Source organism: Methylobacterium mesophilicum (assembly GCF_036441335.1).
Taxonomy (GTDB): Bacteria; Pseudomonadota; Alphaproteobacteria; order Rhizobiales; family Beijerinckiaceae; genus Methylobacterium; species Methylobacterium mesophilicum_B.
The window spans coordinates 108,551-165,004 of the sequence record NZ_MLBW01000033.1; the positions used below are offsets into that span (position 1 = coordinate 108,551).

A 56,454-nucleotide genomic window follows, 5' to 3' on the forward strand; every position below is an offset into this window, starting at 1 on the left:
AGCCAGTCGGCCGGCGCCACCGCCCAGGGCGGCCTGCTCCTGATCGACGGCAATGCCGGCGCGCGCTGCGGCATCTCGATGAAGGGGGTCGACATCCTCGTGAAGGGGTCGATCGGCCACATGTCGGCCTTCATGGCCCAGGCCGGAACCCTGACGGTGCTGGGCGATGCCGGCGAGGCGCTCGGTGACTCGCTCTACGAGGCCCGGCTCTACGTCCGCGGCGCGGTGACGAGCCTCGGCGCCGACTGCGTCGAGAGGCCGATGGGCGACGCACACCGGGAACAGCTCTACGCGAAGCTCGCGGCCGCGGGGCTCGCGGGCGAGGTCGATCCGGGCGAGTTCCGCCGCTACGGGTCCGCGCGCAGCCTCTACCACTTCCACGTCGACAACGCCGGAGCCTACTGATGGCCGAGACGCCCCCGCGCACGGCGCCGCGCACCTCGGCGACCTTCACCCCCGAGGTCATGGCGGAGATCCGCCGGGCAGCGGCGACCGGCATCTACGACATCCGCGGCGCCGGCGCGAAGCGCGCGCTCCCGCATCTCGACGACCTGCTGTTCCTCGGCGCCTCGATCAGCCGCTACCCGCTGGAGGGCTACCGCGAGCGGTGCGGCACCGAGGTGGTGCTCGGCGACCGCTTCGCCTCGAAACCGATCCGCCTGAAGACCCCGGTGACCATCGCCGGCATGAGCTTCGGCTCCCTCTCGGCCAACGCCAAGGAGGCCCTCGGGCGCGGCGCGAGCCTCGCCGGGACCTCGACCACCACGGGCGACGGCGGCATGACCCCGGAGGAGCGCGGCCACTCGCAGACCCTGGTCTACCAGTACCTGCCGTCCCGCTACGGCATGAACCCGGACGACCTGCGCCGGGCCGACGCCATCGAGGTGGTGATCGGCCAGGGCGCCAAGCCCGGCGGCGGCGGCATGCTGCTCGGGCAGAAGATCACCGAGCGGGTCGCCGGGATGCGCTGCCTGCCCCCGGGCATCGACCAGCGCTCGGCCTGCCGCCACCCGGACTGGACCGGCCCGGACGACCTCGCGATCAAGCTCGAGGAGTTGCGCGAGATCACCGACTGGGAGAAGCCGATCTACGTGAAGGTCGGGGCGAGCCGCCCCTACTACGACACCGCCCTCGCGGCGAAGTCCGGCGCGGACGTCGTGGTGCTCGACGGCATGCAGGGCGGCACCGCGGCCACGCAGGACGTGTTCATCGAGCATGTCGGCATCCCCACCCTGGCGGCGATCCGGCCCGCCGTGCAGGCCCTCCAGGATCTCGGCCTGCACCGGAAGGTCCAGCTCGTGGTCTCCGGGGGCATCCGCTCCGGTGCCGACGTCGCCAAGGTGCTGGCTCTGGGCGCCGACGCGGTGGCGATCGGCACCGCGGCGCTGATCGCGCTCGGCGACAACGATCCCCGCTGGGAAGCCGAGTACGCGGCGCTCGGCACCACGGCGGGCGCCTACGACGACTGGCACGAGGGCAAGGACCCGGCGGGCATCACCACGCAGGATCCGGAGCTCGCCCGGCGGCTCGACCCCGTGCTGGGCGGCCGGCGCCTCGCCAACTTCCTCGCCGTCATGACCCTGGAGGCGCAGACCATCGCCCGTGCCTGCGGCAAGAGCCACCTCCACAACCTGGAGCCCGAGGACCTCGTGGCCCTGACGATCGAGGCCGCGGCCATGGCCCAGGTCCCGCTCGCCGGGACGGACTGGATCCCCGGCAAGGCCAGCCTGTGAGCGCCGGGCCGTGAGCGCCGGGTTGTGACGGCCGCGCGCTGACGACCGCGCGCTGACGACCGCGCTCCGAGAGACCGGGGCCGCCGCCGGGCGACCCCTCCCCGTTCCGGCCCTCGTCGGCCCTAGTGAGGGTGCATGCGATGTCGCTCGATCTCGAGACCGCCGCCAAGGAGCGCGGCATCAAGTATTTCCTCGTCTCGTACACCGACCTGTTCGGGACCCAGCGCGCCAAGCTCGTACCGGCCGCGGCGATCGCCAGCACCTGCCGGAGCGGCGCCGGGTTCGCGGGCTTCGCCACCTGGCTCGACATGAGCCCGGCCGATTCCGACCTCCTCGCGATCCCCGACGCGGGCGCGCTGATCCAGCTGCCCTGGCGCCCCGAGGTCGGCTGGCTGCCGGCCGATCTCGTCATGGACGAGCGTCCCGTCGAGCAGGCGCCCCGCAACCTGCTCAAGCGCCTGATCGCGGAGGCGGCGGATCTCGGTCTCCAGATGAAGACCGGGGTCGAGTGCGAGTTCTTCCTGATCACCGCCGACGGCGCCGAGCCCGCCGACATGTCCGACCGGCAGACCAAGCCCTGCTACGACCAGTCGGCGCTGATGCGGCGCTACGACGTGATCAGCGAGATCTGCGACGCGATGCTCGCCCTGGGCTGGAAGCCCTACCAGAACGACCATGAGGACGCGAACGGCCAGTTCGAGATGAACTGGGACTACGACGACGCCCTCGTGACTGCCGATCGCCACGCCTTCTTCAAGTACATGACGCGCTCGATCGCCGAGAAGCACGGCCTGCGCGCGACCTTCATGCCCAAGCCGTTCGCGGACCTGACCGGCTCGGGCTGCCACGCCCACGTCTCCCTCTGGCGGGACGGGCGGAACGCCTTCACCGACCCGTCCGACCCGAGCGGCCTGTCGCCGACGGGCTACCACTTCATCGGCGGCCTGATCCACTCGGCCGACGCGCTGGCGGCGATCACCAACCCTTGCGTCAATTCCTACAAGCGGATCAACGCGCCCCGGACCAATTCGGGGGCGACCTGGGCGCCCAACACCGTGACCTATTCGGGCAACAACCGCACCCACATGATCCGCATCCCCGGGCCGGGACGGTTCGAGTTCCGCCTCGCCGACGGGGCCGTCAACCCGTACCTGCTCCAGGCCGCGATCCTGGCGGCGGGCCTCGACGGGATCCGCAACCAGAGGGATCCGGGCCCGCGCCTCGACATCAACATGTACACCGACGGCCACACGGTCGAGGGCCTGAAGCGGCTGCCGCTCAACATGCTGGACGCCCTGCGCGCCCTGTCGGGCAGCGCGATCCTGGGCGAGGCCCTGGGCCCCTTCGTGCCGAGCTATCTCAAGCTCAAGAACGAGGAGTGGAACGCCTACTGCCAGCACCTCACCCAGTGGGAGCGCGACACGACCCTGGATTGCTGATCCCCCGGCGCCGGGCGCCAAGGGCCGGGAGCGGCCGGCTCATTTCAGATGGTAGGCCACGCCGGCGATCAGGGCCTTCTCCTCGGTGTTGATGGTGCGCCGCGGATCGGCGCCGAACTTGTTGCGCCAGTACTGGAACCCGGCGAAGACTTCGACGCGGTTGGGCGCGTCGGCGAGCAGTTGCCCGACATCGAGGACGAGATTCGTCTGTGAGACGAACTCCAGCTGCGTGTCGTTCTGGTTGATCGTGCCGTAGCGCCCCTTGGGCAGGACGATGGTGTTGAAGCCCGCCAGCGACAGCGGCAGCCCGGTGAAGGTCAGCGGAATCGTGTAGGTGATCTCGAATTCCGGGGTCATCTTGAACTCGACGCTGCGGAAGTGCGCGTAGTCGAAGCCCGGCACGGCACCGCTCCCGGGAATGCCCGGCGTGGGCCCGTTCCCCGCGAAGCCGTTGCGCGAGAAGTCCTTGTAGCCCTGAACCTTCAGGTTCACGAAGCCGGCCGGCACGTCGAAGGCGAAGCTCAGACCGAACGTGCCAGCCCGCTTCTCGGCATCGAAATACGTGTTCTTAGTATTGATGTCGGCTCCGAACGACAGGCCGACGTCTTTGACAAATCCGGGAATCGCGATGGACTCGGTCTCGAAGATCTTGTTCAGGCTCAGGACACCCCGGTAGATCAGGTAAACCTCGGTCGCGCCGTAATCCTTGAACGGGCGCTCCTTGTCGCCCGCCGGGTCCTGGGATCCGGATCTGAGGATGTCGAGGGAGAGCAGGTTGGTGCCGTAAGCCCACGAATTGGCGTGGAAGAGGTTGAGGACGTTCTTGGGCACCTCGCGCGGCGCGAAACCGCCCTGCGCGGTGCCGTTGGGGCGCCGCACGAACAGGCCGGGCTCCGCCGAGGGTCCCTGGAACCGGTAGCTCACGACCGTGTCGGAGAAGCCGAAGAACGAGGGCGGGGCCGCCATCGCGGTCGCGGCCGCGACGGCTATGCTGGCCCCCTGACGGCTCGCCAGGGCGCGGACGATCGCCACGATGTCGGCCCGCGACTCGAGGTCGAGGCCCACGGTGGGCTCGTCGAGGAGCAGCAGATCGGGGCGGTGGATCAGCGCCCCCTGACGGCTCGCCGGCGCCGCGMCCGGCTGCGGCCGGCGCGCCCCGCCGGATTCTCCAGCGCGAGCGGAAGCCGGTGTCGCGGCCGCATCCGAGGTCGTTTCGGCCTCGGCCAGACCGGCCAGTCCGGTCCCACAGGCCAGGATCAGCAGCAGCGCCGCCGCGGAGAACGGGCTTCCCCGGGACAGCCAGCGGAGCATGGTGCGCCCCTCCCCCGACCGACGCCGCGCGGCGGGCGCGGCACGAGCGCGGGTGCCCGGAGCCTGCCCCGGCGCGACGCGGGTCACAACAGCTTCCAGAACGCGAGGATCATGAGCGCGTAGGCGGCGATCAGCAGCGCGGCGCCCAGCAGGTTGACCCGGGTCCGGCGCTCCGGCTCCGGGGTCAACCACCAGCTGAGCCGCTTGGCCGTCCAGGGCACCATCTGCGCGGTGAGCAGCACGCTGAACACGTTGCCGATGAACAGGGCGACCGGGAAATCCACCTTCAGCATCCCGGCAAGGATCGGCGTGCCGACCAGGACGCCCCACAGGAACACGGTCGGGTAGAGCGTCAGCACGACGATCATGTTCATCTTCCACGCCGCGGGCGCCGCGCCCCCGGGCGGCGCGACGTTGCGGAACCACTGCTCGAAGCCGCTCTGCACCGTCCGCGTGTGGAATTCCGCGGTCAGCGGCGCCGCCTCGGCGACCAGGGCCTGCCGCTCGGGCGAGTCCATCCAGGTGCGCAGGTTCGCCTCGCTGTCGAAGCGCAGGATCGCGACGTAGTCCTCCTGAACCCCCGGAACGGCCGGCTCGAACCGGTAGCCCTGCATGCCGGGCGCCCGCGACTGCGCGGCCGCGATTTTCTGCTCCCACCGGAGGTAGGCCGCCTCCATGCCGGGCTTCACGCGGGTGCTGATCACCGCGCTGACCGGCGAGGTCCGGGCCGCGCTGGCGTCGTCCTTGACGATGTGGACGTCGTCGCGGCCGACGAGCATCGGCGTCGCGCCCTGGATGCGGGCCTGCCGCTCGGGAGAGGCCAGCCAGGCCTTGGCCTGATCCAGGCTATGGAACCGCTGCACGATCACCCAGTCCACCTGCAGCGGCGGGCGCGGCGGGATCAGCTGCTGCTCGATGAAGCCCGGGAACGTCGCGACGACGGCGTTGGTGTCGACCTGCCAGCGGGCGAAGGCATCCGCGCTCTCCGGCCGGATGGTCGTCTGCGTCACGATGCTGACGGACGTTGTGGCACCGCTCATGAACCGACGCGCTTCCGTTGGACGGCTGCCTGCACTCGCGCGTTCGGTGGCGTGGCCGACGGCCCTCGGCGCCGCGCCCGATCACCGCCGGGCGGCCCCGGACACCGGCGGACCGGATCGCCGGTTCGTGGCCCGTGACACCGAGACGGCGCCAGACTCGCCGGGACCTGCCGCTCCGCGAAACACGAGGACGAACAGCCGAAAATTGATCTTGCAGCCAACGCCTACCAGTCGACTGGCGGCGCCGGACTGCGAGCCTGCATCAGCGGGCACGCCGAGACCGAAGTCAAGACATCGCCACAGCGGATAGATATGTTATTTGTAAATACAGTAGGTTCTCTACAGATCTGGTCTTTTTAGCGGAAAGGCTTGAACGATATTTATCTTACGCGCGCCGGGCCTGGGACGCCGGAACTTTTCGGTGCCGGCCGGGCCCGGCGCGCGCCGGGATGGGACGGAGCGACAACGAAAAGGGCGGGCCGGGGACGATCGTCCCGGGGCGCGGGCAGCCGAGAGCCCGCGCCTCGGCCCGAGCCCCGCGGCAGCCCGAGCCCCGCGGCGGCCCGGCCGGACAGTCCGGCGCCCCCGTAAGGCAGCCTTAACACTAACCGATCACACACGGGGGCTGTCGTAGGGCCTCTGGGGTTTGTGCGTGCCGCGATGAATGCCGTGTCAGGACCGCCCCCCGCCGGGCTCAGCACGTCCCTGACGCAGCGCGTTCTCGACGGCAGCACCCCGCAACCCGAGCCGGTGACCGGCGTCCCGGCCGCCGAGGCGAGCCGGGCGACGTCGAGCAGCGCGGCGACGGTCCCGGCGGCGCCGGCTCTCGATCCGGCCCGGATGCGGGACCGCATCGACGCCCTCATCGACCAGCAGATCACCGCCGGCCGCATCACCGGCGACCAGGGCGGCGTTCTCCGCCAGCTGCTCACCGCGCCCGATACCGGAGCGCCCGCCGGCCCGTCCGACGCGGCGGCGGCGCACTCGGCAAGCTCCGCATTCACCGGAACCCCCGGCGCGTCCGAGGACCCGACCGCCTCGGGCGACGCGCCCCTCAGCCCCAGCGAGACGCTCGCATCCTTCATCCAGCAGATGCAGCGGACGCAGAGCCGGACCATCGGCTACGGCAGCGACGGCGCCCGCAACACCGATTTCGCGAGTTCCCGGCTGCTCGACTTCAACACCTGAGCCCGGCGTTACCAGGATCGCGCGATCCGCGAGACCCGCTGCACGGCGCGGGCGTAGGCCTCCGCGTCCGCGTCGACCTGGACGTGCAGCCCGCGCGCGCTGGTCGTCACGACGCGGGCGCGCACGGTCCCGAGGATCGCGGCGTCGATCACCAGCACCGTGCCGGGCGCGGCCGCGAACCCGTCGGGCATCGCCATCAGCAGGCCGCCCGCGCTGACGTCGAGGATCGCCGCCCGATAGCTGCGCGCCGCGTCCCGGACCCGGGCCGAGAGCGTGACCGGAAATCGGGGCGCCGCGCGCCGGTCGCCGGCCTCACGCATGGTGCCCTCGCGGGCAGGACGATCTCATCTTGACGATAGACACACACACCGACCTAATAGAGACAAATACATTCTCGATTAAGGTAAAGAGCCGGTTAACCTTCTGCCACGACACTGCGCCCGCGCGCCAGTTCCGCGCCCGCCCGTGTCGGAGCCGATGAGCGCAGACCTGTCCCTCGCCCAGCCCGCCCGCCCCGGCGCCCCCGCTCCGGAGACCGAGGCCCTGCGCCAGATCGTCGACGCCGCGGCCGGGCTGATCCTGCGCCTCGACGGCGCGGGCCGGGTGACCTTCGCGTCCGCGGGCGGCGCGTCGATCCTCGTCCGGTCGGCACCGGCGCGGCCCGGCCGCACCGGCCGCATCCTCCTGGTGGAGGACGTGGAGATCAACCGCGAGCTGGCCTGCACCGTGCTCAGGGCCGCCGGGCACGTCGTCGACGTCGCGGCCGACGGCATCGGGGCGGTGCGCGCCGTCGAGGCGGCGCCCTACGACCTCGTCCTGATGGACGTCCAGATGCCGCGCCTCGACGGCATGATGGCGACGCGGCTGATCCGCTGCCTGCCGGGCCCGGCCGCGCGGGTGACCGTCGTGGCGATGAGCGCCAACGTCCTGCCGGATCAGGTGCAGGCGTTCCGGGCGTCCGGGATGGACGACCATTTCGGCAAGCCGTTCGAGCCCCAGGAGCTCTGCGCCGCCGTGGCGCGGTGGCTCGGCGACCCCGTCGGCGACCCCGTCGGCGCGACCGCTTCTGCGGCCCCGGAGGACGAGCCGACCCTCGACCGCGCCCGCTACGCGGACAACATGGCGCTGATCGCCCCGGACACGCTGGCCCGGCTCCTCGGGCAGTTCCAGACCCGGGCCGCCGAGGCGTTCGCGCCGCCCGATCCCGGACCCGCCGAGACCTCGGCCGGGCGCGCGACGCTGCGCGCCGAGGCGCACGCCCTCGCGGCCGCGAGCGGCCTCCTCGGCTTCATGCCGCTCAGCCGGGCCTGCGCGGCCCTGGAACAGGCCGGCGACGACGTGACCTTCGACGCCCTGCTCGCCCGCGCCCGCGACCTCGCTGCCGCGGCCGTCGCGGAGACCCGGACGCTGCTCTCCGGCGGCACCGCGTCCCTCCGGAGCGCCCCGGGAGCGCGGCCATGACGACGACCCGACCGGGCGCGGGCGCCGAGGGCCGCGTCGCGATCCTGGCCGACGACGACGAGTTCTTCCGCCTCGCCATGGCGTCGCTGCTGTCCCGGCAGCTCGGCTTCGCGCGGGTGATCGAGACGGCGAGCCTGGACGAGGCGCTCGCCGCCCTCTCCGGGACACCCGAGACCGCCCTGGCGCTGTTCGACCTGCAGATGCCCGGCATGGCCGGCGCCGGCTCCGTGGCGGCGGTGCGGGAGTGCTACCCGGCGGTCAAGGCCGCGATCGTCTCGGCCTCCACCGCGCGGGCCGACGTGCTGACGGCGCTGGCCGCCGGCAGCCACGGCTACGTGCCCAAGACCCTCGGGACCGCGGAAGTTCTGCGGGCGGTCTCGGCGATCCTCGACGGCGCGATCTACGTGCCGCCCTTCATGGCGGACCCGCCGCCCAGCGCGGCCGCGCCGCCGGTCGGCGAGGTGTCGCTGACCCGCCGGCAGCGGGAGGTGCTCGAACGCATCGTGGCCGGGCGCTCCAACAAGGAGATCGCCCGGGAACTCGATCTCGGCGAGGGCACCGTGAAGGTGCACGTCGCCGCCCTCCTGCGCACCCTCGGCGTCGCCAACCGGGCGGCCGCGGCAGCCGCCGGTCCGCGGATCCTCGCCGGACTAGGCCGGCCGGCCTAGGCCCGGCCGGCCCGTCCACAGCCTGTGGGCATCGCCGGCCCGCGGACGAATGCCTGCGGGTGCTGCGCGGCCCCGGCGAGATCTTGCAACGTCTACTGGATCGACTGCGGGCAGACCGACATATAGCGGCCTAATCCTTCTTCGCTCTGTATTGTCCGCACCCCGGAAAGGAGTGGTTAGGGATAGAGGCCGGATTCTGTCGGTGTCCTGCAAGTCACGTAGCGTATCGACATGCATCGCAGCCTCATCGGGTGGGCCGCGGCCCTGGCCGCGGCGGGATGCCCCGCGGCCCGGGCCGCCGACTGGTACACCGGGGCCGAGACCCCGGCCGGCCCGGATGCCTGGATCGTCGCCGTCGACACCTCGGCGGCGATCGCCTCGCAGGGCTCGCAATTCGCCAGCGCCACCGTGACGGCGGCTCCCGCGGGCGACCTGCTCACCAGCGGCGTCCGCGTGCGGGTCGACGGGCTGATCGGATCGTACCGCGCCGAGAGCCCCGGCGCCCCCCGCGCCGTCGGCCAGCAGGCCGACCTCGCCGCGATGGCCGGCTACGCCCTCGTCGGCCCGGACAGCGTGCTGAGCGGCTACGTCGGCCTCGCGGTGCGCCGCGACGAGGTCGCGCAATCCGGGCTGACCGAGACGGTCGCCCGCACGGGCGTCGGCCTGAAGACGGCGCTCGACTACTACGCCCGGCCGACCGCCTTCACGATGTTCCACGCGACCGGCACCTACAGCACCGCGTTCAACGCCTATTACGGCCGCGTCCGCTTCGGCGTCGCGGCGCTGGCCGGCGGCTATGTCGGGCCGGAATTCGCCGCCCTCGGGGACGATTACTACCGGCAGTGGCGGGTCGGCGGGCACCTGAGCGGCATGCAGATCGGCGCGGTGCAGCTCGGCCTCTCGGCCGGCTACGTCCACGACCACGTGCGCAAGGGCGGCCTCTACACCGCCCTCGACATGCGGACGGGCTTCTGATGGCCCGCGCGACACCTACCCACGGCCCGGCGCCCGCCCAGGCCGACCCGGCCGCCTCGCCGGCGCGCCCGCGCCTCCTGATGGGCCTGCTCTGGGCGACCTGGGCGCTCTGCGCCGCCCTCGCCGTCGGCTTCCTGACGCAGCCGGTGGGCCTGAGCGCACAGGGCATGCTCTGCGCCGCCGCCGGGGCCGGCATGGTCGCGCTCTGGCTGCTGTTCCCCCGCCGGGGCCTCGCCCGGATGGCCTTCCTGGCACTCGGCACGGCCGTGGTCATCCGCTACGTCTACTGGCGGGTGACCGGCACGCTGCCGACCCTCGACGATCCCGTCAGCTTCGGGCTCGGCGTCGTGCTGGCGCTCGCGGAGCTCTACTGCGTTCTGATCCTCACGGTCAGCCTGATCGTCAACGTCGCGCCGCTGGCCCGCGGCGCCGCGCCGGCGCTGCCCGAGGCGGACCTTCCCACCGTCGACATCTTCATCCCGTCCTACAACGAATCCGCCGAGATCCTGGGCCTCACGCTGGCGGCGGCGCGCAACCTCGACTACCCGGCCGGTCGGGCCACCGTCTGGCTGCTGGACGACGGCGGCACGGACCAGAAATGCGCAGACCCGGATCCCGCCAGGGCCGGGGCGGCGCGGGCCCGCCGCGCCGAGCTGCAGGCGCTCTGCGCGGCGCTGGGCGTCCGCTACCTGACTCGGGCGCGCAACGCGCACGCCAAGGCCGGCAACCTCAACAACGGCCTGACCCAGGGCCGCGCCGACCTCGTGCTGGTGCTCGACGCCGACCACGCGCCGTTCCGGCCGTTCCTGCGGGAGACCGTGGGCCTGTTCGCCCGCGACCCGAAGCTGTTCCTGGTGCAGACCCCGCACGTCTTCATCAACCCGGACCCGATCGAGCGGAACCTGCGGACCTTCACCCGGATGCCGTCCGAGAACGAGATGTTCTACGGGGTCACGCAGGCCGGCCTCGACAAGTGGAACGGCTCGTTCTTCTGCGGCTCGGCGGCGCTGCTGCGGCGGAGCGCCCTCGACGCGGTCGGCGGGTTCTCGGGCGTCACCATCACGGAGGACTGCGAGACCGCCTTCGAGCTGCACGCCCGCGGCTGGACCAGTGCCTACGTCGACAGGCCGCTGATCGCCGGCCTCCAGCCCGAGACCTTCGCCGACTTCATCGGCCAGCGGGCGCGCTGGTGCCAGGGCATGTTCCAGATCATGCTCCTGAAGAATCCGCTGTTCAAGCGCGGCCTGAAGCCGATTCAGAGGCTCTGCTACCTGTCGAGCATGACCTTCTGGTTCTTCCCGCTGCCGCGCCTGATCTTCATGCTCGCGCCGCTGCTGCACATATTCTTCGACGTGAAGATCTTCGTCTCCTCGATCGACGAGGCGCTGGTCTACACCGCGACCTACGTGGTCGCCAACATGATGATGCAGAACTACCTGTACGGGCACGTGCGCTGGCCGTGGGTCTCCGAACTCTACGAGTACGTGCAGGGCGTCTACCTCGCCCGCTCCATCGTCTCGGTGGTGCTGTCGCCCCGCAAGCCGAGCTTCACCGTCACCAACAAGGGCCTCGGGCTCGACCGCGACCACCTGTCGGGGCTGGCGTGGCCGTTCTTCGCGATCTTCGGGGCGCTGGCGGCGGGCTGCGCGACGGCCGCGTGGCGCTACCTCTACGAGCCGGGCGTCACCAGCCTGATGCTCGTCGTCGGGCTCTGGTGCCTGTTCAACCTCGTCATCGCGGGCGCGGCCCTCGGCGTGGTGGCCGAGCGCCGTCAGGCCGAGCGCAGCCACAGCCTGCCGGTGAACCGGCGCGCCGTCGCGTCGGTCGGCGGCGCGGTGTTCGAGGTGGTGGTGGAGCGCGCCTCCACCGAGGGCTGCCGCCTGCGCCGCTGCGACGGGTCGACCTGGCCGGCCGCCGCCGAGGCCGGGAGCCCGGGCCGGATCGTCCTCGCCGAGGGGTCCGACGCGGTCCTCGCCTTCCACCCGCGCGCCGGCCTGTCGGACGATACCTGGGAGGTCGCGTGGGACGTCGCCTCCGCGGGCGCCGGCGCGCCGCTGTTCCGCGGGCTCGCCGAGCTGATGTACGGCGACGTCTCCGCCCTGCAGGCGTTCCTCTCGGGCCGGCGCCGGCCGAAGGACCTGCTCTCCGGAAGCCTCCGCTTCCTGGCCTGGGGCGTCACCGAGCCGGTCCGGGCCGTCACCTACGCGCTCCGGGATCGCGGCGCCGCGCCCGCGACCGCTCCGGGGATCCCCGCGGCGATCGCCCCGGCCCCGGTGGAGATCCGGCAGGCGGCATCGATCCCCCTGCCCGTCGCCGACGTGTTCGTCGAGCAGGCCGCCGCGGCCTTCGTCCCGGCGGGACCATCCGCCGTCGCGGTCGCTGCTCCGGTCGCGGCTCCGGCGACAGCCGAGCCGGCGCCGGCCGAGCCCGTGCCCGTGCCCGTGCCGGTCCCGCTCCAGGCGGCCGAACCGGACGTCTCCGTCGCGATCCCGCTCACGGAAGNGCGCTCTCGTCCGTCGACGGCGGCGTGGCGGTCGAGGCGGCGACCGAGCCCCGCTACGTGGCGACCCTGGCGCCGGCCCCGGGCAACCTTCGCCGCGTCGCGGCGGGCTGGCTCTCGCTCCACGCCGGCCTCTTCGGCCTCGCCGGCCTGCTCCTGGCCGGCGGCCTCGCCGGCTCGACCCACCTGCTCGTGCGCAACCTCGGCCGGAGACCGGAATGAGTGCCCTCCTGAGCGTTCTCCCGCGCGTCCTCGCCGCCCTCTGCGTCCTGGCCGTCCTGGCCGCGCCTCTGGCCGCGCATCCGGCGCGCGCCGCGGCGCCCCCGCCCCTCGCCGGGACCCTCCGGAACGCCGAGGCGTGGCGGGCCTACAAGGGGCGGTTCATCAGCGAGCAGGGCCGCGTGGTCGACACCGCCAACGGCGGCATCAGCCACAGCGAGGGCCAGGGCTACGGGATGCTGCTCGCCGTGGCGGCGGACGACCGCGACACCTTCGAGCGGATCTGGACCTGGACCCGGGCGAACCTGATGGTCCGCGACGACCAGCTGCTCGCGTGGCGGTGGGAGCCGGACAAGCGCCCGGCCGTGGCCGACATGAACGACGCCTCGGACGGCGACCTGCTGGTCGCCTGGGCCCTCACCGAGGCAGCCGAGGCGTGGCACGAGCCCGAGCATCAGGTCGCCGGCCGCCGGATCGCCGTCGAGCTCGGGCGCAAGCTGCTCCTGCCGCGGGCGCCGCAAGGCCCGCTGATCCTGCCGGCGGTGGCGGGTTTCTCGGCCGAGGAGCGCGCGGACGGCCCGGTCGTGAACCTCTCTTACTGGGTCTTCCCGGCCCTCGACCGGGTCGGCCTGCTCGCGCCCGAGTTCGACTGGCGGGCGCTCGCGCGCAGCGGGCGCCGACTGATCGCGGCCGCCCGGTTCGGGTCGCAGCGGCTGCCGGTGGAGTGGATCTCGCTGTCCGGGGCAGCGCCCCGTCCGGCCGACGGGTTCCCGGCCGAGTTCGGCTACAACGCGCTGCGCATCCCGCTCTACCTCGCCATGGCGGGCGTCACCGAGCCCGATCTCTACGCGCCGTTCCTCGGCCTGTGGCAGAAGCCCGAGGCGGGGCTCACCCTGGTCGAGACCGGGACCGGCCGGGTCGCCGCGCGGCTGACCGAGACCGGCTACGCCGCCATCCCGGCGCTGGCCGCCTGCGCGAGCCGCGGCACGCCGTTCCCGGCGGCCCTGACGCGCGTCCGTGCCGAGAGCGAGAACTACTACCCCGTCACCCTGCAGCTGCTCGCCCTGGCGGCCCTGAACGCGCGGTATCCGGCATGCGCACCGCGCTGATCCTCGCCGCCCTGCTGGCCGCCGCAGCCGCGGCGATCGGACCGGCGGCCGCCGGGTCCGCCACCGGGTCCGCGGGCAGGCCGGACGAGACCGCCCTGCGCTACTACGCGAGCCAGCACCAGCGCGCGCGGGTGGAGGCCGAGACGGAGCGGCTGCGGCGGCGCCATCCCGGCTGGCAGCCGCCGGCCGATCTCTGGACCGCGCGTGCCGGCGGCGAGGACGAGGACGGCCTCNGACGATCCGGAACCCGTCCGCGACGCGGCGCGGGTCCAGCGCCTCCGCGACGCGATCGGCGCGGCCGAGGTCGCGCGCCTGACCGGCGACCTGCGGTCGCGCATCGAGGCGGCGTTCCCGCCCGGAACCCTGCGCCCGACGATCGCCCAGGAGGCGCACGCCCTGATCGCCATGGCGGGGAGCCTCGGCTACACGCGGCTGGCGGCGGCGTGCCGGACCCTCGAGGCCGCCGTGACCGGCGGCTCGGACGAGACGGATGCCCTCGGGCGGGCCCGGGACGCCATCCGCGAGGTCCTCGCGGAGCGCCCGGCGGCCTGATCGCCGGATCCCGGGACGGCCCGCGATCCGGGCCGGCACCCGTGACTGGACTCTCGGACCGCGAAGCCTGGAATTTCCGGACCGGTCGCGCCGTCGCCCCCTCCGACCGGCATCGCGGTGCCCTGAGGCCGGCGTGCCCGACCGCGACGGGACGGATTATTTCTTGTCCCTCCGTCTCAGCCGGGGTGCCGCCGCGCCGATCATGGGCGGCCGCCACGACCGCGATCCGCCGGATGTGCTGACCGGATCGACACGCCGACAACATTGATCAGTTGTTCGAGGTCGCTTTATTGCATTTCTGGACATTTACAATTCCAGTTCGGTCGATTGCCCGGAAGCGTTGACGGGGCTCCGACGGATCTGTCTATCCTGTCGACGGACACATCGTGGCCGACCGTTATTGGCTGACGCACATGCGCTGCGTGGGACGCACGGTTTCAGCGGGACGCTCCGCGCCGCGCGACGCCCCGCCGTCGATCCTGCACGCGCGGATCGACGGCGGTCGCGCGCGCCGCTCGGCCGACACGGCTCGGCCGGACCGCGCGGCGACGTCGCCCCATCCGAAGGCAATGTCGGTCAGTCGATCCGGAGTTGTTAAGCACACTCACGAAGTCTAGTGCGGTTCGACACAACAAAATTGATCGCCCCTCGATAAATAAATCTCGGCGGTCCAGAGTCTCGACCAACCGATCAGTTCTGCGACGACAGAGGTTCCAATGTCTGACAATCACGAAAAATTCATGGCCCGGGCGATCGCCCTGTCGGAGAAGACGTCGCTGGTCGACAGCGCCGGCGGCGTGTTCGGCTGCGTGATCGTCCAGGACGGTGAGATCATCGCCGAGGGCGCCAACCGGGTCGTCGCCGAGAACGACCCGACCTGGCACGGCGAGATCGAGGCCATCCGCAAGGCCTGCAAGGCGCAGGGCAGCTTCAAGCTCCGCAACGCGACGCTCTACACCAGCGCCGAACCCTGCCCGATGTGCATGGCGGCCGCCTACTGGGCCGGTGTGAAGAACGTCTACTACGCGGCGCAGGTCGAGGACGCGCTGGAATACGGCGGCTTCGACGACAGCATGATCTACGCCGAGCTGAAGAAGGATGTCGGCGAGCGCTCGATCCCGACCCAGCAGATCATGCGCGAGGAGGCCGTCGAGGTCTGGAAGAAGTACGCCCAGAAGGCGGACCGCGTCCCCTACTGAGGACCGGATCGAACGATCGGCCGTCCTGTTCCGCCCGCTCTGGCCGCTTCGCCCGAGCGGGCCCTCTCGCCCGCGCAGTGCCGTGTCATGAACGCTGAGACTCTGAGAACGGCCTGCAAGGGCCCGGTCATCGCCGCGGGCGACCCGCAGTTCCGGGACGCCCTTCACGGGAACCTGTGGAACAGGCTGATCCCCGACCGGGCGCCGCAGGTGATCGTCAAGGCGGCCGACGAGGACGACATCGTCGCCACGGTGAAGTTCGCCCGCGCGCACGGCCTCAAGGTCGTCGTCCGCGGCGGCGGCCACAACTGGTGCCAGCCGACCCTTCGCAACGGCGGGATCCTGATCGACCTCGGGAGCCTCGACAGGATCCTGGCGATCGACGTCGCGCAGCGCCGGGCCGTCATCCAGCCCATTCTGAGCAACCGCGACCTCCAGAAGGCGCTCAACGCCCACGGCCTCGCCTTCCCGACCGGCCACTGCCCTCAGGTCAAGGCGAGCGGCTACTTCCTCGGCGGCGGCATGGCCTGGAACCCCACGGTCTGGGGCTACGGGACCGAGAGCCTCGAGGCGATCGAGCTCGTCACCGCCCAGGGCGACCTGATCCGGGCCAGCGAGACCGAGAACCCGGACTTCTTCTGGGCCGCGCGGGGCGCCGGCTCAGGCTTCTTCGGGATCGTCACGAAGTATTTCCTCAAACTCCACGCGCTGCCGCGAGCCATTCATGGGAGCGAGTACTTCTATCGCCTCGAGGACGCGCCGGCCATCGGCACGTGGCTCGGCAAGATAGCGCCCACGATCGCGCCGAGCGTCGAGCTAACCCAGTTCCTGGTGAAGGCGCCGCCCGCCCTGGCCGAGGTGGCGGCGGCCCAGAACGGCTGGGTCTGCTTGATCACGGCCACAGCCTTCGAGGACACACCGGAGGCGGCGCGGCGCGCGCTGGCGCCGCTGGATGACGCCCCGGCCGAGCCCCTGTCGAGCGCGCGGGTGACGCCCCTCGACTTCGAGCAGCTCTTCGACGCGTCCGGCGCGCTCTTCCCGGAGGGCCTGCGATCCCGGGTCGAGGCCACCTACTCCAATCACAGCCCCGGCGACCTGATGGCGGCGATCCTGCCCCTGTGGCGGAGCGCGCCTTCGGAGACCTCGGTGTTCCTGGCGACGATCTTCTGCGGACCCGACGTCCCGGGGCCGCAGCGGAACATGGCCCGCTCCATCGGCGGGAAAGTCTATGGCGGCCCCTGGACCATGTGGCACGAGGCTGCGGGCGATCAGGCCAACGCCGCGTGGCATCAGTCGGTGATCGCCGCGCTGAAGCCGTTCAATGTCGGCTACTACATCGGCGAGAGCAACACGGTCGAGCAGCCCGAGATCGTCGCCCAGGCGTTCACGCCCGAGAAGTGGCAGAGACTGTGCGCGCTGCGCGACAGGCACGATCCGGATCGCGTGTTCTTCGACCACTTCGACGGTCTTCGCTGAGTCGCGGCGCGGTCACGTCGGCGTGTCGATCGCGTCCCAGGGCGCGTCGCGGTCGTTCTGGAAGCCGGTCAGCCAGTTGAGCGCGACGTGGCGCTCCGCCACGACGTCGCCGTTGAGCCCCGCGAGGGCTGTCCCCTTCTGCCGCGCCTGCCGGACGACCCAGTGCTGCCGCCACGCGCGGTCCAGCGCCTCCAGGATCTCGCCGGACGGACGCAGGCGCGCGGACTCGGTCGCGCTGGCGTCCCGTGCGAGGGGCGCGACCGCCCGCCAGAGCGCGTCCACGTCGGCCGTGGCGTCGCTGTCGGCGATCCGGGCCGCGCTCACGCCGAGCGCCCACAGCAAGGTGTTGGCGGCCTCGTAGCGCCAGGACGCCGCGGCGGCGTCCTTCGGGTCCGCCGCCTCGATCTGGGCCCGCTCGGCCGGTGACAGGGAAGCGAAGCCGGTGGGATTCAGCGCCTTCTGTCCCGGCGCGAGCAGCGTCGTGCCGGCGCCGAAGGCCTGCCCCCAGGCGGCGATGTAGAGCAGGGCCAGAGCCCGCCGGAGCACCTCCGCCGGCGGTTGCAGCGCGAGTTCCGCCTCGCCCAGCGCCGGGGGCATGCCGGCCGGCGGTCTCGGGTCCAGATCCTCCAGGCGCTCCAGGGTCCGCGCGCGGCGCGCGACGGCGTCGGGTGGATAGGGCAGACACGCCGCGGGATCCGTCTCGCCCGCGGCCGACAGGAGGAGCGCCATGTCGGGCGCGCGCACCGAGCCGTCCGGCAGGAAGAGGACGGCGTTCGCCGCGAGCGCCCAGGTCTCCACGCGGGGCAGGTCGGACGCGGCGACCGCGAAGCTGACGTGGTTGCGGACGCGCTGCAGGTGGCGCCACAGGTGGTAGCGGGCGGCGGTCATCTGCCCGTCGCCACGTCCCATGACGTAGCCGATGAACCCGTCGAGATGCGCCTGCAATGCGGGGTCGGACAGGTCCCGCCGGCCGTTCGGCGCATGGTCGAAGGCGAGCGCGGGCAGGTCGCGCACGGTCGCGTAGGCGTTGACGAGGAGCGGCTCGTCCGCCTCCGGCGCCGGTGCCGCGTCGGCGCGTCCGAACAGCCGCTTCAGCAGGTTCATGGTCTCTCCCTTCGAGTCTTCCCGCGCAGCGGCGCCGTCGAGGCCGGCATCCGCACCGGGCTCACCGTGTCCGGTCGCGCCCGCCGCAGAGTCGCAAGCGAGGCGCAGGAGCGGACGCAAGCACAGTGCGGCGGGCGTTCCGGCCGGACAAGGCGCTGACCCGGCGCCGCGCCCGGCACCGGGTCAGCGCCGGAGTCATAGTCGCAGCATTCGGTTGACCTGGCCATCCGACCGGTTAGAAAACCGGCCGTCGAATCGGATATCGATCTGGTTGCGCCCAATCTTTGTCCTCCGGAAGCTATGGCTCGATCGCACCTATAGCTTCCTCGGTCGAGACTGTTCGTTGCGCCGGCTCGATACCGGGACGCCGATCCATCCGCCACCTTGCCGCGCCCGCGTCTCGCCATCCGGGAGTCGACCATCGCCGAAGCAGCGCCCCCGCGCGAACGCTCGCGTCCGCGCGCCCTCGCCGGCCTCCTGGCAGCGACCGTGCTGCTGCCGCTCGCGATCCTGCTGATCGGGCTCTGGCAGTCGCAGCGCGGCGTCGACGATCGGCGGGCCTTCGCGGCCGAACGCGACCGCCTCGGCGCGGTCGTGGCGGATCTGGAGGCGCGGTCTCCGCGGGACGGGCGCCCCGATTTCAGCCTGCAGTTCCGGCACGACGGCCGCCTCTACGGCGGCCCCTACGCCGTGGTGAAGGCCCGCGAGATCCGCGACCATTCGGGGACCCTCGCCGCCGTGATGGACTGGCGAAGCCGATTGCCGGCGGTCGCGGTCGCGGGGGGCGGCATCGCGGCGGCGCTGTCCGTGCTCGTGCTGCTCGTCGGCGGCCTGCTCGGGCGCCTGGGGCGCGGCTCGCGCGACGCCCTGGTCCGCGGCTTCTCGCTGGTGCGGCGGCTACTCCCGGCCGCGCTCGCCGTCCAGATCGTGGCGGCGACCGCCGGCCTCGTCGCGGTGGTCCTCTTCGAGGCCGGGATGCTCGTCGACGGCGGCCTCGGCGGCGGCAGCGTGAAGCTCCTGGCGATCGCGGCCGGCGCGGTCGGCGGCACGATCCTCGCCGCGTGCGGCGCCCTGNGCCCGCCGCGCCCTGGCCGAGCGCGCCGCGCGCGCGACCGCCACGGCCGGCAGCCACCCTCCCGAAGCCGAGCCTGTCTGAGGATCACATGGGATCGCCCACGAAGCCCGAGAGCGCCGAAACCCTGCGCCTGCCGCAGGACCGCGCGAGCTGGCGCGTCATCCTCGGCGTGGTGTTCGGCTTCGTGCTGTTCGGCGGCATCCTCGCGGCCAGCGCCGTCTACACGGCGCCCGTGCTGATCTCGGACTGGCAGATCCGCGAGGCCGCCCGGCCCGTCCCGGACGCCCGCGTGAGCGACGGCCAGTGCAGCAGCAAGCTCGTCTTCCACATCTGCGACGCGACGCTCTCGCTGCGGACGCCCCAGGGCAGCGTGACCCGCCGGGTCAACTACGTGTTCACCGGCCTGCACGCGGGCGACTACACGATCGACGTGATGGCCGACCCGGCGCATCCCGAAACCGTCACCACCGATCTCGGCCTGGACCGGCTGTGGAACCGGGCAATCACTCTCCTCGCGATCGACGGGGCGATCCTGGCCGGCCTGCTCGGCGCGCTGATCTCGATCCTCCGCAACGGGCGCGCGGCGTTCCGGACCGCAGCCTGACCGTCCGCGCGGCGGGAGGCGCCGGCGGCCGAAAGATCGTACAGGCACTCCGCGCGCGCACTAGAGCGGCCTAATATCTCAGAACGCTCTTATTACTTTATGAAAATCCCGATTTTTTCTATCGATCTTAGGTATGCGGCGGCGGTCGCAGAAATCGCGAAGCCAGTTCGCCGGTTGACCCCCGCTTTCGGTAGTATGCGCGGGTTGATAACAATTTTTGTTGCAACAACTTGCGCGCGACATATGCTACCGATCTAGAACAGGCGCCCGAATCGGGTCTGTCTTGCGTATCGAACCTGTATTGTCGCAAGGCACGGCTGCCGCGCGGGGTCGCCAGACCACGGAACGACCGGGTCGTCCGGTCGACGCGACGCGCGGGTGTGCCGATCATGATGTTGACTGTTCCCGCCCTGCTGTTGGAATTGACGCTGACGACGCCGGTCTCGGACAAGATGCCGGTCTTCGACGTTCGCGGCAGCTGCCGGGCGGCGACGAAGGAGATGACCCTCGATGCCGGTCGGCAGAAACTCTGCCTCCAGGACGAGGGGTCGGCCCGCGCCGAGGTGGCGAAGAAGTGGTCCAGCTTCCCGGCGGTCGATCGGACGCGCTGCGCGGCGGAAGCGCAGCTCGACGGCCTGCCCAGCTACGTCGACCTGCTGGAATGCCTGACCCTCGCCCGGGAGGCCAAGGCCGAGGACGATCAGTAGCCGCGGCAGGACCGAGGCCGAAGACCGTCCCGTAACGCTCTCAGGTTGAGGGTCGACCGTGCCGACCGTTCCGCAGCTTCCCGGATCCCTCCGTCTCCTCGCCCTGGCGGCCGTCGCGGGCCTCACCGCCGGTTGCCACGAGTCGAACCAGTACGTCCCGCCGCCGCCGCCCAGCGTCTCGGTCGCGCAGCCGGCCGTGCGCACGGTGACGCGCTACTTCGAGCTCACCGGCAACACCAAGGCCTTCGCGGCCGTCGAGCTCGAGGCGCGGGTCCAGGGCTTCCTGGAGGCGATCACCTACAAGGACGGCGCCGTGGTGAAGAGGGGCACGCCGCTCTTCTCCATCCAGCGCAACACCTACGAGGCGCAGCTCAAGCAGGCGCAGGGCGCCCTGGCGGCGCAGCAGGCCGCCCTGGCGAACGCCCAGTCCGAGTATCAGCGCCAGTCCACGCTGGGCCGGCAGGAATTCGCCTCGCAGGCGCGCGTCGAGGACGCGAAGACCAAGCAGGACCAAGCCAGCGCCGCCGTCATGGAGGCGCAGGCCAACCTCGACATCGCCACCATCAATCTCGGCTACACGCAGGTCTCCGCACCGTTCGACGGCGTGGTCACCAACCACCTCGCGGATGTCGGGGCGCTGGTCGGCATCAGCGGACCGACCAAGCTGGCGCAGCTCGTGCGCATCGATCCACTCTACGTCTACTTCAACATCAGCGAGCAGCAGGTGCTGCTGGTCAAGGAGCACCTGCTCGCCACCCATCGGACGCTGGGCGACCTGTCCAGGATCCCGGTGGAGATCGGCCTGCAGACCGAGACCGGCTATCCGCATACCGGCAAGCTCGACTACCTCGCGCCGCAGGTCGACCCGTCCACCGGCACGCTGATGGCCCGGGCGCTCATCGAGAACGGCGACCACGCACTCCTCCCGGGCCTGTTCGTGCGCGTCCGGATCCCGGTCGGGCGCCAGGACAAGGCCCTGCTGGTGCGCGACGACGCCATCGGGACGAACCAGCAGGGCAGCTACGTGCTCACGGTCGGGGCCGACGACGTCGTTTCCCAGCGGGTGGTGACGCTCGGGCCCCGGGACGGGCGCTACCGTGTGATCGAGACGGGTCTCGAGGCCGGCGACTGGGTCGTCACGGACGGCATCCAGCGGGCGATCCCCGGGGCGAAGGTCGCGCCCCAGAAGGTGGCGGTGGCCGAGGCCTCGCCCGACCCGGCGCCACTCCCGCGGTGAGCCGTCGTCCGACGCTCGCGGCGCTGCCGACGAGGCCGACTCGCCCGACGATCGGACAGTGATCTCCGCCACCCCGCGTCCCGCCCTCGCGGCGGGCCGCCCCTGAGACGCCGGCACCGAGGGCCTACGGCATGATCTCGCGCTTCTTCATCGAGCGGCCGGTCCTGGCCAACGTGCTGGCCCTGGTCATGGTGCTGATCGGCGCGGTGTCGCTGCTCAACCTGCCGGTATCCCAGTATCCCAACGTCGTGCCGCCGACGGTCCAGGTCACCACCCGCTACCCGGGCGCGAGCGCGCGCACGGTGGTCGACACGGTGGCGCTGCCGATCGAGCAGCAGGTCAACGGCGTCGAGGGCATGCTCTACATGCAGTCGACCAGCGCGAGCGACGGCACCTACACGCTCACGGTCACCTTCGCGATCGGGACGGACGGCGACCAGGCCCAGGTGCTGGTGCAGAACCGGGTCGCGATCGCGATGTCGTCGCTGCCGCAGGCGGTCCAGGTTCAGGGCGTCACGACCCAGAAGAAATCCACCGCGGTCCTGCAATTCGTGACGCTGTCGGCCAGCGACGGGAAGTTCGACAGCCTGTTCCTGTCGAATTACGGCGTCATCAACGTGCAGAACGAGCTGGCCCGGCTGCCCGGCGTCGGCAACGTCACGGTGTTCGGCGCGGGCCAGTACGCGATGCGGATCTGGCTGGACCCCGACCTCGTCCAGGCCCGCGGCCTCACCCCCGACGCCATCATTAACATCGTGCAGCAGCAGAGCCAGGAGGTCACCGCGGGCGCGGTGGGGATGCCGCCGGTCCCGGCCGGACAGGACTTCCAGTACACCCTCAACGTCAACGGGCGGCTCAACAACGCCCCGGATTTCGAGAACATCGTGATCAAGGCGGACGCGCAGGACGGCGGCCGCATCACCCGCCTGCGCGACGTCGGCCGGGTCGAGCTCGGCGCGCAGACCTACAGCCAGTCCTTCACGCTGAACGGGCAGCCGGCGGCCGGCATCGGCATCTACCAGCTGCCCGAGGCGAACGCGCTGACGGTGGCGAACGCGGTCCGCACCCGGATGGCCGAGCTCGCCAAGACCTTCCCGTCGGGCCTCGTCTACGCCATCCCGTTCGACACGACGGAGTTCGTGCAGGCCTCGATCCACGAGGTCTACAGGACGCTGTTCGAGGCGGCCGTCCTGGTCCTGATCGTCATCCTGGTCTTCGTCCAGGACTGGCGCGCCATGCTGGTGCCGGCGACGACGGTGCCGGTGACGATCATCGGCGCCTTCGCCGCCATGGCGGCGATGGGCTTCAGCGTGAACCTCTCGACGCTGTTCGCGATCGTGCTGGCCATCGGCATCGTGGTGGACGACGCCATCGTGATCGTCGAGGGCGTGTCCCACCACATCGACGAGGGGATGTCGCCCCGGGCGGCGGCCGAGAAGGCGATGGAGGAGCTGTTCGGCCCGATCATCGGCATCACCCTGGTGCTCATGTCGGTGTTCGTGCCCGCCGCGTTCCTCCCCGGCCTGACCGGGCAGCTCTACAAGCAGTTCGCCCTGGTGATCGCCGCCACCGCGCTGATCAGCGCGATCAACGCCGCCACCCTGAAGCCGACCCAGTGCGCCCTGTGGCTGCGCAAGCCGGTGCCGCCGGAGAAGCGGAACGTCTTTTACCGCGGCTTCAACCGCGTCTACGGGGTCCTCGAGGGCTGGTACGCCCGGCTGATCGCCACCATGGTCCGGCGCAGCGGCCTCATGGTCGCCGTGGCGCTCCTGCTGATCGGGCTCGCCGGATGGGGGCTGACCCGCCTGCCCACCGCCTTCCTGCCCACCGAGGATCAGGGCTACGTCCTCATCGGCGCGCAGCTGCCGGACGGAGCCTCGAAGGAGCGCACCGACGCGGTGATGCAGCGGATCAGCGCCCAGGCGAAGGCGACGCCGGGCGTCGACAACGTGCTCTCGATCAGCGGGATCTCGGTCCTCGACTCCAACGCCACCCTGCCCAATGCCGGCGTCGCCTACGTGGTTCTCAAGAACTGGGACGTCCGGGCCGAGGAGAAGGGCCAGGATCTGCGCAGCCTCTACGAGCGCTTCAACGCGATGCTGGCGGGCGTCGAGGACGCCGAAACCTTCGTGCTGATCCCGCCGCCGATCCAGGGCATCGGCAACGCCAGCGGCTTCACCATGCAGATCGAGCTGCGCAACGGCGACTTCGACTACCCGCTGCTGGAGAGCCTCGCCCGGACGATCGTCGCCGACGGGAACTCGCAATCGGGCCTCAGGAAGCTCAACACCTCGTTCCGGGCCGGCGTGCCGCAGATCGCGATCGCGGTGGACCGGGTCAAGGCCGAGGCGCTCGGCGTGACGGTCGGGCAGGTCTTCTCGACCCTCTCGAGCTACGTCGGCTCGTCCTACGTCACGCAGTTCAACAAGTTCGGCCGGACCTTCCAGGTCTACGTGCAGGCCGCGCCCGATTACCGGCTCCGCCCCGAGGACGTCGAGAACCTGAAGGTGCGCGCCGGCAACGGCGTGATGGTGCCCCTCGGCACCGTCGTGGAGATCAAGACGGTGCGGGGCCCGTCCCTGATCAGCCTCTACAACCTCTACCCGACCGCCACGATCGTGGGCGGGGCGGCGCCGGGCTTCAGCTCCGGGCAGGCGCTGGACCTGATGCAGCAGATCGCCGCCAAGGTGCTGCCGCCGGGCACGGGCTACGACTGGACGGCGATGTCGTACCAGGAGAAGGCGGTCGGCGCGCAGATCTACCTCGTGTTCGCTCTCGCCATCCTCCTCGTGTACCTAGTCCTGGCCGGCCAGTACGAGAGCTGGATCCTGCCGCTGGCGGTCCTGCTCGGCGTGCCGCTGGCGCTGCTCGGCACGGTCGGGGCGCTGCTGCTCCTCGGCGTCGCCAACAACCTCTACACGCAGATCGGCCTGATCCTGCTGATCGCGCTGGCGAGCAAGAACGCCATCCTGATCGTCGAGGTCGCCCGCGAGAAGCGGCAGGCCGGCCTCGACATCGCGGCCGCGGCCGTGGAGGCGGCGCGGCTGCGCTTCCGCCCGATCCTGATGACCTCGTTCGCCTTCATCCTCGGTGTCCTGCCCCTCGTCACCGCCTCCGGGGCCGGGGCCGCGGCGCGCAAGTCGATCGGCATCACCGTGTTCAGCGGGATGCTCGCCTCGACCTGCCTGGCGGTGCTGTTCGTTCCGTCCTTCTACGTGATCCTGCAGCGCATCGAGGAGCGCCGCGCGCGCGGGCGGCAGCCCGGCCCGGTCGCCGCGCCGCCTCCGGCCGGGAGAACGCCCGAAACCGGACAGGCGTGAGCCGGACCGCGAGCGCGGCCCCGCAGCGCCTCCTCTGGGCTCATGGCCGGACCACCACCGATCCGCCGCCCATCAGCATGCTCGGCCGTTGACGCCCTGACATCGCACAACCTATTAGATATAGCATAAGCTATATAGATGGGTCAGGGCTATGCCGCACGCTGGCGCTCCACGTCGCCCCTCGTCACCGGGATCAGTCCTGCGCGGCCTCGCCGTGGCGCTGGGACTGGCCGCGGCACCGGCAGGGGCCCAGACCCTGCCCACCGCCGCCGAGAACCTGACGCCGGGCGACCTCGACAGCGAGCATCTGTTCGGCGTCACCGAGGGCAGCGACCTCGGCGTTCCTGGCGAGGCGGAGCTGGAATGGGAGACGAGCGGGCGCCTCGGCCGGCGCCTCGCCCGCTTCCTCGCCGTGGACAGCTCCCTCGCCCTGAAGGTGCCGCTGACCCACGAATTTCGCCTGGCCCCGGGCGTTACCTTCAACGCCTACGACGTCGGTGCGCCGAGCACGCCGGCGCGGACCACGGGCGGCTTCAACGGCGGCTTCCTCGAGACCCGGCTGCGCCTGCTGGACCGCCGGACGGCCCCGTTCGGCCTGACCCTCAACCTCGTGCCGGGCTACGGGACCGTCGACGGCGGGTCGGGCGTGCCGGCGCGCAGCTTCGGCACCGAGATCGGCCTGCTGGCCGACCGCGAGATCATCGCCGGCAAACTCATCGCCGCCGTCAATGTCGGCTTCGCGCTCTCCACGACGCGGCTGACCGTGATGGACGCGCCCGTGCGCGGATCGGGGATCGAGGTGTCGGGCGCGCTGGCCTACTGCGTCCGGCCCGGCCTCTTCCTCGGCGGCGAGGCCCGCTATGCCCGGACCTACGACGGTCTGGGGCTCGACCGGTTCGCGGGCGAGGCCGTGTATCTCGGACCGACCGTCTACACGACCCTGTCACCTCAGGCCTGGGCCTCGTTCACATGGAGTTTCCAGGTCGCCGGGCAGGCGACGGGCGAGCCCGGCCCGCTCGATCTGTCGAGCTTCGACCGCCATCAGATGCGGCTGCGCGTCGGGTACAGCTTCTGATCGCGGCCCTGTCCCGCACCGTCGCTTTCACAGCGTCGATGGACGCACACCGACAGAAGGGTCCGCGCAGACTTTCAGGATCTTCGAAGCAGAGACTGGCACGCGGCGACGCATGTAGTGGACGCCGGACTGCTGCTTGAAGGGTCGGGGCATCGGGAGAGGCACTGTGACCACCTGTGTGTACAACAGGCCGATCAAGAAAGCCTTGCCGTGCAACGACTTCTGGAAGATCAGGCACTTAAGGGAGTGCTTGGCGGAGAGGGGGGGATTCGAACCCCCGATGCCCTTGCAGGCATGCCGCATTTCGAGTGCGGTGCATTCAACCGCTCTGCCACCTCTCCGCAAGGTGCCTCGATGAGACGGGCGGTGCGTAGCACGCGCGGTCCCGCTTCACAAGCGAGACGTCGCGCGCCGGCGCCGGATCAGACCACCACGGTGATCGCCTGCGCGGCGCGGGTCAGACCGGTGTAGAGCCAGCGCGCCCGGTGCTCGCGGAACGCGTAGGATTCGTCGAACAGCGTCACCCGGTCCCACTGCGACCCCTGCGCCTTGTGCACGGTCAGCGCGTAGCCGTAGGTGAACTCATCCGTCTCGCGCCGCAGGAACAGCGGGATCTCCTCGTCCGTGCCGGAGATCATCGCGCGCAGCACCTTGATGTCGGTCGGCTTCCGGCGGAGCGCCGGATCGTCCTCCGGCACCACGTCGAGGCGGATCAGGTCGGGACGCGGCGGCGCGCGCAGCGCCTGCACGGTCCAGGTCGAGCCGTTGAGCAGGCCCTTCACCCGGTCGTTGCGCAGGCAGACCAGCTTCTCGCCGATCGCTGGCATCGGGTCCGTGTGGCCGGCGAGTTCGCGCAGCCGGGCATTGTAGAGGCGGCGGGTCTTGTTCAGACCGACCAGCACCTGATCGCACTCGAGCACCTCGGCCGGATCCAGGGCGCGCCGCGACACGATCCGGCTCTGCCCGTAGCTGCCGAGCTCCAGCCGGCCGCCCTCGCGCACCGTCATCGCCATGCGGACGATCGGGTCGTCCTTCGCCTGCCGGTGCACCTCGGTGAGCATCACGTCGGGCTCCGCCTCGGTGAAGAAGCCGCCGCCGCGCACCGGCGGCAGCTGCGCCGGGTCGCCCAGGACGAGGACCGGCCGCTCGAAGGACAGGAGATCGTTGCCGAGGTCGGAATCGACCATCGAGCACTCGTCGATGATGATCAGGTCGGCCTTGGCGGCCGGGCCCGAGCGGTTCAGCGTGAAAGTCGGGCCTCCCTCCTCCGCCTCCTTGGTGCGGTAGATCAGCGAGTGGATCGTGGCGGCGTCGTAGCAGCCCTTCTGGCGCATCACCGAGGCCGCCTTGCCGGTGAAGGCGCCGTAGACCACCGTGCCGTCGACATCCTCGGCGATGCGGCGGGCGAGCGTCGTCTTGCCGGTCCCGGCGTAGCCGAACAGCCGGAACACCTGCGATCCCCCGTCCCGCCGCCACGCGGCGATCGCCTTCAGCGCCGCGTCCTGCTGCGGCGCGTAGGCGGCCGGCAGACCCGCACTCACGGCCAGCGCACGGTCGGCGGCATCGAGGACAGGATGGAGGCGACGTTGCCGCCGGTCTTCAGGCCGAAGATCGTGCCCCGGTCGTAGAGCAGGTTGAACTCCACGTAGCGGCCCCGCCGCACCTGCTGCTCGTGGCGGTCCGCCTCGGTCCAGGGCGTGCCGAGATTGTCGCGCACGATCTTCGGGTACGCCTCCAGGAAGGCCCGGCCCACGTCGCGGGTGTAGGCGAGGTCGGCCTGCGGCGTCCCGCTCCAGAGGTAATCGTAGAAGATCCCGCCGATGCCCCGCGGCTCGTTCCGGTGCTGGAGGTGGAAATACGCGTCGCACCACGCCTTGTAGCGGGCGTGATCGATGCCGTGCGCCGTGCAGGCCCGCTCCAGACAGGCGTGGAAGTGGCGGCTGTCCGGATCGTCCTGCGTGCGACGCCGGTCGAGCACCGGCGTCAGGTCCGCCCCGCCCCCGAACCACGCCCGCGTCGTCGCGACGAACCGGGTGTTCATATGCACCGTCGGCGCGTGCGGGTTCCACGGATGGGCGATCAGCGAGATGCCGGTGGCGAAGAAGCGCGGGTCCTCTGCGGCGCCGGGCATCTGGGCGCGGAATTCCGGCGCGAACTCGCCGTGCACCGTCGAGATGTGCACGCCGGCCTTCTCGAAGACGCGGCCCCGCAGCATCGCCATCACGCCGCCGCCGCCCGGCCGCCCCGTGTGGTCGGTCCGGTTCCACGGCGTCTTCTCGAACGTCCCGGGCGCCTCGGGCGCGTCGGGATGGAACGGGCCCGTGGCCTCCGCCTCGAGGGTCTCCAGGGCGGCGACGATCCGGTCGCGCAGCGTCTCGAACCACGCCGCGGCCTCGGACTTCATGGCCGTCACGTCGGCCTCGGAGGGAGGCGCAGCCAGGGCTGCGCGCGCGTCGTCCGGCATCGTCATGACACAGGCTTTTCCACCCTGCCGGGCGCACGTCAATGCGGTCGCCGCCCCGCATGAGCGCGCAGGGCGCCCGCACCGGCATCCCGGCCGGGGCCCCGGCCGGCGACGACCGCCCTACGCGGGTGCCGGCCGCTCGCCGACGGGCTTGAGCAGCCCCGTGGCGGTCGCCACCAGCTCGCCGGCCTCGTCGCGGATCTCGGCCTCGCAGAAGATCACCGACCGCCCCGCCCGGCTGACCCGTCCCTCGGCGATCAGGACGCCGCGGCCGGGGGCGAGGAATCGGGTCTGCATGTCGAGGGTCACCACGGGACGCCCCGCCCGCAGCCGCGCCGCCGTCCCCAGGGCAACGTCGAGCAGGGTGCAGAGCGCGCCGCCATGGGCGATGCCCAGGTTATTGGCGTGCTCCGGCCGCAGGGCGAGGCGCAGCCGCGTCCGGCCCGCGCGCAGGTCGAGCGCCTCGATCCCGCAGTGATCCACGAACGGGATGATGGCGCCGAAGACGGTGCCCGGCTCGGATTGCTGGTCCTCTTGCTGGTCCACGTCGATCGCCCCGGATCCTGCCCTGCCCGGATCCTTATCGCCCGCCCGCGTCCGAGGCCATGACCGGTCCGCCGCAGATCACGTGACAGTCTGGCCGAAACGTTCGTCCCGCCCCGAAGGCTCACGGGACATCGCGGCGGGCCGCCGCGTGAAGTTCCGCGCCTCTCATCAGACCGGAGACGGATCTTCGCAGAGGAAGCCGGCGGCGAGATCGCGGCGGAAGGCATAACCGGCGCCCGTCCGCGTCGCCCGGTCTCATCCAACCTCGGCTCCGGGGTGTCGGTTTGCTCGACCGTCGATTTCAGCTCGACCCACGGTTTGAATAATATGCGTGTTCATGGCCGGGGCATTGTGTAGGGAAATGCTCGACGACGACTTGATTTTGCTGCACAGACGTTAGAACCGTCCCAGGACGGTCGGATAGAGGGAATCATCGATGGACGACAACGCCACTGAGCAGCAGCAGACTTTTATCGAGCAGGCCTCCGACATCGTCTCGGCGTATGTCTCGAACAATTCCGTGCCGATCAGCGAATTGCCCGGTCTGCTCGCCGGCGTTCACGCCGCGCTGACGAAGCTGTCCGCCCCCACGGCGACGGTGACCGAGGCGGCCGACAAGCCGACGCCGGCCCAGATCCGCAAGTCGGTGACGCCGGACGCCCTGATCTCGTTCATCGACGGCAAGCCGTACAAGACGCTGAAGCGGCACCTGTCGCGCAACGGCCTGACGATCGAGCAGTATCGCGAGCGCTTCGGGCTGCCGCGCGACTACCCGTCGACGGCCGCGAGCTACTCGGCCCAGCGCTCGGAACTCGCCCGCAGCCTCGGCCTCGGCCAGCAGCGCCGCAAAACCGCCGCCCCGGCACCGGCTCCCGAGCCCGTCGCGGAGACGACCGAGAAGCCGAAGCGCGCGAGCCGCCCCCGCAAGGCCAAAGAGACGGCCTGAACCGCCCAGACGCCGGCCTGAGCCCGGCGCCTGCCCGGGCTCGTGGATACCGGCCGGCGCGCGTCCCGCGCGCCGGTCCGTCACGCGAAGTCGGCGAGATCGTCGGCGACGTCGCCCGCGGCGATCTCCGTCTCGGCCTTGTGCCGCTCGGCCGCCTCGGCCATCCCGGGCCGTGTCACCGGCCGCCCGGACACCGGCGCGGTCTCCGGCACGGTCTCTGGCYCCGCCCGGCCGGCCTCTCCGTCGGGGGATCGATCCGTCACCCGCCCTGCCATGATGCGCTCCCCGACCCGCAGACGGGAGAGCAAAGCGCGGACGGCCCGCCGCGTTCCGCGCGCGGCGCAGCGCGACCGCGTCGCGCGCGCTGGCGTGGCGCAGTTCAAGCGATATTGACAATATTCGCATCTCGATGTAATTTCTTTATTTGCATCCAGATCTGGCGAAGCGCGACGTATCCTCAATTGGATCCACTGTAATTTGCCGATGCGGAACGGTGTGTGCTTGGATGAGATTTTGGGAGACAGGAGCTTCCGTCCGGCGCTGGCATCTTGGCCGGCCTCTGCGCCCGCGCAGAATGACGGCCAACGAGCGCTCCCTCTCAATCGGTGCCGCTCCAGGCCGAAACCGACGCAGGCCGTGTGGGCGACCGCGCCGTCGGCCGCCGCCCGGGTCTGGAGCCGCCTCGTCGCCCGCGGCTTCCGCGCGCCTGAACTGGCCGCCTAGGAACGGGCCGCGTTCGCGGCTACCGGACCTGGTCGAGGGAGGCTCTCAGATCCGCGCGGCACGCGGTTCCGAACTCGGTGAGGAAATCGAGCTTGCCCTCGCGGGCGAGATCTCGGATCTCGTGGAGACTCTGATTGGGGCCGAGATAGGTGTCGATCACTCGGTCGATGACGGATCCGGCCGCGTCGACGGTCGCCTGCGAGGCGGTGAGCTGCATCTTCGCCAGCAACGCGTAGAGCAGGACGAGGTCGCCGACATCGTCGCGTTCGTGGCTCAGCGCGTCGGCGTAGAGCCTGACGGACTCGGTGATGAATTCGTTGAACAAGTCCACGCGCTGCGCGCGCTCATTCTCCCGAAGCTTGTCCTGAAACTGGCTCCGATGCGCCATCCACGTGGTCATGAACGATGTCGCGGCGCCGATCGTCGCTCCACCCAGGCCGAACATCGCCGAGATGTAAGCCGCGTCCAAAGCCCCCTCCTCGTGCCGTGGGTCCCCGTCCGCTGTACATCGGCCGCTCTAAGATCCCCTTTCCTCGACCCCCCGACCGTGACGACCGGCCGCGCGCCGCGGCTCGACCACGGCGGGTCCGGCCTCGATCCGGTTCGGGTCGCCACGATCCGGTCATCGCGGCATTCCGATCTGCAGGACATTGAAGCCGCGCCGCATGTAGCTCTCGAGGAACGCTGCGAACGGCGTGCCCGCGCCGGGTGCCTGGTTGACGCGAAGGACGGCGGCACAGCCGCGCTGCGGGCTCTCGACCGTGCGGCCGTCGGCGGAGGCCGCGGACGGCATGCCGGCCTGCCAGCGCGCCTTCAGCGCCGTGACGGCCCTGCCGGCCGTCGGGCAATCGGGATAGGCCAGGGACACGAGGAGCGCCGGGCCGGCTCTGCCCTGGTAGTCAGCCACGATCCCGCCCTCGTAGGCCGGGATGCCGTCACGACCGCGTTCGCGCTGATCGTCGATCGCCTTCCTCATCGCGGCCCTGTCGGTCGCCGATAGGACGGAGGCCGGATCGTCGAGGGTCACGCCCATCAGCGGCGTGACGACGGCCGCTTGGAGGATCGCGCCCGGGTCGCGGTCATCCGCGGCGGCGAGACCCGCCAGCGACGTGGCCACCGCCGCGTGATCCGCCGCGCTCCGTCCGACGCCGACGCGCTTCTCCAGATCCTCGGCCGCGGACGCCTGGGCGACGACCCGATCGATCGCCAGGACCGCGCTGGTCTCGCCCATGGGGCCGGACCAGGGGCTGGTCGGCTGCCGGCCCTTCAGATTCACGGCGCGCGGCTCACCGTTGGCGAGGATGCGCGGCGCGGTCGAGACCGGCCTGAAGTTCCGGTCCCGGAGTTTGCCGATCAGGTCGTCGGCGGCCGCCTTCGTCGCCAGACCCCAGTCGCTCACGCGCGCCGGAGGCTGGCCGAAGGCGGCAAAGTAGGAAATGTCCTCGAACGGGATTCCGGCCGTCTCGGTCCAGGACTGCGCCCCGCCGTAGCTGAGGGCGTTCAGCGGGCGGATGTTCTGATGGAAGGCCATGCGCCGCAGGCCGGCGTCGCTCAACGCCCCGCCGGCCGCCTTGGACAAAGCCTGCACGTCCATGAAGACGATCGGCATCGGATCAGACGTCGCGAGGGCGGAGTCCGGCACCGCGCGGAGAGCTGCCTCCAGGCTGCCGGCGGCCTGCGCTGCCGGCGGGATCATCAGAGCTGAGAACGCGACGACGATGAGGCGGCATGAAACAGTGTGCCGGAGCAAGCGGGTCACGTTGAATCCCATGCCTGGAGGTCCCTCGAATGCGCCGCGACCCGTCGATCGACGGATCGGTGATGACGACGGGCGAGAGAAGATGTCCGCAGTGTTCGCCCGATCGTCGCTGCACAGGCTCTCTACTGTGCCGATCGGTCGATTCTATCAGGGCGATCCTCGGCTTCCACTAGTGAGGGTGACCTATTGACCGTGCCGCCCGGATCGACGCCATCCGAGGCCGGGCAATCCGCGCGGTCGCGCGAGCGGGGTCTCACGCGAGCGATTCCCCGGTTCGATCGCGCATCGTCAGGACCGCGGCGAGCGAGATGGCCGACAGCACGGCCACGTAGAGACCCGGCCCCGTGGGCCACGCCAGATGGTGGACGATCCACGTCGCGGCCATCGGGGCGGTGCCACCGACCAGCGCCATCGAGGCGTTGAAGCTGATCGCCAGGGCCGTGCAGCGCGAGCGGTGCTGAAACATCTCGACGAACGCCGTCGGCACCACGGCGGCGTTTCCGGCGATCAGGATCGCGAACGCGACCTGGCTCAGGACGATCAGGAGCGTGTCGCCGCTGGTCAGCAGCATGAACAGCGGCCACGACAGGAGGGTCAGGCCCGCCCCGGTCAGGACCAGAACACGCTTGCGCCCGAACCGGTCTGACAGGGCTCCGGCGATCGGGATGCACACCGCTTGAACCACCATGGCGAGGGAGTTGATGAGGAACGCCGTGTGTTGCGGCAGTCCGGACACCGTGTGCAGGAAGGTCACGAGGTAGACGAACACGACGTAGAAGCCGCACGCGAGGCCGAGATTCATGGCGAAGGCGCGCAGCATCGCGGACCCGTCGATCTCGACGGCCGTACGCAGCGGTGAGCGCCGGTCTGCCGATGCCTGATCTTCGCGAAACACGGTCTCGACGTGGTCGTCGTCGATGTGCCGGCGCAGGGCGAAGATGAAGACGCCGAGGACGATCCCGAACAGGAACGGCAGGCGCCAGCCCCACAGGTGCACGTCCTCGGGGGTGAGCAGGCCGGTGACCAGCGTCCCCGAGATGGAGCCGAGCAGGATCCCGCCGGCGGCCCCGATGCAGGCGAGGCTGCCGGTCAGGCCGCGGCGCGCCGGTACCGCGGTCTCGGAGAGGAAGATGGCCGAGGAGGTGTACTCGCCGCCGACCGAGAGGCCCTGGCCGAGGCGCAACAGCACGAGCAGGACGGGCGCGAGGATCCCGGCGGACGCGTAGGTGGGCAGGCAGCCCATCAGGAAGGTCGAGACCGCCATGAGGCTCGCCGACAGCAGCAGGGCCGTCTTGCGGCCGTAGCGGTCACCGATGTGGCCGAACACGACGCCGCCGATCGGACGCATGAAGAAGGCCGCGGCGAACACAGCGAAGGCCGAGAGCAGCGACGTCGTGGGGCTGTCGGACGGGAAGAAGTTCCGGCCGATGACGACGCTGAAATACCCGTAGGTGGCGAAGTCGTACCATTCGAGCGTGTTGCCGATGGCGCCGGCGATCACCGAGCGACGCCGCGCCGCGCCGGAGGCCCTCGGTCCGTCGCCGAGACCGTCAACACGGATCGCGACGGGCGGCTCCCCGTACGGTGGGGTGTCCTGCATGATGCGCCCGCCTTGCTGCCGAAATCAGTCTTGAGGCTAAACTGAAACGCCAAGCTTGGCGACAGAATTGAAGACCGGCGTCATGGCTCCCCCGATCGACAGTTAAAATCCCGGGGGCCGACCCGCGAACGCCCGCCGGGCCCGCTCGATCTCGGCGTGGTGCGTCTCGGCCCAGATCCACACACCGCAGAACGCGGCCCCCAGGCTCTGGCCCAGCGGCGTCAGCGTGTAGTCCACGCGCGGCGGGATCACCGGGTGGACCGTTCGCCGGACGAGGCCGTCCCGCTCCATCTGGCGGACGGTCTGCGTCAGCATCTTCTGGCTGATCCGACACGGTCTCGCTGCGCGAGGTCCTGCAAGGCAGGGTCGAGGTGATCGAGCTGGTGCCCCCGGCGGTCCAGACGGACCTGACGCCCGGCCAGGCCACGCGCGCGGGCTATCTGCCGCTGGCCGAGTTCATCGACGAGGTGATGGCCCTGTTCCGGCAGCAGCCGACGCCGCGCGAGATCCTGGTGCAGCGCGTCGCCTTCCAGCGCGACGCCGAGGCCGAGCACCGCTTCGACGCGGCCGTCGCGACCTTGAACGCGGCCGCCCGCGCCGCCCGCGCGGCGCAACGGTGAGTTCCGCGCCGCCGCGCGGGCGCCGTCAGTGTTCTGTCGGTTCAACTCGGAGATGCTCGATGCCGTTCGCCAATTTCAAGATCCCGCAGGGCATGATGACCGGTGCGCAGAAGGCCGACCTCGTTCATCGCACGACGGATCTGCTGGTGTCCGACTTCGGAGAGGCCGCGCGGCCGCACACTATGGTCCTGGTCGATGAGGTCGCGGACGGCGGCTACGGGCGCGCGGACGCGGTGTTCGATCTCGAGGCTCTGCGACGCCTGCAGGCGCACCAGACGGGCTCGCGCTGACAGGGCGGAGCCTGCGGGCATCAAGGCAGAACCGTCCGCGCGCCGAGAGGCGGCGGCTCCGGGTTGCTCGTCGGAGCACCCGGACGGATCGCCGACGCCCTGCAGGACCGCTTCGCGCCTCCCGGCGCCGACGGTCTCCTCGCCGCTGCCACCGATCGGCTCTGGCGAAGACGGGCCCTAGATGAAGGGGGCGTCGGCTTCGAGGCCCAGGAGAATGCGGCCAGGCGGCACGAGCATGCGGTCCTGATACTGCATGTGCTGGCAGGTCGCGTACACATCGCGCAGCAGGCGCGCGAACGGCAACGCTTCGAGGACGGCGGAACTGCCCGCCGCTTCGTACATGCTCGTGACCACCTGTTTCCCGACATGGCCCGCGTACCAGCAGGCCCGCCGAACCTTGGCCTGCCACGCGGGGGTGACCGGGCGGCCGGTCTCCGCTTCCGACCAGAAGCCGGAGACCGTATCGCGGGCGAAGGCGCGGGCGGCGCCGAGACCCGTCTCGGCGCGCGCGATCGCGACCTGCACGTCCTCGCGAAGTCGCAAGGGTCCCGTGCCGCCATGCGGCGTCTTCGTCTGTGCGAGATCGATCAACGCGTCGATCGAGGCCCGAGCGAGTCCCAGCGGAACACCGGCGGCGGCGATGGCGGCCGCCGACGCCATCGGCAGCATGTAGAGCGGCTCCCTATCGCGCGGGATCATGATCCGCGCGCCGTCGACCGTCTGCGCGTCCGGCACCCAGAGGTCGGTGCAGACGACGTCGTGACTCCCGCTGGACCGCAGCCCACCGGCGTTCCAGTTGCCGACGACCGCGACGTCCTTCGAGGCGATGAAGACGCCCCGCACAGACGGTCGACCGTGCGCGTCGCGTTTCGGCTGGTCCCCTTCGACCTCGAGACACATCAGTGCCGAGACCGAGCTGAAGCGGCAGAAGCTTGCCCAGGACCAGCGTCCGTTGATCCGCCAGCCGGCTCCATCGCGAACCGCCGTTCCCGTCGGCTGGCCGCTGCCGCTGCCCGCGAACTTCTTGCCGGCGGGGATGAGCCCGCGCATCACGTCCCGATCGATGAGGTCGGCGAAGCGGGACGCGCCCCCGGACGAGATCGCGGCGCTCCAAGCCACCGAACCATCGAGTTCCGCCAGCGCCTCGATGGCGGCCAGAACGCGCAGGGGGTGGGTCTCAGGGCCGCCCAGGCCGCGCGGGAGCCAGAGTTGCGCGAGACCGGCGTCGATGAGCGCCTCCGCGACCGGCTCCGGCAGGTCCGGCCCGACAGCCAAGGCCGACCCGTGCTCCGCGATCAGGGGCCGGAGCGTCCCGATGGTCGCGAGCAGCGCCGCGTCCGGATCTCCGACCCGCGCGGCAGGGGCAATCGAGGGTGCTGCGACGTACATTCTCAGACCTCATATCTGTCCGAGACGCAGATTGACCCCGTTGATCGACCGGTTTCGTGTCGTTCTGAAGAGCTTTTGGTTACGATCGTAATCTGGAATTCTGGCAGATGGGTCGGCGATCGGATCGGACGCGCTCGACCGCGTCGTCGCGGCGGCCCTTGATCGGCGCGCCGTGCCGATCCGCCGCGATGGTGCTTGGATGAGACCGGCGCGCGATCTCGGGATCGCGCGGGATCGCGGTCAGGTCCGACCTCCCACGGTGGTCCGCGTCCGAACCGGCGTGATCCGGATGCCGCCCGAACGGCTCCAGTCCCCGGTGAATCGTCCGCGCCCGGGTCGGGTGACGACGACCCAGCTGTTGCCGCGACTGCGTGCGGATGCGGTCGAGGGCGCCTCCCGCGCCCACCACGGGCGGCCGGCCAACGTTCGGGACGAAGCGCGCGTGTCGGCTCACGTCGCGGAGCCGGATCGCTCGCCCGCGCGGCCGTCGGTCCTTAACCAGCCCATGTAGCGCACCATCAGCCCGACGCGTGGCAGGCCGATCGATACGTCGAAGCGGAACAGCTCGGCCTCTTCCCACTCGCGGGCGGAGGCGCGGGGTGCGATGGCCAGCGGAAGCGGCAGTCGGGCAACCGACCAGCCGCGCAGCACCATGCGCAGCCCATCACCGTCGCTCGCGAGGTCGAACCGGAAGCGGAACGGACCGAACCGTTCGACCACGCAGCCGCGCGCTTCGGTGAACGCGCTCGTGAACCGGCGACCGGAGAAGGTCCGCGTCCAGCGTTCCACCCCATGCCTCTCGCTGAAGCCGACGTGGAGGGCATGTTCGCCCGCGGCCGGAAATCCGAGCAGCGCGGCGAGGCCTCGCGCGATCGGGTGACGGCCGCGGGTGACGACGGCGCGACCGTGCGCCCCTGCCTCGCGCAGGACGCCGTGCAGGGCCGCGACGCGCGGGGCGAGTGCGGCGAAGCGCGGACCCATGACGCTCGCGTAGAGCGCGTCGGCCTGGACCGACTCCCGCACGTCGTGACGGATCGACAGGCCCGCGAAGCTCGGCTCGAAGTCCGTCAGATCGAGCAGGGTCCCGGCGTCGCGCGCGCCGGGGGCGATCGAGCCGGCCAGGATCCGCTCGGCCAGGATCGCAGCCGGCAGCACGGGGATCTCCGGGCCGTGACCGTCGGCCGCGAGGAGCGTCCAGCACCGCTCGACGCGGCGCCCGCCGGCCGAGCCGAACATCCGGACGACCATGCCGGACCGGTCCGAGCCCCAGCGCGCGGTCAGCCGCTGCGCCACGAGGAGCCAGCCCGCGAGTGTCTGCAAGGAGGGGATCCAGCGCCAGCGCACCGGCCAGCTCGCACACCAGAGTCCGATCACCTGCAGCGCGCGGTCGGTCCCGGCCCTGAAGCTGACCGCCGGCCGGCCCGGGAGCCGACCGGGCAGGAGTTCGAGGTCCGGGACGTCTGCCAGCGCCAGCCAGCGGCGGCCGAGGGACGTACCGTCGGACAGGGCGAAGCGCTCGCGCCGCACCTCCTGCCAGCCGACGCCCACCGACCAGCGCTGGCCGCGCCAGAGCCGGATCGGCTTGCCCACGTAGCTCAGGATGGCGGCGGCGACGGATGTCCCGGCGGTCGCGCGGTTCGAGGCGCTGATCGCGATCTCGACGGCGCTGACCGCGCCCATCCCGTGCGCCAGATGCCGGGCGACGGCGCCCGACAGGGCCGGGACGCTCGACGCGCCGGCCAGGATCGCGACGCCGGCCGCACGCGCGGGTGCGTCGAGCGCGCCGATGCCGGCCACGAACGCGCGGCCATCCGCGAGATCGAGGTAAGGGATCGCCGCGGCGATGCAGGCCCGGGGCAGGTCGTAGCCGCTGCCCTGGAAGGGGCCGGCCGCATCGATCACGAGGTCGGGACGGATGCGGTCCAGTAGGGGCGCGACGGCCCCGTTGCGGTCGGCCTGGAGGGGGCGGCACGGCGGATGGGCCGCGCAGAACGCCTCGGCACGCGCGAGGTGCCGGCCGGCGACGATCACCGCGTGACCGGCGGCCGCGAGCCGGCGCGACAGGCGCGCACCGAAGCCGCCATACCCGCCGAAAATCAGGATCGCGCTCATGCCCCACTCTCCCGCGCTGCCGGCTCAGCGTCCTGGAAGATCGCTTCCTGGCGGATCAGCCTGCCGAACCAGGGGTGGACGATGTCGAGGATGAAGCGGAAGGCGCCCACGGCCGCGCCCGCGGCGGCATCGGCGTGCGTGACGGTGAGCGCCCCGGGGGTGAGCCAGCCCGGCAGGTGCAGGCGGTGCCCGAGGCAGTCGACGAAGTAGCGGTGGCTGCGAAACACCAGCGCCCCGTCCACGACCGCGACGGTCAAGGTCATGCCGACGCCGGCGCCGACGTGCTCCTCCAGGCCGGTCGGGCCGGCGAAGCGCTTGGCCGAGTGGATCACCTGCGGGAAACCGGAGGCGCGCGCGTACAGCCGCGTCCAGACCTGGCCGCCCCCGTCCGGATCCTCGGTGACGGTGACGACGCCGGCACGACCGGTCCCGCGTTCCAGGGGGAGCGGGGCACCGACGAGGCGCGTCGCCTGCGCGACGAGCCAGCCGAGGGGGCTGACGCGCATCGCGACGACGTGGCCGACATAGACCGCGCTCGCCCCCTGCGCGAGGCGCTTGCCGAAGCGTCGGCGCACTGCCGGCGACAGGCTCGCCCATTCGCGCTCCGGGATCAGCGCCCGGAAACGCAGGTCGAGGAGGTCGCCGGACTCGTCGAACGACCCCGCGGTGCGGGTCTCGCGGGACGGCCCCGCATCGGCTCGGCGGACGTGTCCCATCGCGGTCACCTGGGCTCCTCGATCGTTCGGGCTCTCTGAGCGCGGTCCTCGAACCGTCACTCGGTCTTGGCCGGCAGGAACTTCACGATCCGGGCGCCCAGCCGGATCAGCTTGGCCAGCGTCCCGCGGGGCACGTTGAGCATCTGGCCGTACCAGCGCTCCATCGACTCGGTGAAGTCGAGCATCGCGTGCAGGCGCCGCTTGGCGACGGCCCCGAGCGCGGGGTCCGCATCCGCCTCGGCGACGCAGGTGCGCAGGGCCGCGATGGCGGGATCGATCTCCCGCTCCTTGCGGCCCGCGGCGATGCGCGTGACCATCTCCCAGAGGTCGGTCTCGGCGACGAAGTGGTCGCGGCGCTCGCCCATCACCGGCACGCGGCGGATCAGGTTCCAGCCGAGCAGCTCGCGCAGGGAGTTCGAGACGTTCGAGCGCGCGATGCCGAGCAGGCCGGCGATGTCCTCGGCGGTGAGGGGGCGCTCGGAGAGGTAGAGGAGCGCGTGGATCTGCGCGACGGATCGGTTGACGCCCCACTGGCCGCCCAGGTCGCCCCAGTGCAGCACGAAGCGCTCGACCGCGGCGGGCAGGGTGCGCGTTGGGTCTGTAATTTCTGTCATGACAGAAACTACAGACCCAATTGAAGCGGCTGTCAAGCCGGCGGGTCCGGGGGAAGCTGGTGCTCCGGATCGGGCCGCAGCCACGGCCGGGCCCGGAGTTGCTCCTGTCGCGGCCGCCGTGAGCCATCCCGGCCGGCGGTCTCGCCGCGCGTGGGCACGTCTGCGGGACTCCGCAGCTCGGCCGGTTCTGCGCTATGTCGGGCGGCGTGACGCGCGGCATCGGCCCTGCCGCGGGGCCGGGCGACGGGGCCGAGAGGACGGTGGTCGGGTGGGTAAGGGTTCGATGGAAGCGCGCGTCCCGTCCGATGGCACGGCGCCCCGTGTGGTGCGCCGCCGCATCGGTCTGCTCTACCTCGTCCTGATCGCGGCGAACGTCGCGGCCTGGTCCTGGGCCTACAGCCTGTTCGGGGGGCAGCCGGCCCTCCTCTCGACGGCGCTGCTGGCCTACGTCTTCGGGCTGCGCCACGCGGTCGATCCCGACCACATCGCCGCCATCGACAACGTCACCCGCAAGCTGATGCAGGCGGGCCAGCGGCCGGTCTCGGTCGGTTTCTGGTTCGCGCTCGGCCATTCCAGCGTCGTGGTGGTGGCCGCGGCCGCGGTGGCGCTGGCGGCGACCAGCCTGATCACGGCCTCGGAAGGCTACCGGGAACTGGGCGGCCTGATCGGCACCGGCGTCTCGGCCGCCTTCCTGATCCTCATCGGCCTGGTCAACCTCGTCGTCCTCGCGGGCGTCTGGCGCGCGTTCCGACAGGTGCGGCGCACCGGCCGCTACGTCGAGGCCGATTTCGACGTGCTGCTCGCCAACCAGGGCGTCCTCGCCCGGATCCTGCGGCCCCTGTTCCGCCTCGTGACGCGCTCCTGGCACATGTACCCGCTGGGCCTGCTCTTCGCCCTCGGCTTCGACACCGCCACGGAGGTGAGCCTGTTCGGGCTCTCGGCCGCCCAGGCGAGCCAGGGCACGGACCTCTGGACGATCCTGGTTTTCCCGGCGCTGTTCACCGCCGGCATGACGCTGGTCGACGCGACCGACGGCGTGCTGATGCTCGGCGCCTACAGCTGGGCCTATGTCCAGCCCGTGCGGAAGCTGTTCTACAATCTCACCATCACCCTGGTCTCGGTGGCGGTCGCGCTGGTGGTCGGCACGCTGGAGGCGCTGAACCTCCTGGCGGACAAGCTCAATCTCCAGGGCTGGCTCTGGCAGTGGATCGCCGCGGTCAACGACAATTTCGGGGTGCTCGGCTTCGGCATCGTCGGTCTGTTCGCGGCGGCTTGGCTGCTGTCATTCCTCATCTACCGCCTCGGCCGGTTCGACCGGATCGAGGTCAAGCCGGCCGACGCTCCCTGAGCGCGCGCGCCCGCACTCCTATGGACGGCCGCGTCCCGTGGATCGGCGGCGATGCCGCCGCGGCGCTCCTGATCCGCGTCCGCGACGGGACGTGCGATCCTATATGAGCCTGGGAGGCGGGACCTCCTGAACGCGGACGGAGGCGCCCGCGGATCCCGCGGAACACCCGGCCGACGCGGCGCTCCCGATGCGAGCCAGGGCCCGAGGACGACGATGATGGATACGCTGCGCGACAACGTCGAGCGAGGCCGCTTCGAGCTGCAGGTCGGCGGTGACGTCGCCTTCGCGACCTACCGGCGGGAACCCGGCCAGCTCGTCATCAGCCACGTCTACGCGCCGCCGGTCCTGCGCGGCACCGGGGCGGCCGGCCGGCTCATGGAAGGCGTCGCGGCGCACGCGCGCGCCGAGGGCGCTCGGATCGTACCCCTGTGCGGCTACGCGCGGGCGTGGCTGCGCGGGCATCGGACGCATCGCGACCTGCTCGCGTGAGATCGCGGCCGGACCGGGATCGGCCGCCGCCGGGGGCGGTGCCGAGGCCGTCTGGCGCTAGGACATTTGTTGCGCCACGCGCCGCCGCCGGCGCTGGACGGCCTCGCGGATGTGCGTGACGAGCAGGGCGACGAGGCGGATCTCCACGCTCTCCGTCCGCCGATGGGCCTCCATCCGGATCGTCTCCGCCGCGAGCGCGTCGGCCTCCCGTTCCAGCCGATCGAGCGCGACCGGATCGGCACTCGGGACGGCCAGCCAGATCTCCAGGAGGCGCATGACCCGGGTGGGCGGCTGCTGCGGCCGGAAGCGCCGATAGAGGCCGACGCCCGCCGCGCCGAGCGAGGCCAGCGCGCTGATCATGAGCCCGACCCAGTAGGCGGCGTTCTGTGCCTGATCGCTCAGGCTCGGCTGGTTTCCGGTGAGGTACGCCGTGGCGCCCGGATGGATCGGGAGCGCCTGGACCTTGTCGTCGGTGTCGGGGGCCTCGATGCCGGCCAGGTCGTCGTCGAGCGCGACGAGCCGCGGCTTGCCGGTGAGCACCTCGCGGGTGATCTCGCCCGCGAGCCAGTCCGGCATGCCGCCGCGGGCCACGAGCCGGTGGCTGACGGACAAGGTGGTGATGTCGTCGCCCGGTGCCGGCAGGGAGCCGAGGAAGGCGCCCTTGGGCACGTCGATCGTGTCGAGCACGGGGTGCTCCTTGGCGATCGCCGCCGCCTCGTCGACCTCGAACAGCTTCACCGCCCCGGAGCCTTTGCGCAGCGCCGTGAACAGCGGCAGCCACAGCGCGCTGCCGACAGGGGCCACCACGAACACCGAACCGATCTGGCGGCCGCGCGCGGCCTCCGTCAGCTGATCGATCGTCAGGATCCGGCGGTGCACGCTGCCCGGCGGGATGCCGAAATGGGTGAGGATGAGGTCGAGCAGGCGCGGGTCGAGCTTCCGCCCGTCGAGGAGCCCGACCGTGCTGCCCCGCAGCTTGGCCACGCCGTCGACGGCGCTGCCACCGGGCGCGACGAAGACCACCGCGTCGCGGCGCAGGATGACCAGGGTCTGCCCGTCCTTCGGCGCGGCGTCGCTGCGCACGAGGGCGAGCTGGGTCTCGCCCTTGTCCAGGGCCGCCGATGCCCCGACGCGATCCGGCTCGAAGATGGTCCGGATCCGCACCCGCGGATGCTGAGTCTCGAAGAGCTGCGTCAGGGCCTGGGCGGCTTCTCGGTCCTCGGTGCTGGTCTTGGCGACCGCGATGTCGAGCGAGAGCAGGCCGAGGAGGAGATGGACGAGCAGGGCGAGGATGGCGGCCCCGGCGATGACCCCGAGGACGATGACAGTCGTTCTGGAACGCCGGATCATCCGTGCCGCGCTGATCTGCCGATGGACCAGCATAGCGCGATCGCTCGGCCCAGTCTTCCGTCCGTTGGACAGATCAGACAATGATCCGCCCGGCGAAGATTTGGCCGACGGCGCTCCGCGCTCAGTTCATGTGGCGGTGCCGGTCCTGGACCTCCTGGAGGGCGAGCCTGCGGCCCAGCGTCATCAGCAGCGCGTCGGCCTTCACCTTGAGCTCCGCGTCCCGCAACTCGGCGATCGCGTACATCGCCGCGATGGCGTGATCGGCTGCCAGCTCGAGGGCCGACGTCCCCGCACGCGGCACGGCCTCGTCGGCCATGTCCTCGAACATCCGCATCCGAGTGATGTCCAAGAGGATGCCGCTGCCGCCCAGCGGCCGTCCGATATGATCGCCGGTGAAGCGCCCGCGCACCAGGACCCAGCGCGTCCGACCGTCCGCCGACGTCACCCGATACTCGGCGAGGTAGGGTGTCCCCTCGCGGGCGCTGCGCCGGATCAGGTCGTCGATCCGCTCCCGATCGTCCGCGTGGATGCTGCTCATGTAGCGGCCGAGCGGGACGCCCTCTTCGGCCTCGGCCGGATCGACGTTGCACATCAGGGCGACGAAGGCGTCGACCCGCACCCGATCGACGCCCGCGTCCCATTGCCAGCGGCCGACGACTTCGAGCGCATCGCGTGCGGACTGGAAGGTTTCCGAGGTTGTTGGCCCGTCAAGGGGCTTAGAAGCTGCCACCCGAGCACCTGTCTTCCGTGAATAGTAACATACGTTGGTCCGAAACCTCTGCAACCGCAAGAGGCACGGCCTGGATACTAATCAACTGTGGCGTGCCGGACACTATCGGCTCGTCGGGCCCTCGGAAGTACCTGCGGGCGGCAGCCTGGATCCGGGGCGGAGCGCTCCGCGCCAAGTCCCAGCACGTCCCTTGCCGATTCTGGCCATGACCGCTATTATGACTACAGTGGTCACGGAGGATACCATGCAGGAGATCCAGCTTCGGGATGCCAAGGCGACGCTGTCGGCCGTGATCGACCAAGCCAAGCAGGGCGCGCCCTCGATCATCACTCGCCACGGCCGCCCCGAGGCCGTGCTGCTCAGCTTCGAGGACTGGCAGCGGCTGTCGCGCGTCCCGTCGTTCGGCCGCCTGCTCATGGCTGCGCCCGTCGCGGCGGACGATCTCCCCTCCCCGTCCGGCGGGCTCAGAGGTGCCGAGCTGTGACGCCGTGTACCTCGTCGACACCAACGTCCTTTCGGCCGGCGCGCCGACCAAGGCCGTTCCCGCCATCGAACTGATCGACTGGATGGACCGGAACAGCGCCGGTCTCCACCTCTCCGTCGTCACGATCGCCGAGATCGAGGACGGCATCGCGAAGAGCCGCAGGGAGGGCGCCGCGCGCAAGGCCGAGCGGTTGGCGGAGTGGCTGGAGACCTTGCTGCACCTGTACGCCGCCAAGGTTCTCCCGATCGACCTGGCCGTCGCGCGGCACATCGGTGGATTGTCCGATCTGGCGCGCGGGCAAGGACACGCGCCCGGCTTCGCGGATCTCGCGATCGCCGCCACGGCGCGCTGCAACGGCTGGACGGTCCTGACCCGGAATGTGCGGCACTTCGCGCCGCTGGGCGTTCCCGCGTGCGATCCCTTCGTCGCGCTGCCGACCGAAGGGCTGTGACCGCCGTCCGCGCGCCGCCGCGGGCACGTGGCGATCGATCGTGGGCTACCGGGACGGTGCGCCGAACTCGGCCGCGAGGCCAGCAAGGCCGTCCGCAGGAAGGTATCCACGGGTCGGTCCCCGCCCGCCGGGATCCAGGCCTCGATCGCCAAGCGCATCGCGCCGAGCGACGCCATGGCGACGAGGCGCAACGAGGCGCTGCGGGCCGGATCCGGCCAGCGCTCGATCAGCGCCGCATGCAGAGCCTGCTCGTGCAGGCCGTAGGCCGCCTGCTTGCGGGCCTTCAGGGTCTCGCTGGACCGCATGACGCGATCGATGCTGATGAATTCCTGGGTTCGGAAGCCCGTCGACAAGGTCAGCAGAGCGTCCCGGACGACCGCGGCCGGGACCGCACCGTCCGGCTGGGCCAGGATGGCCTTGCGCAGCGCCGTGCCGAAGCCGCGCATCTGCCAGTCCAGCAGGATCTCCTCCTTTGACTTGAAGTAGTAGAAGAAGGTTCGACGCGAGATGCCGGCCGCCTCGGCGATCGCCACCGGGACGCTGGCCTTCCTCGACCTGGCATTCCGCGGCGATCCGCAGCCCCTGCGCGCGTGGTCCTCGACCTGGAGTCCGATCCTCGCCGTCGCGCCCGCGGGCTACGCGAGCGCGCCGCTGGCGCACCCTACCGTATGGTCCCGCGGATAGGAGACGGCGCGCGGCCGCCGTGCAGCCCCTCTGACACGCCGGTCTTCGCACCCGTTCGGGACCGGGGCCGGAGCCCGTGCGCGGTCCGCGCGCGCTGTCGGCACCTCGGGTCAGGTCGTCAGGGTGCGGTCGACCAGCTCGAGGATCCGCTCCCGGTCGGGCGCGGTCCCGAACAGGATCCGATAGAGGATCGGCGAGACCACCCCGTCCAGCACCGCTTCGGGGTCCGGGAAAGCCTCGCCGCGGGCCCGGGCGCGCTCCGCGATGATCGCGATCTGATCGCGGGTGAAGCTGCAGCATCGCTGGGCACAGTTCGCGTCCGCAGCCGCCAGAACGTCCCGGATCATCGCCCGCCCCGGGACGGATGACATCTCGTCGGCGTACTGCTCCGCCCACGCCTCGAGATCGGTCCGGCCGCTCCCGGTATCGGCCGGCTCACCGTCGGGACGCAACCGCTCGACCGCGACGTCGGCGAAGAGCTCGGCGAGCGTGCCCCACCGCCGGTAGATCGTCGACGGCGTCACGCCGGCCGCGGCGGCCACTAGAGGCACCGTGATCTCCGAACGCTCCGTCCGGGCGAGGAGCTCGCGCACGGCCGCCTGAACCGAGGTCTGCACCCGCGCGCTGCGACCGCCCGGACGCGGCCCTTGCCTCGTCGTCATCCTGCACTCTGCCGTTCGCCGCGCCACTAACGCAAAGACGTTGCGTTTGTGGCGCGGAGGGACTACGCATCAAATGCAACGAATTAGCCTTTAGGTTCTCCAATGACCAGGGACCGCGACCGGAAAGTTGTGGCTGTCGCGGGTGGCGGCACGCTGTTCTTCCACGCGGCGGTGCTCGGCACTTTCCTCGCCGCTTCCGCGGCACCGACGCCGCTGTACCGGTTCTATCAGGAGACCTACGCGCTCTCTCCCGTGCTCACGACGGCGGTGTTCGCGGTCTACGCGCTGGCTCTCCTCAAGGCGCTTCTCGTCGCCGGGTCGATCTCGGACCATCTGGGCCGACGGCCGGTGATCTTCGGCGCGCTGCTCCTCGAGCTGGTGGCGATGGCGCTGTTCACGACGGCCCACGGGGCGTGGGGGCTCATCGCGGCGCGCTTCGTTCAGGGCGTGGCGACCGGCATCGCGGCGAGTTCTCTGGGCGCGGCGCTCGTCGACGTCGACCGGGCCCGGGCCCAGCTCGTGAACGCGATCATGCCGCTGATCGGGATGGCGGTGGGCGCGCTCGGGACCAGCGCGCTGGTGCAGTACGGCCCGCATCCGCTCCGCCTCGTCTACGCGATCCTGGGGGCGGTGTTCGCCGCGCAGGCCGCCCTCCTCTGGCTGACGCCCGAGACCGGGGAGCGCCGCACGGGAGCCCTGCGGGCCCTGAGGCCGCGCGTCGTGGTGCCGCCGCAGGCCCGACGGCCGCTGGCGGCGATCACGCCGACCAACATCGCCACCTGGATGCTCGGGGGCTTCTACCTCTCCATCGTCCCCTCACTGGTCGTCGCCGCGACGGGCAGCCGGACACCGTTGACGAGCGGCGTGATGGTCGCGGCCCTGATGGTCGCGGGCGCGTTCGCGGTCGTCCAGCGGCGCGGGAAGGATGCGGCGGCCAACCTGACGATCGGGACGCTCGCCATGACAGCCGGCCTCGTCATCGTGCTCGCCGGCATGCACGGCGGGAGCGTGCCGGTCCTGATCGGCGGGACCCTTGTCGGCGGGGCCGGCTTCGGGACGAGCTTCCTCGGCGCCCTCGGGACGATCGTCCCGCTGGCGAAGCCGAGCGAGCGGGCGGAGCTGCTCGCGAGCTACTACGTCGAGAGCTACCTGGCGTTCAGCCTCCCGGTGATCTGTGCCGGGTATCTCGTGCGCCGGATCGGCTACGTGACGACTGCCGACCTCTACGCGGCCGCGATCCTCGCCATGAGCGCGGCCGGGTTCCTGGCGCGGCGGGCGTTGACGTCGCGACGCGTCCTGCCCGGCTGATGCACGGTGCCGCGGCCGAAACGGGTCGGCCGCGTTGAAGGAGATCAGCGTCGCGCGCACGGGAAGGCCCGCTCGGGCACTGGCCCGCGACGGGGACCCGGACGGAGGCATGCATGCGAGACTTCACCGTCGCCTGGGACGCGGCCCGGCTCGCCTGGGTGCGGGAGCGGGTGCGGGCCTACCGCATGCCGCGCCTGCCCGCGGGGGCCGGCTGGCGCTACGGCTGCGATCCGGACGTCCTGGCCGCCCTGTGCGCCCACTGGCTCGACGGCTTCGACGAGGCCGCCGCCGCGGCCGAGCTCAACCGCTTTCCGCAGATCCTGGCCCGCGTCGAGGATCTCGACCTGCACGCCGTCCACGTCGTCGGCGAGGCGGAGGGCCGGCGCCCGCTGCTGCTGATCCACGGCTGGCCGGGCTCGGTCTACGAGTTCTGGTCGGTGATCGAGCCCCTGGCCTTCCCGTCGCGCCACGGCGGGCGGCCGGAGGACGCGTTCGACCTCGTGATCCCGGCGCTGCCCGGCTTCGGCTTCTCGGGCAAGCCCGTCGCGCCGATCGGCGCGCGCAGCACGGCGCGGCTGTTCGACCGGCTGATGCGCGAGACTCTGGGCTACCCGCGCTACCGGGTGCAGGGCGGCGACTGGGGCGCCGGGGTCGCGGCTTGGCTCGGCCTCGACCACGCCGCGTCGCTGGAGGCGATCCACCTGAACTATCTGTTGGTGCAGCCCGATGCCGAGCCGGAGAGCGCGGCGGAGCGGGCATGGCAGAAGGCGGCCGCAGCCAGCCAGCAGGCGCTCGGGGCCTACGCGCAACTCCAGGGCACCAGGCCGCTCTCCCTGGGCTACGCCATGGCGGACGAGCCGGTGGCGCAGCTGGCGTGGCTGGTCGAGCGCTTCCACGACTGGGCCGACCTGCGGGAGCGGCCCTTCGCGCAGGTCTTCACGAAGGATCAGCTCCTGACGAACGCCTTGCTCTACATCCTGACCGATTCCTTCGCGACGGCGACGTGGTTCTACGCCGGCGCGCAGCAGGAGGGCGTGCGCGTTCCTCGACGACGACGACGTCTGGCAGCCGGCGCATATCCGGGAGCATCTGCGCCTGTTCGAGGCCGATCCGGAGCTGGGTATCGTGTTCGGGCAGATCGTCACCGCCGACCACGACCTCGTGCCGACCTNGCGGACGCGGCGGGGACGCCGGCGGCGGCGGTGGTGGCGGCGGCGGTGGCGGTGGTGACGGCGGCGCCGCCGAGGAGCTGCTCGAGCTCGGCCAGGATGGCTTCGCCGATGATGGGGGCGCTGGCCTCGGGCTCCTCGATGAGGCCGCGGATGTAGTCCTTGGCGGAGAGCGAGACGTTGACGAGGTCGCGGCCGACCGGGACCTCGCCGCGGCGGACGCGGTCGAAGGCGGTCTCGAAGTCGTGGGTGAAGGCGGCGACCTGCTCGAAGCCGAACATGGCGCCCGAGCCCTTGATCGTGTGCAGGGCGCGGAAGGCGGTGTCGATCAGGGCCCGGTCCTCGGGCCGGTCGCCCAGGTCGAGCAGCGTCGCCTCCAGGCACGCGAGCAGCTCGGCCGCCTCCGCGCGAAAGATCTCCGTCGGATCCAGAGCAGTCATACAGAAATCCGTCCCGATCGCGCGGCGCAATGACAGTTCCGACCGTCGAGCCGGCAGCGTGAATCGATGTCTCCGCTGTCGAGCCCGACGATGCCCATCAGGATCGAGACAATGCCTAGATCTGGCGCGTCACAACTTAGGGTAGAGACTGTGATCTGCGCCACACAAGCATCGTGCTCGACGCTTACACTGCATGATGACCGGAAATTTTGCGTTAAGACTGAAAATATCCGCGAACCAGCCAGGTAAATGCGAAGTAATGCAATGATAATACGATACAGTACTCACTTGAGCAGCGGATCACAGGATCGCGCGCGGCGGGCCGCACGCTCCGATCGCGCGGTGCGCGTCCGATCTCTCTCAGACCCGGTAGCGGGTCGACGAGACCCGACCCCTTACCCCGACGGCGACGCGGCCGAGCCGGCCGGCATCTGCACCGGCGGAAGCCGGCAAGGACCGGCTGAACGACGGCGCGGACGCGACCGAAGGCTATCGCCCGCGCCGACGAGATCTCACGCCGGAGCGCCCGTCGCGCCCGCAGCGATGCGGCATCACCTGAATCGCTGGCGCAGTTGCCGCCCCTCGAAGGCCGGGCGCAGTTCCCGACCGTCGACCGACTGATCGATCGGGCTCCAGAAGCCGTCCGGCGACGCGCTGCGCGGATGCACGGGAACGTACCCGCCGTCCCAGCTGCGCGGCCTCAGGTCGGGCGTCCGGCCGACGCCACCGTCGTCGTAGCGGTACATCTCGACGCGGTCACCATCGGCGGGGCGGCGCCCGCCGGCGGCGTCCGTCTTGGCGGACGCGCTGCGCGGCGCGCGCTTCGCGATGACGGGCTTGGCGATGACTGGCCTCGCGTCGAAGTAGTCACGGTAATCCCCGTACGCCTCGACCGCCTCCGCGCCGACAGTCGATCCGAGCAACAGGGCGGCCGCGAGCAGCGTCTTCATCGTACGACACCTTGTCTCCGCACGCTGGCATCGAGCGGATCCGGGCTTCGCGACCGCCTGCCGAGCGGATCTGACTTGTCGGCCATCGTCCGGGCGGCGCGGTGACGTGCGGCACGAGCTGAGGTCTTGCCCACAGCGCGCCGGGCTGTGACGCATCCAAGGTCCCGCGAGGCTTCCGACCCCGCCCCGACGTTCCATCCGGGGCGGTCCGTGCCGGTCGTCGCGACAGCCGGCGGCACGGACCGGGATCCGCCACCTCTCGGCGTCCTGCCGACGCCGTCTCGGGGCGGCGCCGAGACCCTTACCAAGAGACGGGGCGAGCCCGGCGCCTCGTGGAGGATGCGCAGTCTGTCCGACCGCGCATCGGCGGGTGCTCGGCCGCGTCGCGCGCTCACGGCCGCTCCGTCCAGGGCCCGCGCCGCGGCCCAGGCCCCGTCGATGCTGTGCCGCGCGGGCGGTGCCAACAGCGCCGCGGTGCCACATTGCAGCTCGCGTTCGTGCCGCGATGCCGGTGGTCGGCGCGCCGCCGCCCCCGTTGCCCTCGCAGGGGGCCATGAGCCGGCGGGCATCCGGGAACCGGCGGTACAAATCGCACCGACGCGCTGAGGGGCCGTGGCTACGCGGATCTCGTCGGTTTCAGACCAGACGAGGGTCCGGGTCCGAAGCGGGATTCACGATTCTTCATCGAGGAAGGTGCGGACATGCAGGACACCCTGATCCCCCGGCGCATTGTGTTCGGAAATCCCGAGCGGGCCAACTATCAGATCAGTCCGGACGGCCTGTGGTTAACCTGGGTCGCGCCCGCCGAGGGGGTTCTGAACGTCTTCCTGGCGCCGCGCTCAGATCCCGATCGGGCCCGGCAGCTGACCTTCGACCGGGGACGCGGGATCAGGGCCTACACCTGGACGATGGGCGCGCGGCATCTCGTCTACGACCAGGACACGGACGGTGACGAGAACACGCGTCTCTACGCGCTCAGCCTCACCGACGGGCGCGCGCGTGCCCTGACGCCCGAAGCCGGCGTGCAGGCGCGTCTCGGCGGCGTGAGCCGCACGGTCCGCGACATGATCCTGGTCTATCTCAACGACCGCGATCCGCGGTTTCACGATCCGTACGCGATCGATCCGGCGACGGGTGAGCGGCGCAAGCTCGCCGACAATCCCGGCTTCGCCAACATCATGGTCGACGACGCCTTCCGGCCGGTGCTCGCGGTCGCCATGCACCCCGACGGCGAGATGCATCTGCTGCGCAACACCCGCGCCGACGGGCCCCCCGCGCCCGAGGACTGGCAGCCATGGCAGACCATTCCCCGCGCTGACGCGCGCACCACGTTCCCGCTCCACCTGAGCGCCGACGGGACGACCCTCTACATGGCCGACAGCCGCGGTCGCGACACCGCCGCGCTCTGCGCGGTCACCCTCGCCACGGGTGAGACCACCGTGCTCGCGAGCGACCCCCGGGCCGATCTCGCCGAGACCTTCACGGACGCCGAGACGCGCGAGATCCTGGGCTACGTGGCCTCGTATCGCGTGCGCGAGTTCCACCCGATCGACCCGCGGGCCAGCGACATCCCGTGGCTCGCCGAGCAAGGCCTCGCGAGCCCGTTCGTCGCCGGCCGCACCGAGGCCGACGACATCTGGCTGGTCGGGACCTACTCCGACATCGCCCCGAGCGCGTACTTCGTGTTCGACCGGTCGCGCCGCACGCTCACGCAATTGCCCTCGGGTTGGCCGGAGCTGGCCGCGACGGAACTCCGCCCGATGGTGCCGCACACGGTCCCGACCCGGGACGGGCTGAGCTTGGTCTCGTACGCGACGCTGCCGGAACGCGCGGACGCGGGGGAGCGCGTGCCGCTCGTGCTCGTCGTCCATGGCGGGCCCACGCTCCGCGACGAGTTCGGCTGCAACGGCGAGCATCAATGGCTCGCCGATCGCGGCTACGCCGCGCTCAGCGTCAACTTCCGCGGCTCCGCCGGATTCGGCAAGGCGTTCGTCAATGCCGGCGAGGGCGAGTGGGGACGGCGGATGGACGACGACCTCGTCGATGCCGTCGCCTGGGCGAGGGACAATCTGCCGATCGATCCGGACCGGATCGCGATCTACGGCGCGTCCTACGGCGGCTACGCCGCCCTCGTGGGCCTCACCCGCAACCCGGATCTCTACGCCTGCGGCATCGACATCGTGGGGCCGTCGAATCTGGAGACCCTGCTGGAGACGATCCCACCTTACTGGGAGGCGAGCCGCCACCAGCTGGAGCGGATGATCGGCGATCCGGACACCGCCGAGGGCTTGGCGCTCCTGCGTGATCGCTCGCCGCTTCATCGGGCGGACCGCATCCGCCGGCCGCTCCTGATCGCGCAGGGCGCCAACGACCCGCGGGTGAAGCAGGCGGAGAGCGACCAGATGGTGGCGGCGCTGCGCAGCAAGGCCATCCCGGTCACCTACCTGCTGTTCCCCGACGAGGGACACGGGTTCGAGCGGCCGGAGAACGCGCTCAGCTTCTACGCCCAGGCTGAGGCGTTCCTGGCCGCGCATCTCGGCGGGCGCTGCGAGCCGGACGATCCCGTCATCCGGGACCGCAGCAGCATGCAGGTGCGGTGAGGGGCCGGTCCGCGGCGCTGCGGCGCGTCACAGCGTCGGGACAGGTTCGGGGCAGCGCCGGCGCCGAGCGACACGGCCGCTGCGCCGGCCCGGCCTGGTGGCCGGCTTCGGGCCGCGATCCGTGCGCCCCTGGCACCACGTTCAGGGCCGGAACGGGCCCGGCGCGATCGCGCCGACGACGATCCGCTCCGGTCTCGACGGCGTGTGCGGTCGCAGGGGGCGTATCGCGGCTCGCCCGAGGCGCCGCCGAGAGCCCCGCGCGGTGCCGGGCTGCGACCGGCTGCTCCTGGCCGCGGGGCCGGACCAGGCGGCCCTGCGCGCCTTCTGCGACGCCGCCGGCTTCGCCGCGGACGGGACGATGCTCGCGCGACCGCTGCTGAAGCGGGGCGCCGGGGACGGCTGAGATCCGCGACATCCTGGCCGAAGCCGACCGGGCCCATCGGGCGTTACCCCCGGAGAGTGGAGCCCCCCGATGACGCTGCGATCCGAGACCCCGCCGCCGCCCGCGAACCTGCCCTGCGACCCGCCGCCGGATTCCGAGGCGCCCACCGCCGCGCAACTCAAGGGCGACATCGACAGCGGCCGCACCGCCGACAAGACTCCGCACATGGATATCGGCGCGGCTCCGCTGGGGACCTGCGAGGAGGCCGGCGGGACACCGCCGACGCCCCAGGAAGTCCGGATCGCACGGCAGAACGAGCGCGCCCCCTCGGAGCGGGCGGGCAAGGGTTACCCGCACCAGCGACAGCCCTGGGTCCTGCCGCTCTATGCCGGCATCATCGTCGCGGCGGCCGTGGGGCTCGGGCTCGTGCTCTGGCTGACGCACTGACAGTCGCACTGACAGTCCGGCCGGGGTTGAGCCGGGAGGGTGCCATCCTGGCGCAGGACGGCACGGTCGCCGCGGAGGCGGCTTAAAGGTCGATTCACGTCGATGCGGTTAGCGTGACCTTACTGCAGTCTTGCGTAACCGATCCTCCATGCCCCCATCCGTCGATGCTCCGCCGGACCTGTCCGGGCTCCTCGAACTGTCACGCATCGAGAATCTCGATCTCAAGCCGGTGATCCTCCGGGTTCAGACGGACCTGTTCGTCCGGGCCGCGGCCCGGGACCGGACCGAGATCGAGATCTTCGAGTCCCTGGCCTGCGGGCTGATCCCGACGGTGGACGAGGAGACGGCCCGGGTCGTGGCCCGCAAGCTGGCCCCCTGCCCCGAGACGCCCCCCGCGGTTCTGGAGGCCCTCGCCCTGCGCGGCGGCGGCGCCCGCGACGCGGTGGTGGAACTGGCCCCGACCCTGAGCCATCGCCTGATCGAGGCGGCCCTGGCCGAGGGGTCGGACATCGCCGCCCGCATCGCCGCCCGGGCCGGGCTGAGCCGGGAGGCGGTGGACGAACTGTCCCGCGAGGGACGCCCCGAGATCGACCGCGCGCTGGCGGCCAATCTCGGCCACACCCTGCGGGGCGCGGCCCTGTCGCGGCTCGTGGATCGCGGCCGCACCGCCCCCGACCTCGCCCGGCTGCTGCTGGTCCGGCCCGACGTGTCGGCCGCCGACCTCGTGCCCCTGTACCTGCACGCCGACCCGCTGCGCCGCACGGTGATCGGCCGGGCCGTCGAGGCGACCGCCGCCCTGACGGCCCGGCCGATCACCGTGCGGCGCAGCGGGTCGGCGTGCAGNGGGAAAGTTCGGGTTGGTAGAGGCCGGTTCACGAAATCCGTCGAATGCTTCGCGCGATCTCGAGCGGAGGAACCGTCCCATGACCGTCCTGCTGCGCGCCGCGCTGGTGATCGGCGTGCTCTCCTACTTCGCCATGCTCCGAACCGGGCCACGCGCGGGCCTATCTCCACGGCCACACGGTAGGCGGCACCAACCCGTCGCTGGTCGAGGCGCTCTGGGCGGGCAACGCCGTAGTCGCCCACGACAATCCGTTCAACCGGGGCACGGCCGGGGACGCGCAGTTCTATTTCTCGGATCCGGACAGCTGCGCGGCGGCTCAGCTCCGCCATCAGGCCGCGGGCCAGCACGGCGCGGACCGCCCGCTCCCGGGTCTCGGGCGGGACCGCTTCCAGGGCGGCCGGCACGACCGCCTGGGCGCCCGGAACGGCCCCGGCGAGCTTCCGGGCCTCCACGGCCGGATCCGCCCCGGTTCGGAGCATGGCGAAGTAGGAGAGCACGCCGATCACCAGCGCGGCGCGCAGCAGGACGGTCATGGGACGGTTCCTCCGCTCGAGATCGCGCGAAGCATTCGACGGATTTCGTGAACCGGGCCTCTACCAACCCGAGCTTTCCCGCACGATGGTGAACGAAGCTTGTTCGCGATCGGCTGGTTACCTCGCGGAAAGCATCCCGACCATTCGGACAAGTCCCGCAACACTCGTTTAAGCCGGCTCTGCGACCGTCCGGTAGTCGTTCGAAGTCGAACCGGAGGCGCGACGGATGCGGGAACGCAGCCAGCGCGACGCGTGCCAACCTTGACCATCAAGACTGTCCTGACGTCGCTGATCGACGAACGGCTCGCGGGCCTCGTCCACGAATCCGTGGCCGACAATCCGGCCGCCCGCGCGCGCCACCAGCGCTTCCTGGTGTCGCGGCTGGCGACCGGCGCCGTGATGATGGCCGGGCTGCCGCCCTACCTGCTGTGGCGCGGGGTGCCGTCGGGCTTCGAGGTCCTGGCGATCGCCAGCCTGCTCCTGCCGGTCCTCGCCGCCGTCCTCCTCACCCGCACCGGATCCCTGTGGGTCGCCCACGCGGTCTCGTCGGCGGGCCTGACCGGCCTCGTCGTCGCCCTGGCGGGCGTCACCGGCGGCGTCACCTCGCCCGCCGCCGTCTGGCTCGTGGCGATTCCCCTGGAGGCGCTGGTCTCCGGCTCGCTCCGCGCGACGATCGCGGCCGCCGCGATGGCGGTCCTCGGCGTGCTGGCCGTGGTGGCCCTCGGTGCCTGGGCCGGCGCGCTGCCGGTCATGGACATCTCGGCCGCGATCGCCCTGCCGGCCTTCGCGATCACGGCGATCGGCCACGTCGCCGCCCAGGCCCTGGAGCACATGCGCAACGAGGGCGCGTGGCGCGAGCGGCTGCGCGACAACGAGGCCCGCGACCGGCTGCTGCTCTCGGCGATCGACGACCTCGTGACCTGGCACGACCGCAACGGCCGCGTGCTGGAGGCCTCGGTCTCGGCCGTGCGGCTCCTGGGCAGCGACCCGGCCCGGCTGCGCGGACACGGCCTGCTGGAGCGCGTCCACGTCGCCGACCGTCCCGCCTTCCTCAAGGCGGTGAGCGACGTCGCCGCGACCGGGCGGCCCGCGACCCTGCCCCTGCGCCTGCACGTCGAGGCCGAGACCGGCCGCGCCGACGGCGCGAGCCTGATCTACGCCGAGATGCGCGCCCACCGGATCGAGCACGGCCCGCACGACGCCGCCATGGCGGTCGTGGCGGTCACCCGCGACATGACCGAGCACCACCGGCACGCCGTGGAGCTGGAGCGGGCCCGCGCCGAGGCCGAGCGGGCCGACGCGATCAAGGGCCGGTTCCTGGCCAACGTCACCCACGAGTTGCGCACGCCGCTCAACGCGATCATCGGCTTCTCGGAGGTCCTGGCGGGCGAAGGCGCCGTCAGCCTCGGCCCGGTTCAGGCGCGGGAATATGCCGGCATCATCGGCGCCTCCGGCCACCACCTGCTCGGCGTCGTCAACACGCTGCTCGACATGAGCCGGATCCAGAGTGGCAACTTCGACTGCGCCCCCGAGGCCTTCGACATCGCGGACCTGCTCCGGGCCTGCTGCGACCTGATGCGCCTGAAGGCCGACGCCGCCGGCGTCGTGCTCAACGCCGCCCCGTCGGGACCGGTGGAGATCACGGCCGATCCCGCCGCCTGCCGGCAGGTCCTGATCAACCTGATCTCGAACGCCGTGAAATTCACCCCGTCGGGCGGCCGCATCGACCTGTCCCTGCGGCGCGGCGCCGGCACCCTGGACATCGTCGTGGCCGATACCGGCCTCGGCATCGGCGCGGACGACCTGCCCAAG

General features: G+C 71.4%; 51 protein-coding genes, 1 tRNA gene and 6 pseudogenes (2 of these 58 only partly in view). 36 read left to right on the plus strand and 22 right to left on the minus strand.

The annotated features are described in order from the left end of the window. From MMR14E_RS20300 to glnT, 3 genes are all read left to right on the plus strand, one after another. A protein-coding gene (locus MMR14E_RS20300; protein ID WP_331316777.1) for a protein glxC crosses the window boundary here: on the plus strand, positions 1–405 show its 3' portion. It extends 285 nt beyond the left edge of the window; only the last 405 of its 690 coding nucleotides appear in the window; its start codon lies off the left edge, out of view; the stop codon is at positions 403–405. Then, the gene (locus MMR14E_RS20305; protein ID WP_331316778.1) at positions 405–1,733 is read left to right on the plus strand and encodes an FMN-binding glutamate synthase family protein; all 1,329 of its coding nucleotides are present in this window, start codon (positions 405–407) and stop codon (positions 1,731–1,733) included. Before MMR14E_RS20300 ends, MMR14E_RS20305 begins: the two co-directional genes overlap by 1 nt. 140 nt (positions 1,734–1,873) lie before the next feature. Continuing rightward, entirely contained in the window at positions 1,874–3,172 is a 1,299-nt protein-coding gene (gene glnT / locus MMR14E_RS20310; protein WP_331316779.1) for a type III glutamate--ammonia ligase, read from the plus strand. 987 nt (positions 3,173–4,159) lie between these two features. Here the strand turns inward: glnT and MMR14E_RS20315 are convergent. Together MMR14E_RS20315 and MMR14E_RS20320 are read right to left on the minus strand one after the other, a co-directional pair. Then, positions 4,160–4,282: pseudogene (locus MMR14E_RS20315) on the minus strand (ABC transporter ATP-binding protein); the annotation flags it as partial. Positions 4,283–4,566: 284 nt separating this feature from the next. Then, positions 4,567–5,523, minus strand: a complete 957-nt coding sequence (locus MMR14E_RS20320; protein WP_331316780.1) for an antibiotic biosynthesis monooxygenase — start codon at positions 5,521–5,523, stop codon at positions 4,567–4,569. 669 nt (positions 5,524–6,192) lie between these two features. On the opposite strand from MMR14E_RS20320, the gene MMR14E_RS20325 reads away from it, so the two are divergent. Further along, entirely contained in the window at positions 6,193–6,711 is a 519-nt protein-coding gene (locus MMR14E_RS20325) for a hypothetical protein (RefSeq protein ID WP_331316781.1), read from the plus strand. Positions 6,712–6,719: 8 nt separating this feature from the next. On the opposite strand, the gene MMR14E_RS20330 is transcribed toward MMR14E_RS20325, so the two are convergent. Further along, positions 6,720–7,031, minus strand: coding sequence for a PilZ domain-containing protein (locus tag MMR14E_RS20330; RefSeq protein WP_331316782.1), 312 nt, complete (start codon positions 7,029–7,031; stop codon positions 6,720–6,722). 157 nt (positions 7,032–7,188) lie between these two features. Here MMR14E_RS20330 and MMR14E_RS20335 point away from each other — a divergent pair, with 157 nt between their 5' ends. The 9 genes and pseudogenes from MMR14E_RS20335 (at position 7,189) to MMR14E_RS20375 (ending at position 16,870) form a co-directional block, all read left to right on the plus strand. Continuing rightward, entirely contained in the window at positions 7,189–8,172 is a 984-nt protein-coding gene (locus tag MMR14E_RS20335; RefSeq protein WP_331316783.1) for a response regulator, read from the plus strand. Then, the gene (locus MMR14E_RS20340; RefSeq protein WP_331316784.1) at positions 8,169–8,840 is read left to right on the plus strand and encodes a response regulator transcription factor; all 672 of its coding nucleotides are present in this window, start codon (positions 8,169–8,171) and stop codon (positions 8,838–8,840) included. The genes MMR14E_RS20335 and MMR14E_RS20340 overlap by 4 nt, the downstream gene beginning before the upstream one ends. A gap of 231 nt (positions 8,841–9,071) precedes the next feature. Beyond that, the gene (gene bcsS / locus MMR14E_RS20345) at positions 9,072–9,815 is read left to right on the plus strand and encodes a cellulose biosynthesis protein BcsS (protein WP_331316786.1); all 744 of its coding nucleotides are present in this window, start codon (positions 9,072–9,074) and stop codon (positions 9,813–9,815) included. A gap of 80 nt (positions 9,816–9,895) precedes the next feature. Further along, positions 9,896–12,214: pseudogene (gene bcsA / locus MMR14E_RS20350) on the plus strand (UDP-forming cellulose synthase catalytic subunit); the annotation flags it as partial. A gap of 128 nt (positions 12,215–12,342) precedes the next feature. Next, positions 12,343–12,537 (plus strand): hypothetical protein, encoded by a 195-nt coding sequence (locus MMR14E_RS20355; RefSeq protein ID WP_331316788.1) that lies wholly within the window; start codon positions 12,343–12,345, stop codon positions 12,535–12,537. Then, entirely contained in the window at positions 12,534–13,643 is a 1,110-nt protein-coding gene (locus MMR14E_RS20360; protein ID WP_331316790.1) for a glycosyl hydrolase family 8, read from the plus strand. Before MMR14E_RS20355 ends, MMR14E_RS20360 begins: the two co-directional genes overlap by 4 nt. A 204-nt stretch (positions 13,644–13,847) precedes the next feature. Beyond that, positions 13,848–14,195, plus strand: coding sequence for an Hpt domain-containing protein (locus tag MMR14E_RS20365; protein ID WP_331316792.1), 348 nt, complete (start codon positions 13,848–13,850; stop codon positions 14,193–14,195). A gap of 716 nt (positions 14,196–14,911) precedes the next feature. Continuing rightward, positions 14,912–15,394, plus strand: coding sequence for a nucleoside deaminase (locus tag MMR14E_RS20370; protein ID WP_012321704.1), 483 nt, complete (start codon positions 14,912–14,914; stop codon positions 15,392–15,394). Between the two features lie 87 nt (positions 15,395–15,481). Then, the gene (locus MMR14E_RS20375; protein WP_331316794.1) at positions 15,482–16,870 is read left to right on the plus strand and encodes an FAD-dependent oxidoreductase; all 1,389 of its coding nucleotides are present in this window, start codon (positions 15,482–15,484) and stop codon (positions 16,868–16,870) included. Positions 16,871–16,882: 12 nt separating this feature from the next. On the opposite strand, the gene MMR14E_RS20380 is transcribed toward MMR14E_RS20375, so the two are convergent. Continuing rightward, positions 16,883–17,974, minus strand: coding sequence for a DUF4272 domain-containing protein (locus MMR14E_RS20380; protein WP_331316797.1), 1,092 nt, complete (start codon positions 17,972–17,974; stop codon positions 16,883–16,885). Positions 17,975–19,218: 1,244 nt separating this feature from the next. On the opposite strand from MMR14E_RS20380, the gene MMR14E_RS20385 reads away from it, so the two are divergent. The 5 genes from MMR14E_RS20385 (at position 19,219) to MMR14E_RS20405 (ending at position 25,992) form a co-directional block, all read left to right on the plus strand. Further along, positions 19,219–19,653 (plus strand): hypothetical protein, encoded by a 435-nt coding sequence (locus MMR14E_RS20385; RefSeq protein ID WP_331316798.1) that lies wholly within the window; start codon positions 19,219–19,221, stop codon positions 19,651–19,653. 389 nt (positions 19,654–20,042) lie between these two features. Further along, positions 20,043–20,360, plus strand: coding sequence for a hypothetical protein (locus MMR14E_RS20390; protein ID WP_331316799.1), 318 nt, complete (start codon positions 20,043–20,045; stop codon positions 20,358–20,360). Positions 20,361–20,418: 58 nt separating this feature from the next. Further along, complete coding sequence (locus MMR14E_RS20395) at positions 20,419–21,597, plus strand: efflux RND transporter periplasmic adaptor subunit (RefSeq protein WP_419539376.1); 1,179 nt, start codon at positions 20,419–20,421, stop codon at positions 21,595–21,597. A 131-nt stretch (positions 21,598–21,728) separates the two neighbouring features. Next, complete coding sequence (locus MMR14E_RS20400) at positions 21,729–24,917, plus strand: multidrug efflux RND transporter permease subunit (protein ID WP_331316801.1); 3,189 nt, start codon at positions 21,729–21,731, stop codon at positions 24,915–24,917. A gap of 214 nt (positions 24,918–25,131) precedes the next feature. Continuing rightward, the gene (locus tag MMR14E_RS20405; protein WP_331316803.1) at positions 25,132–25,992 is read left to right on the plus strand and encodes a hypothetical protein; all 861 of its coding nucleotides are present in this window, start codon (positions 25,132–25,134) and stop codon (positions 25,990–25,992) included. A 251-nt stretch (positions 25,993–26,243) separates the two neighbouring features. Here the strand turns inward: MMR14E_RS20405 and MMR14E_RS20410 are convergent. The 4 genes from MMR14E_RS20410 to MMR14E_RS20425 form a co-directional block, all read right to left on the minus strand. Beyond that, positions 26,244–26,333, minus strand: a tRNA-Ser gene (locus tag MMR14E_RS20410). 81 nt (positions 26,334–26,414) lie between these two features. Continuing rightward, positions 26,415–27,533, minus strand: a complete 1,119-nt coding sequence (locus tag MMR14E_RS20415; RefSeq protein WP_012321591.1) for an ATP-dependent DNA helicase — start codon at positions 27,531–27,533, stop codon at positions 26,415–26,417. Then, positions 27,530–28,462 (minus strand): oxygen-dependent coproporphyrinogen oxidase, encoded by a 933-nt coding sequence (gene hemF, locus MMR14E_RS20420; protein WP_331316805.1) that lies wholly within the window; start codon positions 28,460–28,462, stop codon positions 27,530–27,532. Before hemF ends, MMR14E_RS20415 begins: the two co-directional genes overlap by 4 nt. A gap of 114 nt (positions 28,463–28,576) precedes the next feature. Next, a complete protein-coding gene (locus MMR14E_RS20425; RefSeq protein ID WP_331316806.1) occupies positions 28,577–29,002 on the minus strand; it encodes a PaaI family thioesterase in 426 nt (141 codons plus the stop codon). A gap of 436 nt (positions 29,003–29,438) precedes the next feature. On the opposite strand from MMR14E_RS20425, the gene MMR14E_RS20430 reads away from it, so the two are divergent. Beyond that, a complete protein-coding gene (locus tag MMR14E_RS20430) occupies positions 29,439–29,948 on the plus strand; it encodes a MucR family transcriptional regulator (protein WP_331316808.1) in 510 nt (169 codons plus the stop codon). Between the two features lie 80 nt (positions 29,949–30,028). Here the strand turns inward: MMR14E_RS20430 and MMR14E_RS20435 are convergent, their stop codons facing one another. From MMR14E_RS20435 to MMR14E_RS20455, 5 genes and pseudogenes are all read right to left on the minus strand, one after another. Beyond that, positions 30,029–30,223, minus strand: a complete 195-nt coding sequence (locus MMR14E_RS20435; protein ID WP_331316810.1) for a hypothetical protein — start codon at positions 30,221–30,223, stop codon at positions 30,029–30,031. A gap of 467 nt (positions 30,224–30,690) precedes the next feature. Further along, positions 30,691–31,140, minus strand: coding sequence for a hypothetical protein (locus MMR14E_RS20440; RefSeq protein ID WP_331316811.1), 450 nt, complete (start codon positions 31,138–31,140; stop codon positions 30,691–30,693). Positions 31,141–31,293: 153 nt separating this feature from the next. Continuing rightward, entirely contained in the window at positions 31,294–32,430 is a 1,137-nt protein-coding gene (locus MMR14E_RS20445) for a hypothetical protein (protein WP_331316812.1), read from the minus strand. Positions 32,431–32,683: 253 nt separating this feature from the next. Further along, the gene (locus MMR14E_RS20450) at positions 32,684–34,030 is read right to left on the minus strand and encodes an MFS transporter (protein ID WP_331316813.1); all 1,347 of its coding nucleotides are present in this window, start codon (positions 34,028–34,030) and stop codon (positions 32,684–32,686) included. A gap of 102 nt (positions 34,031–34,132) precedes the next feature. Further along, positions 34,133–34,357, minus strand: a pseudogene (locus tag MMR14E_RS20455) (winged helix-turn-helix transcriptional regulator); the annotation flags it as partial. Between MMR14E_RS20455 and MMR14E_RS20460 the strand changes: the two are divergent. Continuing rightward, positions 34,357–34,650, plus strand: a pseudogene (locus tag MMR14E_RS20460) (oxidoreductase); the annotation flags it as partial. The pseudogenes MMR14E_RS20455 and MMR14E_RS20460 sit on opposite strands and share 1 nt — an antisense overlap. Before the next feature lie 59 nt (positions 34,651–34,709). Beyond that, positions 34,710–34,940, plus strand: coding sequence for a tautomerase family protein (locus MMR14E_RS20465; RefSeq protein WP_331316815.1), 231 nt, complete (start codon positions 34,710–34,712; stop codon positions 34,938–34,940). A 177-nt stretch (positions 34,941–35,117) separates the two neighbouring features. Here the strand turns inward: MMR14E_RS20465 and MMR14E_RS20470 are convergent, their stop codons facing one another. The 4 genes from MMR14E_RS20470 to MMR14E_RS20485 form a co-directional block, all read right to left on the minus strand. After that, complete coding sequence (locus tag MMR14E_RS20470; protein WP_331316816.1) at positions 35,118–36,215, minus strand: acyl-CoA dehydrogenase family protein; 1,098 nt, start codon at positions 36,213–36,215, stop codon at positions 35,118–35,120. Between the two features lie 564 nt (positions 36,216–36,779). Next, positions 36,780–38,441 carry a DUF4166 domain-containing protein gene (locus MMR14E_RS20475; RefSeq protein ID WP_331316817.1) on the minus strand — a complete coding sequence of 554 codons (1,662 nt, stop codon included), beginning with the start codon at positions 38,439–38,441 and terminating at the stop codon, positions 36,780–36,782. Further along, the gene (locus MMR14E_RS20480; RefSeq protein ID WP_331316874.1) at positions 38,438–39,157 is read right to left on the minus strand and encodes a DUF4166 domain-containing protein; all 720 of its coding nucleotides are present in this window, start codon (positions 39,155–39,157) and stop codon (positions 38,438–38,440) included. Before MMR14E_RS20480 ends, MMR14E_RS20475 begins: the two co-directional genes overlap by 4 nt. 56 nt (positions 39,158–39,213) lie before the next feature. Then, entirely contained in the window at positions 39,214–39,771 is a 558-nt protein-coding gene (locus MMR14E_RS20485) for a GbsR/MarR family transcriptional regulator (protein ID WP_331316818.1), read from the minus strand. A 283-nt stretch (positions 39,772–40,054) separates the two neighbouring features. Between MMR14E_RS20485 and MMR14E_RS20490 the strand changes: the two genes are divergently transcribed. After that, entirely contained in the window at positions 40,055–41,119 is a 1,065-nt protein-coding gene (locus MMR14E_RS20490; RefSeq protein ID WP_331316820.1) for a HoxN/HupN/NixA family nickel/cobalt transporter, read from the plus strand. A 213-nt stretch (positions 41,120–41,332) separates the two neighbouring features. Then, complete coding sequence (locus tag MMR14E_RS20495; protein WP_331316821.1) at positions 41,333–41,608, plus strand: GNAT family N-acetyltransferase; 276 nt, start codon at positions 41,333–41,335, stop codon at positions 41,606–41,608. A 57-nt stretch (positions 41,609–41,665) separates the two neighbouring features. Here MMR14E_RS20495 and MMR14E_RS20500 read toward each other — a convergent pair whose 3' ends face one another. Next, positions 41,666–42,991 (minus strand): TAXI family TRAP transporter solute-binding subunit, encoded by a 1,326-nt coding sequence (locus tag MMR14E_RS20500; protein WP_331316822.1) that lies wholly within the window; start codon positions 42,989–42,991, stop codon positions 41,666–41,668. 88 nt (positions 42,992–43,079) lie between these two features. Beyond that, positions 43,080–43,688, minus strand: coding sequence for a PAS domain-containing protein (locus MMR14E_RS20505; protein ID WP_331316823.1), 609 nt, complete (start codon positions 43,686–43,688; stop codon positions 43,080–43,082). Between the two features lie 244 nt (positions 43,689–43,932). On the opposite strand from MMR14E_RS20505, the gene MMR14E_RS20510 reads away from it, so the two are divergent. From MMR14E_RS20510 to MMR14E_RS20525, 4 genes are all read left to right on the plus strand, one after another. Beyond that, positions 43,933–44,172 (plus strand): type II toxin-antitoxin system Phd/YefM family antitoxin, encoded by a 240-nt coding sequence (locus MMR14E_RS20510; RefSeq protein ID WP_331316825.1) that lies wholly within the window; start codon positions 43,933–43,935, stop codon positions 44,170–44,172. 4 nt (positions 44,173–44,176) lie between these two features. Further along, positions 44,177–44,623, plus strand: a complete 447-nt coding sequence (locus MMR14E_RS20515; RefSeq protein WP_331316827.1) for a type II toxin-antitoxin system VapC family toxin — start codon at positions 44,177–44,179, stop codon at positions 44,621–44,623. 236 nt (positions 44,624–44,859) lie between these two features. Next, a complete protein-coding gene (locus tag MMR14E_RS20520; protein ID WP_331316829.1) occupies positions 44,860–45,099 on the plus strand; it encodes a hypothetical protein in 240 nt (79 codons plus the stop codon). A gap of 31 nt (positions 45,100–45,130) precedes the next feature. Continuing rightward, complete coding sequence (locus MMR14E_RS20525; RefSeq protein WP_331316831.1) at positions 45,131–45,307, plus strand: hypothetical protein; 177 nt, start codon at positions 45,131–45,133, stop codon at positions 45,305–45,307. Positions 45,308–45,417: 110 nt separating this feature from the next. Here the strand turns inward: MMR14E_RS20525 and MMR14E_RS20530 are convergent, their stop codons facing one another. Next, complete coding sequence (locus MMR14E_RS20530; protein ID WP_331316833.1) at positions 45,418–45,969, minus strand: TetR/AcrR family transcriptional regulator; 552 nt, start codon at positions 45,967–45,969, stop codon at positions 45,418–45,420. Between the two features lie 102 nt (positions 45,970–46,071). Between MMR14E_RS20530 and MMR14E_RS20535 the strand changes: the two genes are divergently transcribed. The 3 genes and pseudogenes from MMR14E_RS20535 to MMR14E_RS29330 all read left to right on the plus strand — a co-directional run bounded on the left by MMR14E_RS20535 (position 46,072) and on the right by MMR14E_RS29330 (position 48,507). Then, complete coding sequence (locus MMR14E_RS20535) at positions 46,072–47,277, plus strand: MFS transporter (protein ID WP_331316835.1); 1,206 nt, start codon at positions 46,072–46,074, stop codon at positions 47,275–47,277. A gap of 113 nt (positions 47,278–47,390) precedes the next feature. Then, positions 47,391–47,981, plus strand: a pseudogene (locus MMR14E_RS20540) (epoxide hydrolase family protein); the annotation flags it as partial. 280 nt (positions 47,982–48,261) lie between these two features. Further along, positions 48,262–48,507, plus strand: a complete 246-nt coding sequence (locus MMR14E_RS29330; RefSeq protein WP_419539381.1) for a glycosyltransferase family A protein — start codon at positions 48,262–48,264, stop codon at positions 48,505–48,507. Here MMR14E_RS29330 and MMR14E_RS20550 read toward each other — a convergent pair. Together MMR14E_RS20550 and MMR14E_RS20555 are read right to left on the minus strand one after the other, a co-directional pair. Beyond that, on the minus strand, positions 48,419–48,886 hold the full coding sequence (locus MMR14E_RS20550) for an Hpt domain-containing protein (RefSeq protein WP_419539378.1): 468 nt from the start codon (positions 48,884–48,886) through the stop codon (positions 48,419–48,421). The genes MMR14E_RS29330 and MMR14E_RS20550 overlap by 89 nt on opposite strands. A 551-nt stretch (positions 48,887–49,437) precedes the next feature. Beyond that, positions 49,438–49,836, minus strand: coding sequence for a hypothetical protein (locus tag MMR14E_RS20555; RefSeq protein ID WP_331316837.1), 399 nt, complete (start codon positions 49,834–49,836; stop codon positions 49,438–49,440). A 701-nt stretch (positions 49,837–50,537) separates the two neighbouring features. On the opposite strand from MMR14E_RS20555, the gene MMR14E_RS20560 reads away from it, so the two are divergent. From MMR14E_RS20560 to MMR14E_RS20585, 6 genes and pseudogenes are all read left to right on the plus strand, one after another. Further along, positions 50,538–52,436: a S9 family peptidase gene (locus MMR14E_RS20560; protein WP_331316839.1), complete on the plus strand. Its 1,899-nt coding sequence runs from the start codon at positions 50,538–50,540 to the stop codon at positions 52,434–52,436. Between the two features lie 262 nt (positions 52,437–52,698). Then, positions 52,699–52,839, plus strand: coding sequence for a hypothetical protein (locus tag MMR14E_RS20565; protein WP_331316841.1), 141 nt, complete (start codon positions 52,699–52,701; stop codon positions 52,837–52,839). A gap of 69 nt (positions 52,840–52,908) precedes the next feature. Beyond that, positions 52,909–53,265: a hypothetical protein gene (locus MMR14E_RS20570; protein WP_331316843.1), complete on the plus strand. Its 357-nt coding sequence runs from the start codon at positions 52,909–52,911 to the stop codon at positions 53,263–53,265. 148 nt (positions 53,266–53,413) lie between these two features. Next, the gene (locus MMR14E_RS20575; protein WP_331316845.1) at positions 53,414–54,292 is read left to right on the plus strand and encodes a DUF2336 domain-containing protein; all 879 of its coding nucleotides are present in this window, start codon (positions 53,414–53,416) and stop codon (positions 54,290–54,292) included. Beyond that, positions 54,259–54,420: pseudogene (locus MMR14E_RS20580) on the plus strand (glycosyl transferase); the annotation flags it as partial. The gene MMR14E_RS20575 and the pseudogene MMR14E_RS20580, both read left to right, overlap by 34 nt. Before the next feature lie 474 nt (positions 54,421–54,894). Then, on the plus strand, positions 54,895–56,454 hold the 5' portion of the coding sequence (locus tag MMR14E_RS20585) for a PAS domain-containing sensor histidine kinase (RefSeq protein ID WP_331316847.1). 318 nt of this gene lie beyond the right edge of the window; the window shows 1,560 of its 1,878 coding nt (coding positions 1–1,560); it begins with the start codon at positions 54,895–54,897; its stop codon lies off the right edge, out of view.

Coding starts and splice junctions, on each gene's coding strand:
- MMR14E_RS20305 (WP_331316778.1), top strand. CDS start 405: ATGGCCGAGACGCCCCCGCGCACGGCGCCGCGCACCTCGGCGACCTTC.
- glnT (WP_331316779.1), top strand. CDS start 1,874: ATGTCGCTCGATCTCGAGACCGCCGCCAAGGAGCGCGGCATCAAGTAT.
- MMR14E_RS20320 (WP_331316780.1), bottom strand. CDS start 5,523: ATGAGCGGTGCCACAACGTCCGTCAGCATCGTGACGCAGACGACCATC.
- MMR14E_RS20330 (WP_331316782.1), bottom strand. CDS start 7,031: ATGCGTGAGGCCGGCGACCGGCGCGCGGCGCCCCGATTTCCGGTCACG.
- MMR14E_RS20335 (WP_331316783.1), top strand. CDS start 7,189: ATGAGCGCAGACCTGTCCCTCGCCCAGCCCGCCCGCCCCGGCGCCCCC.
- MMR14E_RS20340 (WP_331316784.1), top strand. CDS start 8,169: ATGACGACGACCCGACCGGGCGCGGGCGCCGAGGGCCGCGTCGCGATC.
- bcsS (WP_331316786.1), top strand. CDS start 9,072: ATGCATCGCAGCCTCATCGGGTGGGCCGCGGCCCTGGCCGCGGCGGGA.
- MMR14E_RS20360 (WP_331316790.1), top strand. CDS start 12,534: ATGAGTGCCCTCCTGAGCGTTCTCCCGCGCGTCCTCGCCGCCCTCTGC.
- MMR14E_RS20370 (WP_012321704.1), top strand. CDS start 14,912: ATGTCTGACAATCACGAAAAATTCATGGCCCGGGCGATCGCCCTGTCG.
- MMR14E_RS20375 (WP_331316794.1), top strand. CDS start 15,482: ATGAACGCTGAGACTCTGAGAACGGCCTGCAAGGGCCCGGTCATCGCC.
- MMR14E_RS20380 (WP_331316797.1), bottom strand. CDS start 17,974: ATGAACCTGCTGAAGCGGCTGTTCGGACGCGCCGACGCGGCACCGGCG.
- MMR14E_RS20390 (WP_331316799.1), top strand. CDS start 20,043: ATGATGTTGACTGTTCCCGCCCTGCTGTTGGAATTGACGCTGACGACG.
- MMR14E_RS20400 (WP_331316801.1), top strand. CDS start 21,729: ATGATCTCGCGCTTCTTCATCGAGCGGCCGGTCCTGGCCAACGTGCTG.
- hemF (WP_331316805.1), bottom strand. CDS start 28,462: ATGACGATGCCGGACGACGCGCGCGCAGCCCTGGCTGCGCCTCCCTCC.
- MMR14E_RS20430 (WP_331316808.1), top strand. CDS start 29,439: ATGGACGACAACGCCACTGAGCAGCAGCAGACTTTTATCGAGCAGGCC.
- MMR14E_RS20450 (WP_331316813.1), bottom strand. CDS start 34,030: ATGCAGGACACCCCACCGTACGGGGAGCCGCCCGTCGCGATCCGTGTT.
- MMR14E_RS20465 (WP_331316815.1), top strand. CDS start 34,710: ATGCCGTTCGCCAATTTCAAGATCCCGCAGGGCATGATGACCGGTGCG.
- MMR14E_RS20475 (WP_331316817.1), bottom strand. CDS start 38,441: ATGAGCGCGATCCTGATTTTCGGCGGGTATGGCGGCTTCGGTGCGCGC.
- MMR14E_RS20480 (WP_331316874.1), bottom strand. CDS start 39,157: ATGGGACACGTCCGCCGAGCCGATGCGGGGCCGTCCCGCGAGACCCGC.
- MMR14E_RS20485 (WP_331316818.1), bottom strand. CDS start 39,771: ATGACAGAAATTACAGACCCAACGCGCACCCTGCCCGCCGCGGTCGAG.
- MMR14E_RS20490 (WP_331316820.1), top strand. CDS start 40,055: ATGGAAGCGCGCGTCCCGTCCGATGGCACGGCGCCCCGTGTGGTGCGC.
- MMR14E_RS20495 (WP_331316821.1), top strand. CDS start 41,333: ATGATGGATACGCTGCGCGACAACGTCGAGCGAGGCCGCTTCGAGCTG.
- MMR14E_RS20500 (WP_331316822.1), bottom strand. CDS start 42,991: ATGCTGGTCCATCGGCAGATCAGCGCGGCACGGATGATCCGGCGTTCC.
- MMR14E_RS20510 (WP_331316825.1), top strand. CDS start 43,933: ATGCAGGAGATCCAGCTTCGGGATGCCAAGGCGACGCTGTCGGCCGTG.
- MMR14E_RS20520 (WP_331316829.1), top strand. CDS start 44,860: ATGCAGAGCCTGCTCGTGCAGGCCGTAGGCCGCCTGCTTGCGGGCCTT.
- MMR14E_RS20525 (WP_331316831.1), top strand. CDS start 45,131: ATGCCGGCCGCCTCGGCGATCGCCACCGGGACGCTGGCCTTCCTCGAC.
- MMR14E_RS20530 (WP_331316833.1), bottom strand. CDS start 45,969: ATGACGACGAGGCAAGGGCCGCGTCCGGGCGGTCGCAGCGCGCGGGTG.
- MMR14E_RS20535 (WP_331316835.1), top strand. CDS start 46,072: ATGACCAGGGACCGCGACCGGAAAGTTGTGGCTGTCGCGGGTGGCGGC.
- MMR14E_RS20555 (WP_331316837.1), bottom strand. CDS start 49,836: ATGAAGACGCTGCTCGCGGCCGCCCTGTTGCTCGGATCGACTGTCGGC.
- MMR14E_RS20560 (WP_331316839.1), top strand. CDS start 50,538: ATGCAGGACACCCTGATCCCCCGGCGCATTGTGTTCGGAAATCCCGAG.
- MMR14E_RS20570 (WP_331316843.1), top strand. CDS start 52,909: ATGACGCTGCGATCCGAGACCCCGCCGCCGCCCGCGAACCTGCCCTGC.